We start from the raw sequence: 57,671 nt of genomic DNA on the forward strand, positions 1-57,671 counted from the left end.
CTTTCTAACGAAAGCAATGAGACGTCTGAAAAGGAACTAGTACTGGATAGAGATAATAGTAACATTTTTATCATAGATAATGGTGAAGGAATGACAGATTCAATAATCTCTAATCAATGGATGACTATTGGAACAGATGATAAGTTATACTCTCATACTTCCGAAGATGGAAGAGTAAAAACTGGAGCAAAAGGAATAGGTCGATTTGCATTAAACCGACTTGGTCTATCTACAGAAATGTATACTATCTCAAAAACAAATAAAGACATTGGACACTATTGGAAAGTCAATTGGGATGATTTTGATAAAAAGGGAGCTGTTGTTTCTCAAATCAATGCTGAATTGTTAGATAAACCGAATTTAGATTTAAAAAATCTTTTACATAACAGATTTGAAGAAAATCAACAAATTGCCGAAGTAATACAAGAGAAATCATTTTCCAATGGAACTATCATAAAGATTTCAAATCTTAACGATAATTGGGAGTTTGAACAACTGAAAAAGCTTTATGATAATTTAGAAATGCTTTTACCTCCAAAAGAACAAAATGATTTTGAAATCCATTTCTTTTCCACAGATAATCTTGATGAATTCGGCAAAGTCAAAAGTGCATATTATGATGACTTTGATTATAAAATTAAAGCAGATTACAAAGATGACAAAGACAGAACTCTAGAGCTAAAAATCACTAGAAACGAATTTGATATTGATGTAATAGAAAAACGTTATAAGGAACTCTTTGACTATAAGCAAATGAAGAGTTTCCCATATCGTTTAGAAGACTTACAAGAAAAGACAATAACCTTAAAGACTAGTTTAAACGACTTGTTTTCTTCTGAAGTTGATGATAATTTAATAGCTAAAATAGGCAAGTTTGGATTTACATTTTATTTTTTAAAGAATACCATATCTGATGATAAACAAGATGGAGATATTAAGAAATATCCATATAAAAACTTTAATAGCACGAATAGAAAAACTTGGCTTAAAAAATTTGGTGGAGTAAAAATTTTTAGAGATGACTTTAGAATAAGACCATATGGAGAAAAAGGTGAAGATTGGTTAAAACTGGGTGAACGTCAAGGTCAAAGTCCTGGTGGTGCAGGGCAAAAATTAGGAGGTTATAGAATTAGACCTAACCAGATTGCGGGAACTGTAAATATTTCTAGAATTTACAATGAAAGTTTTCAAGATAAATCTGGACGAGAAGGAATACGTGAGAATGATGTTTTTGATTTATTCAAAAACTTATTGATTGAAATTATAAGCCTTTTCGAGAATGACAGAAATGTCATTATGTTCCACCTTTCAGAATTGTATAAAAAAAGAAATAAAGAAGAAGAGGAAAAAAGAAAAGCTCAAGAAGCCGCAGAGAGAATTAATAAGGAGGAAGAAGAAAAAGAGCAAAATGAAGACCCTTCGGAGGACAATGACGACACTCAAGACGATGATCCTACAACTGAAGGAGCTACTGACACAGAAAAATCTTTAGCAAAAGGGATTAAAATTCTATCTCAGGAGATAGAAAATAAAGATGAAGAAATTCGATTGCTTAGAACTTTTGCCAGTACAGGTCTTATCATCTCTTCTTTTGCCCATGAAGTAAAAAGCTTAAGGTCTAGATTGATACCTAGAACCTCGTTTTTACTTCGAGAACTTAAAAACCATATTAACGAAAAAGATCTTAATCATTTAGACAAGGATGACAATCCTTTTTATATGATTAAACTAATTCAGGAAGAAGATACTAAACTCAAACATTGGCTAGAATATTCTCTGAATTCAATTACTAGAGATAAACGAGAAAGAAGGAACCTGAGTTTTGGAAGTTATTTTGAAAGCTTTAAATCAAATTGGCAAAAAGCCATCGAGCAAAGAAATGCAACAATAGTATTAAATGGAACTAATGACGACAACTATACTATAAGAGCTTTCGAAGTAGATATGGACTCGATATTTAATAATCTTCTTTCTAATTCTCTTAATGCACTAAAAGGTGTGAAAAGAGAGAAAAAACTAATAGAAATAAGTTGGAAAAGGGTTAATGACACTATCGAAATATTGTTTTCTGATAATGGAAAGGGGTTAGCCTCACAATACAAAAAAAATCCGGAAGATATATTCAAGTTATTAGAATCGTCCAAAACAAATAAGAAAGGAGAAAAAATTGGTACTGGGTTAGGTTTATATATAGTTCAATCAATAGTTGAACAGTATAATAATGCTTCCATCAGCATTATGAACATAGAGGATGGATTAACTCTTAAACTAGAATTCCAAGTAAGAAAAGGTAATTAAAAATGAAATACAAGTTAGCATATATAGACGAAGATAGTGGGTGGCTAAATACATTCTATCAAACATTTAAAGGAGATTTTGACATAATTAGAATCAAAGCGGATGCTACGACTACATTGGATAGTATTGTAAGCACAATTTTCGACAATGATGTTGATGGTTTAGTAACAGATTATTTACTTGACGAAACAGGTGAGGTAGACTTTAATGGCAATAAAATAGTTGATGCGGTAAGAGATTATAAACCTCATTTTCCTGCTATTATGTTAACAGCTCATGAACCTCAAGCTATCAGTCAAACTGAAGATGTTAATATTATTAATGGTAAAGATATTCTTGATGGTGAAAATGAAAAACGTTTGGAAATACTTAAAGTCAAAATCAAATCAAATATTGACAGATACTATTCACTAATAAAAAATACTGAGAGTAGAATTGAAGAATTAGTTAAGAAAAGAAACGAAAATACCTTAGAAACAACTGAAGAAGAGGAGTTGACCAAATTGTTTATTCTAATGGATGAGTTAGAACCTGAAGGAAAGGATATACCCGCCAATCTAATTAAGCCAGAAGCAATCACTAAACTGAATGATTTTGTGAGCCAGACAAAGGAAATTTTAGAGGAATTAAAAAAGAAAAATAAATAATTATGAGTGTTTTTCGAGAGCATACTCCAAAGAGGAGAAATATTACAACTGATGTTTCAGCGTACGGAAAACATAGAGACGATCTAAAATTAGATTATCAAAATAGATGTGGATACTGTAATGATATCGACACATGGAGATTTGTTTGGTTTGAAATTGACCACTTTGTTCCAAAGAAATATCTAAAAACAATAAGTGAAACAGATTATTCCAACCTAGTTTATTCGTGTCGATCTTGTAATAATGCTAAAAGAGCAAAGTGGCCAACTGGTGATGAAAATAAACATAATGAAAGTAACAAAGGGTTTATTGACCCATGTGATGATGGTTACAACAATCAGTTTGAAAGGTTAAAAACTGGTAGTATCAGACCAAAAACTGAACTTGGTGAATGGATGTATAATGCAATGAAATTATACAAACCGCAACACGAGATTATATGGAATATTGATTTGCTAGATCAATTGATTGAGGAAATAGAGACCCTGCTTGACGCATCACCAAATAGTGATATTGAAAATAGACTATTGGAAGCATACAGAGAATTTAGAAAATACGTAAAAAACTTAAGTAACGTTGGACACTAAGAAAAATACTGGTTCATATTATACGCCTTCATACTTGGCAAGTTTTATCTCAAAAAGAGTTCTGTCTCATTTTGAGGACAAAACACGTATGTCCATTTTAGAGCCTAGTGTTGGTGATGGTGCTTTTGTTTCAGAATTAGCTAAGTCAACTGATATAAAAATCAAACTCTCCGCATTAGATATTAACCAAGAAGAATTAGATAAAGCTTCTGAAAAGTGGAAAAAGAAAAATGCGGCATTCATAAAAACTGATTTCCTTGACTTTTCCAATACTAATAAATATTCCGCAGTTGTTGGAAACCCTCCTTATGTCAAAAAAAATAGACTGACTAAAAAACAGATTGATTTAAGTAAAGAAATTCACTTTAAAGAGGGGCTTTCAGAAGCTTCGGTTAAAAATATTTGGACAACATTCCTAATCAAATCCAATAAACTACTTAATAATAATGGTGTTCTTGCATTTGTTTTACCTTCTGAACTATTGCAAGTGAAATTTGCTGAAGAAGTTCGGGAGTACCTAAAAAAAGAATTTCAAAGAATTGAAATTTTCACATTCAATGATCTAATGTTTGAATGCAAAGGACAAGATACTATTGTACTTTTTGCTTTTAAAAAATCAAATAATAGAGGAGAGTTTTTTGCTAATATAGATTCAAAAGAGACACTTGAAACAGGAAAATTCACTTTAAAAAACAATAACTTACTTGTTTCTTCAAAAGTAAAATGGACACATCATTTTTTAACAGATGATGAATTGACATTTATAGGAAATCTTAAAAAAGAACTTCTAACTGTTAATCATTATTCGGATTCTAAACCTGGCATTGTAACTGCTGCGAATAAGTTCTTTATTATTGATAAAGAAACTGAAAAGAAATATAATCTATCAAGATTTACCAAACCAATTATTCAAAAAGGGCTTTTTGTGAATGGTAGTGTTATTTTCAATCGTTCAGATCTTGAAGAACTAGAAGCTAATGATTATCCCACCAAGTTGCTACAACTCACTAATGAAGATAGAATCTCTAAGAAACTTCGAGAATACTTAACTCTTGGTGAGAAAGAAGAAATTCACAACAGGTACAAGTGTAAACTAAGAAACAATTGGTATGTAATCCCTAACATTTCTGATGTACCTGATGCATTTTTCTTTAAAAGAAGTCATTTATATCCCAAATTATTAAAGAATAATTCAAATGCTTTTGTAACGGATTCAGCTTATAAAGTTAAAATGAGAGATCAATACGACTTAAATAGTTTCATATTCTCTTTCTATAATACATTGACTCTTTTATTGTCAGAAATTGAAGGAAGATATTATGGTGGAGGTGTTTTAGAATTGGTTCCAAGTGAATTTAAAAAACTGTCAATGCCATACGTTGAAATAGATAATCTTCAATTTGAAAATTTCACTGAGAGATTTGAAAACAAGAAAAATATTGAAGACATCTTTTCCCAAAATGATTTAGCGATACTTAATCCTACGTTAGGGATAGGCAATGAAGAGCTATTACAATTGACAAAAATTAGGAATAAATTGAAGCGAAAAAGATTAAGAGTTTAAACCAAAATATTTCAGGTCTCATTATTCTGTTTTTTCCGATTACGAATTTTAGCTTTAGAATTTTCTTCATGTAAACTAACAAGAAAATAGAGAAATTCTCTTATATCTTTCACTTCTTCGTCCGTATACTTTTTACCGTATTTTTCTAATCTTTTCTTACAATGGTCTAGACTTAACATGAATTTTAAGTTTTTAAGGGCAATGGGAGTCGAATCAAATATAGCTGATTTACAGTGTTTTACAAAGAAGTAGACTGCATTTTATATGAAAACAAAAAGCAAAACCCTACTTAACACGCTGAATATCAAAAAGAAAACGGGATAAACTAGCTAGTTTATCCCGTCCAGTACCCGGGGCGGGAATCGAACCCGCACTCTGTTGCCAGAACTGGATTTTGAATCCAGCGCGTCTACCAGTTCCGCCACCCGGGCAGAACATTTATTTCCTCAGAAATACAGCGCGAAATTAATATTTTTTTATTCTCAACCTCATAAAATTTGATCTTCTTGAAAAAATCACTCTTCATAAATCTCTTATGAGTTCAAACTCAACTAAAAACAACTAGGTGTAAATATTTGGATAAGTGTGTATTATTTAATTAAATTTGCAGCCCTTTTTCAAGCAGTAATATCGTGGGAGATAGAATAAAATTTTTTACAGGCAACGCAGACATTGATTTAGCAGAGAATATCGCTAAAGCATACGGGTCTGGATTGGGCGATGTATCCATTCCTAAATTTAGTGATGGAGAGTATACCACTTACTTTAATGAAACAGTACGTGGACAAGATGTTTTTCTTTTACAATCTACCAATCCACCTGTAGACAATTTAATGGAAATGCTTCTGATGATTGATGCGGCAAAACGTGCCTCTGCGCGCCAAATCATTGCGGTAATGCCATATTTTGGATTTGCCAGACAAGATCGTAAAGATAAACCTCGTGTAGCTATCGGGTCTAAACTTGTTGCTAACTTATTAAGTGCGGCAGGTGTAACCAGAGTTATGACGATGGACTTACACGCTGATCAAATTCAAGGTTTCTTTGAAATACCAGTTGATCACTTATATGCTTCAAGCATTTTCCTACCTTATATCCAGGAAAACTTCAATCTGGATAATTTAGTTATTGCTGCCCCTGATACCGGTGGTACAAAAAGAGCCAATGCATACTCTAAATACTTAGGATTAGAGATGGCTATTTGTTACAAGCAAAGAAGTGTTGCGAATAAAATCGACAACATGATGGTTATCGGTGACGTAAAAGGTAAAGACGTACTGATCATTGATGACATTATTGACACTGCAGGTACCATTTGTAAAGCTGCAGAATTAATGATGGAACAAGGAGCTGCAAGCGTTAGTGCAATGTGTACGCATCCTGTTTTATCAGGTCCGGCATATGAAAGAATTAACAACTCTGTTATTAAAGAGATGATCGTTACAGACACCATCGCTTTAAAAGGAGAGTCAAGTAAAATAAAAGTTTTAACAGTAGCTAATTTATTTGCAGAGGTTATTCGTAGTTTAGAAAACCACGAATCTATCAGCAATAACTTTATAGTATAGAAACAAACAAGTAGAATGAAAACAATATCAATCACAGGTTCGGTTAGAGAGAATTTAGGTAAAACAGGAGCTAAAGACGCTAGAAACAATGACCAGGTGCCATGTGTTATGTATGGCGGTGGAAAACAAATCCACTTTACTGTAGATCAAAAATCATTTGACAAGATTATTTATACTGCAGATGTATATAATGTAATCTTAAACATTGACGGAACAGAATATAGCTCTTTGTTGAAAGATGCTCAATTCCACCCTGTAACTGACAAACCAGTTCATGCTGACTTCTTATTCTTAGAAGACGGTAAGCCTGTTACTGTGTCATTGCCTATCGCTTTGACTGGTTCTTCTGCTGGTGTTAAAAATGGTGGTAAATTAAGAACCCCAATGAGAAAGCTTAAGGTAAAAGGTGAGCTTGCTAACATGCCAGAAAATATTGAAATTGACATTACAAAATTACGTATTGGTCAATCTATCAAAGTTGGAAGCTTGACAACTGAAGGTCTTGAGTATTTAGACCCTGCGTCTAACGTGATCGTTGCAGTTAAAACTGCTCGTGGTGCGGTTCAGGATGACGAAGAAGAAGAGGAAGAAGCTGCTGAAGCTGAAGCTTAATTCGTTATTATATGAAATATCTTGTTTTTGGATTAGGAAACATCGGTTCAGAATATTCAGAAACCAGACATAATATAGGATTTAAAATACTCGATGAACTTGCTGGTTCATCGAGTATTTTTTTTGAACCCGATAAGTTAGCCTCTAAAGCTGTTGTCAAGTTTAAAGGACGACAGATTATCTTGCTTAAGCCTTCCACATATATGAATTTAAGTGGTAAGGCTGTTAATTATTGGATGCAAAAAGAAAAAGTCCCTGTAGATCGTGTACTCGTTCTCACAGATGATATTGCTTTGCCATTTGGTAAACTACGTCTTCGAGGAAAAGGAAGCGATGGAGGTCATAATGGACTTAAAAGTATCAATCAAATATTGGGACATAACAAATATGCCCGACTTCGATTTGGCGTAGGAAATGACTTTAATCCCGGGTCACAGGCCAACTATGTATTGGGGGAATGGAACTCTGACGAAAAGTCGCTACTTCCTGAACGCTTAGCAACCTGCACCAAACTTGTGCAAAGTTTTGTCTCTATTGGTCTTGGACAGACCATGTCTCAATTTAACAATAAATAGGGTTCCCTATTTCAAAACCATAGATGCGGAGCCAACCTCATCACCAGATATATAAGCTTTCACAAAATATTCTCCTGGAGTTAATGCATTGATTACATCCCAATACATGCATAAATCCAGTTGCTTATTCTCGTAATTTACTTCCTTTTTAACAGAGTATAATACACGTGCACCATTCAATTCAAATGTATTTGAATTATCCGACCTTTCAGCTAATACAGTTCCCTCTGGAGTCATAATACGCAGATACACCATCTTTTTCCCTGCTTCAGTCACTTCATTTTCATCAATGGTAAAACAAGCTTTTATCTTCTCTGCATTACTGGCTCTTGAAGTTTCTTTATGTATATTATTACGCTTTACACGTTGAGCATATACCTCGAAATTAAGTGCGGCTAACTTAGCTCCTAATCTCACCTTACTTTCTAATTCGGAGTTACTTTCTTTAAGCTTACTATTTTCATTCTCCTTTGCCCCTAATTCATCTCTTACTTTCAGATTTTCTGCTCTTAATTCTACATTTTCGGTATTTAAAGAATCAATGGTTCTCACATAACCCTTCATAATTTCACGCAAAGTAGCCGCCTCCTTCTTAAGCTTATAAATTGACCAATTGTACTTTTTCGCATCAGCCATCAATTTATCTACTTTTTCTTTCTGCGAAGTCAACTCAGAATTTATAGAATCATTATCGGTCATCAAAGAATCATATTCAGCAGCCATCTCCTTCAAATCGTGCATCACCTCTTTCTTCTCACTCTCCATTGTATCATAAGATACTCCACAGTCTTCCAATGCCAGTTTTAGGTTTCGGTTTTCAATAAGTAAGTAAATTCCCATTCCCGAAATCAATACTAATAATGCAATCAATACATATTGCACAATTGGCTTTTTTTGGCTGTCTCCTTGATTTTCCATAATTTTAATTCAATTATGGCCCAAAGTTATTCCAATAAACCGTTTTTATATACTCTTTTAACTGATTTTATAGCTTTACTTTATCCTGAAACATGTATAGCTTGCGGCCACACATTACTCCAAAAAGAATCGACAATTTGTCTTCAATGTCAATTAGATTTACCGCTTACTAAATTCGAAAACTATAGCCCCAATCCAGTTGAAAAACTATTTTGGATAAAAATTCCAGTTAGAGAAGCAACATCCGGATTTTTCTACTCAAAAAAGAGCAAAATTCAAAGAATCATTCATGAATTCAAATATCATAATAATCCAGAGTCAGCTTTACATATGGGAGAGTTACTAGGGGCTCAAATATTGGATTCTAACCGATTTAAAGAAATTGACCTCATCATTCCGGTTCCACTACATCCTCAAAAATTTAAAAAGCGTGGGTACAATCAATCAGAAAAACTAGCACAAGGAGTGGCAAAGGTTTTGAACTTACCTCTGGACATATCCACACTAACCCGATCCACAGACAACAGTACACAAACGAAAAAAGGACTTTTTAATCGATGGACTAACGTTCAACATGTATTTAGCATTATGCATCCTGAACGCCTTCAAGGCAAACATATTTTACTCGTTGATGACGTGATTACTTCAGGGGCTACTATTGAAGCTTGTGCCAAACAAATTCTACAAATACAAGGCTCGTCTATTAGTATTATATCGTTGGCTTTTGCCAATGATTAGAGAAATCATAAGATATTTTAAACACTTAAAAAATATGTTCTTCCACCCTGTGCAATAACTATATTTGCACCCATGTCAGAAAATCTTCAAATCAATAAAACAAGCAAAAAAGATGCTTACGAGACTTTGCTTCCGCAAGTCCAAAGTCTTATTGCCGGAGAAGTTAATCTGATTGCCAATTTAGCGAATGCATGCAGTGCTATTCAAATGACATTTGACCATCTGTGGACTGGTTTTTATTTAGTCGATAAAAAACAACTTGTTTTAGGACCTTTCCAAGGACCAATTGCCTGTACACGCATTCCAATGGGCAAAGGCGTTTGCGGAACGGCCTGGAAAGAACAAAATACAGTTATTGTTAAAAATGTGAATGAGTTTGAAGGTCACATTGCTTGTAGTTCTGACAGTGTATCTGAAATTGTAGTTCCCTTGTTCGACCTTGAAAACAACATCATTGGAGTTTTAGACATAGATAGCGCCCAAGAAGCTATGTTCGATGAGACTGATCAAAAATATCTGGAAAAGCTGTGTCTTTTAATCACCAAAAATTTAGACTGTTAATGAAAATAACACATTTTATAGTCATTTGTTTTGTCGCGCTGATTCTTGTTAAATGCGCACAGCCACGACCTCTAAATGGAGGTGAAAAAGATACTACACCACCTAAAATTCTGAGAAGTAGTCCGCAAAATCTATCTACAGGTTTTGAAGGTCATGTCTTCGCTATGGAATTTGACGAATATGTTCAAATTAAGTCGCTTAATTCTGAGCTGGTTGTATCTCCACCACTAACTTATCCTGTTGAGTATAAAATCAAAGGGAAAAGAGTCTTCTTTGAGATTAAAGACACCCTAAAACCAAATACTACTTATAATTTCAATTTTGGAAATGCAATCGTAGATTTAAATGAGAACAATCCATTAGATAGTAATTTATATGTGGTTTCAACAGGTTTAACATTAGACTCAGGTCAAATCTCTGGAACAGTAAAGGATGCATACACGTTAAAACCTATAAAAAATGCTACTGTTCTATTACATAATGTAGCTGATGATTCTGCCATTTTTAATGGCAATCCAACATATATTACCAAAACAGATGGAACAGGAAAATATCACTTAAAATACCTGACACCTGCAAATTATCAAATATTTGTTTTAGAAAATCCTGGCGCTGACTATAAATACGTTCCTCAAACTAATATTGGTTTTTATCATAAGAATATCAACCCATCTAAAGATAATCAGGTAGATTTCGTTCTATTTAAAGAAGCAGATACGACTCAATATATTTCAAAAGATTTTTCAAGAGATTACTACTCTTTTGTATTAGGCTTTCATTCAGATTTGAAGAAACCTAAATTCAAAATCCAACCGGATACTGTCAATTATATCATAGAGGAAATAAAACAAGACAGTTTTAAATTTTGGATTAAGGGAGATAAAGATGTAGACTCTGTCAACATAATCATTAAAGATGATTTGGGCTTTTTAGACACAATTGATATCAACATTGAGGATCGTAAAAAGTTCTATAAAAAACTGAAAAAAAGAAAGCAGACAAAAATTCCATTACCTTTAAAACTAAATACATCAAACAACGTTCATCACTATTTTGACACCCTAAAATTAAACTTTGGAAGACCTCCAATAAAATGGAATACAGATAGTATGTTATTTGTGCATGGAAAGGATACCGTTCCGGTAAAACAAATGTTTAAGTCGGGCAAACTTTCAATGGACCTCCCAACTGCCAAGAGAGGGACCACTAAAGAGATCAGGTCAATGGTGATTAATTATAAATGGGATTCTAATCAGGAATACGCCTTTATTTTTTATTCAGGAGCCTTTACTGACATTATTAACCAGAAAAATGATACTACCATTTTAAAATTCAAAACAAACAAGTTTGAAGATTATGGAAGCTTTAAATTTACAGTTAATGTCCCTGGATATAATGGGCCGCTATTACTGGAAATTCTGGATCAAAAAGACAAATTTGTTAGGGACTACAAAATCAAGTCAGGAGATGTTATTTCTCATGATTTAGCTATCCCTGGAAAATACAAAGTACGTCTAATCTTAGATGAAAACAATAATAAAAAGTGGGACACAGGTAATTTGATTGATCAAACTCAACCAGAGCAAATCATATATTACGATGGAATTGTGGAGATCAGATCAAACTGGGATATGGAAGAAACCTGGAACGTTCAAATCAAGTAATTTGAAACGCATCCTGATCATTTAAGAAATTAAACTTTTCTCTCACCGTTTGAATTACTTTTCTTTCAATTTGAAAGCAAGCCACTTCTTCTATCCCCGGTTTCGAAGAATAAACCATTCCACCAAGGGGATCTAAACATACGCTATCTCCCGAATGGTAAATATCGTTGCCGTCATTTCCTACCCGGTTAACCCCAATCACATAAGATTGATTTTCTATTGCGCGTGCAATTAATAGCTGTTTCCAGTAATATGATCTACGCTCAGGCCAATTGGCTACATAAATAGCCAAATCATAATCCACATCATTACGACTCCATACCGGAAACCTCAGATCGTAACAGATCAATGGCATGATTTTAAAACCTTTTAAATCAACAATCAATCTTTCAGTTCCGGAAGTATAATGTTCATCTTCTCCTGCAAAAGAAAATAAGTGTCTTTTATTATAAGACTTATACTCTCCATTGGGTTGAACCCAAAACAAACGATTAAAATACTGCCCTTTTTCTTGAATAATTACACTTCCGGTAACCACACAATCTTTGGACACAGCCATATTCTTCATCCACATTAAAGCCTTCCCTTCCTCTGTTTCACTCCATTTTTCCGGAGCCATGGAGAAACCTGTAGAAAACATTTCTGGTAATATCAAAAGGTCTACATTTTCGGATATCCCTTCCGATTTATCCGTAAACATTTCTAAATTTTTGTCAATATCTTCCCAATGCAAATCTGCCTGGATATAACATACCTTTATCGCTTCCATAAAGCGAAATTAGGGTTTCTATCTTCAAAAAATAAAGAAATCAGATTTAATTGATCCTAATGATCTGTGTTTTGCAAATTGTAATTTGTAATATACTCACACCTTTCAGCATTTTCATCGTAACAATCTCCATCTATACAATGAATTTTTTCTGCAACCCCATCACATTCTCCATTTCCGTAACGTACCATAACCAATGGTTCTTGATTATGCACCCATAAATATTTTACTACGCCACTAACGTAAGATTTACAATCATCAGAATATACCAATGGTTCTACTATTTCTACTTCTAGCCATTTTGGAGGAGACGTTGGGTTTTCATAAGCATAATCATGACAGAAACTGGTATAACACATCCATACATCTTCTTGTGGTTCTTCTACAATAGGTTGTTCTTTTTCGCAGGCCGTAAAAAATAATCCTAAAAGAATTAATAGTAAGCTAAGAGAGTTTTTCATAGGTAAAAATTTTAGTATTAAGTCCCTAATATACAACCCATTTTAAACCCTACAAATTTTATTTTCAGATTAAATTTTAAATCACATTAGTCAGAAACATCACATTTCAAGGTAAACATACACTTCACTGCATTTTTATCATCACAATCACCATTCACACATAAAATCTTTTCAGCAATATCGTCACATTCTCCATTTCCATAGGATACCATTGCGGCTGTCTCACCGTTTTTTAAATACTTGACCATTCCTTTCACTATACAGCCACACTCATCTGATACTACTAGCGGTTCCAGAATATAAACTTCTACATCTGACGCTACCTGATCAGGATTTTCATAAGAAGAATCGGTACAAAAATCAACACCACATCCAACTCCACAAACGCCATAAAAATTACCCTTTTTATTCTCTTTTTCATACTCTACCTTTTCACATGCAGAAAAAACCAATCCAATAAAAAACAGAAATAAAACTACAGAACCTCTCATAACATTATGTTTTAGGTTCACTAAAATACAATTAATGTGACTCAAAATCAAAAACTTACTTCATAAGCTCCTGTAATTTCATTTCCAAATCTTTTCCAAATAGGTTATATGCGACAATCTTTCCTTCGGAATCCATTAACACATTTGAAGGAATAGCAGAAACATTATATAGCATAGGAGCCGCTCCGGAATACCCTTTTAAATCAGACACCTGAGTCCAGGATAGTTGGTCTTTTTCAATAGCTGAAACCCATCTGAAACTTCTTTTATCCAGGGATACCCCGATAATCTCAAACCCATCTTTGTGATATCGATTATATTGTTTTACCAAATGCGGATTCTCTCTTCTACATGGTCCACACCAGGACGCCCAAAAATCTAGTAGCACGTATTTTCCTTTAATAGAACTTAACGAAACCTCTTGACCATTGGGACTCTGACTTACAAAATCGACATATTGTTGACCAATAGCCACTCGGCTAAATCTTGCCACTTTTTCTTCCAGTAATTTAGTGATTTTTAAATCTGGATGCTCCTTCTTAAATTCGGGTAACAAACGTTTCATAAAGTTCACATCTGAATAGGACCATCTTAAACTAGTAGCGTATACCGCGACTGAAGTCCCCATATTGTTTTCCACCCAATTTGTAAGTTCCTTTCGATGCGCTGCATAATTTCTATTTTCAATTAAAGCCAAGGAATCAATGAATTCAGTTCTTTCAGATTTTTTAGCTTCTCTGATTTCCCTACGTACATCATCCATCCATTTAGACAGTGATTCCTTTCTAAATACTTCGTACGCATTTAATAACTCCACATCCGTTGCCCCAGAAGCCATTAACTTTTTTTGACTATACGAAATCCGGACTCTTTGCATATTATCTACAGCCAGATACACTTCTCCAACGTCATCAATACTCAGAACATATAAGCCTGGTTCCTGATGCGCGGTATAATCCAAATTTCCTCCTGCATCAATTCGAATGGAGTCAACAAAAACATTCTTTCTATGATCAATATCCCATAGCTTTAAAGCTCCTGATTTACTTTTTATTTCAGAGAAGCTCCCTGCTATGGTAAACTGATATGATTGACCATTCAAAAATTGGGTCATCCCAATCAATAACACCACTAAAATCTTACGCATATATCCAATCTTAAACCGCAAACTTGCGACTTAAACTACACTAAAACTGTAACCCTACAGACAAAAGGATCTTTACGTAAAAACTACTTTATATCGTAGCAATACACTTTAGCTCTATCGCAATTGGAGTTGGCAATGCATTAATTTCTACTGTAGTTCTGCACGGCTGAACGTCTGAGAAATATTCCGCATAAATTCGATTAAAGGTTAAGAAATCTCTTTTCATATCCACAAGAAAAACGGTAACATCCACCAGGTTTTCCCATTTCGAACCTGAAGCTTCCAATACTGCTCTTACATTGTTAAAAACAGAATGACATTGTGCTTCGAAATCAAACTCTTCAAAATGACCATTTGCATTCACCTTTAACCCTGGTACTTTTGAATCTGTTCCATCAGAACCTGCAGTTCTTGGTCCTACACCAGATAAAAACAATAAATTTCCAACTTGACGGGCGTGAGGATAAGCTCCTACTGGTTTTGGAGCATTTGAAGCATTTATTTTATCTGAACTCATTTTGTTTATTTTGATTTAGCCACAAATGTAGTGAATCAACGAAAAAAGGATTGGTTCTACTGGGATAAATACACCCACTTCATTTTTCTAATTTGATTTTTGTAGATTTTATTTAAATACGAAAATTAATACCGCGTCTTTTCTATCTTTGGAGGCTTTAAAAATGGCCATATCCTCTGGAATGGCTAAGTTATTCAGCCAAAAATATTTGTTTGATGGACGATAAGTCAAAAAAATTACTCGAGATAAAAAAAGAAGCTGAGCTCGGTGGTGGCCAGAAAAGAATTGATGCGCAACACAAAAAAGGCAAACTAACTGCACGCGAAAGAATCCATTTCCTATTGGATGAAGGATCTTTTCAAGAGTTGGGTCAATTGGTCACTCATAGATCAACGCTTTTTGGACTCGATAAACAAAAGTTTTTGGGTGACGGAGTTGTAACCGGTTATGGTAAAATCAACGGTCGATTGGTATATGTTTTCTCTCAGGATTTTACTGTACTAGGAGGGTCTTTGGCAGAGGCACATGCAGAAAAAATTGTTCGTGTAATGGATCTCGCCATGAAAAACGGAGCTCCAATTATCGGTTTAAATGATTCAGGTGGTGCTAGAATTCAAGAGGGAGTTGTATCTCTTGGGGGTTATGCAGATATCTTCTATAAAAATACTTTAGCTAGTGGTGTTATTCCACAATTATCAGCTATTATGGGGCCTTGTGCCGGAGGAGCCGTTTATTCTCCAGCGCTTACGGATTTTATCATGATGGTCGAAAACACTTCTTACATGTTCGTTACCGGTCCTAACGTTGTGAAAACCGTAACACATGAAGTCGTGAGCTCAGAAGATTTAGGAGGTGCATCTGCGCACTCTGTTAAATCAGGAGTAAGTCAGATTACTGCGGCAAACGAAATCGAAGCTTTCGAAAAATTACGTAATCTATTGTCTTACATCCCTCAAAACTGTGAGGAAAATCCTCCTTCTGTTCCATATAAATTTGGAAATGAAACAAGACCTGAGCTAAATAATATCGTACCAGAAAATCCTAATCAACCATACGACATTCATGATGTAATTCAAGGTGTGATTGACTACGATTCTTTTTATGAAGTTCATAAAGAATACGCGGACAATATTGTTGTTGGTTTTGCCAGATTAGCAGGTAAATCAATTGGTATTGTAGCTAATCAGCCAGCTGTACTTGCAGGAGTATTGGATATCAACTCTTCTAAAAAAGCAGCTCGTTTTGTTCGTTTCTGTGATGCATTCAACATCCCATTATTGGTATTCGAAGATGTACCTGGATTCCTTCCGGGAACCGACCAGGAATGGAACGCTATTATTACCAATGGCGCGAAATTGCTTTATGCATTTAGTGAAGCTACCGTTCCAAGAATTACAGTGATTACGCGTAAGGCTTATGGTGGAGCTTACGATGTAATGAATTCAAAGCATATTGGTGCAGACATGAACTTCGCCTGGCCAGGTGCGGAGATTGCAGTAATGGGAGCTAAGGGTGCGGCAGAAATCATTTTTAGAAATGACATTAAAAATGCAGATAATCCTGAAGAAATGTGGAAGCAAAAAGAAGCTGAATATGCTGAAAATTTTGCGCATCCATATCGTGCGGCATCCAGAGGTTATGTGGATGATGTGATTCTTCCGGAAGATACCAGAGAAAAGCTTATATTAGCGTTTGAAAGCCTTGAAAATAAGGTGGATAAATTACCAAAAAAGAAGCACGGTAATATTCCACTTTAAAAAAGTGATCACAGAAAAACCTTTTCTGTAGCTTTAAGGCAACCAATTGTAATAATTGATGTTAATTAATAAACTGTTTCTTATGAAAAAAGCATTCTATTCTTCATTTATTGTTTTTGTTGCCTTAACCGCTATGTCGTTTATCACGATTCATGGCCCGCTTCAAATTGGTGAATCTGGTGCGGCAGCATTTAGAGAACTTACAACTAACATGGATGGAGCAGATGCTCCATTACGGGCTTATGTCCAAAAAAATGGAATGGTTGTTTTATTCTCTTCTAATGATTGCAACTACTCTAATAATTGGGAAGACCGATACGATGGATTGGCAAAGTATTGTCATGCAAACGGATTAGGATTTGTGGTAGTTAACTCAAATTCTGCGGAAAGAAACGGCAAAGATTCTTTTCAAGCGATGAAAGAACACGCAAAAGCACATGCGTATACATTCCCTTATTTAGTAGATCATAATGCAGCTATTGCACATACATTAGGTGCTAAAACAACTCCTCAGGTATTTCTTTTTGACAGCAATTTCAGATTGGTATACAGAGGACTTATCGATGACAACCATAAGGATGCATCAAAAGTGAATACTACTTACGCATTGAATGCGATGAGAAACTATATTTCTGGAATTACTCCTGATCCGGCAATCACCACTGAAGTGGGATGCAAGATTAAGGATGTAAAATAAAGTTTTACTTCTTCTTGTATTTATCGTTTAACCCAACTCCTTCAAAGATCATCGGAATAATCTTTTCCAATCTGCTTTGTTTTGTTTGAGCTCTTTTGGCAGCACCAATATGTTCTGCAAATTCTCGCTTTTTACTTAGCGATAGCACTTCAAATTTATCTTTTAAAACAGCATCCTTTTCAAAAGCATCTTGAAGCTCTTGAGGAACCTCCAACGCTTTATTTCTTTGAGGCTTAATTTCTTTTCCTGCCTTGGCATTTTCAACAGCCTCTTTGACGTAGGTTTCAATCAACTCCATATCTTCTACGATATTATCGAAAGATTCAAAACGCCATTGACGTAAAGCGGTAGTTTTACCCTCTTGCGCATTTATGAGTTTATTCTGCGCATCTTTTAATAATGCTCCTTGAAAGAACCATAGTCCTACATAAGACTTAAACGCACCGAAACCAACAATATTTTTACCTCCATCACAATACACCGGAGCGCCCCATTTAATGGTTTCATCCAGCCCTAAACTTAGAACGGTACTACGAAGTAACTCAAGTTCTTTTACCCATTTTTCTTTCTTTAAAATGTAATTTTCTACCTGAGTATTTGTTTCCATTATTTTTTCTTTTTGGTTGGTTTTGGTTTCAGCGTTTGCGCATAATTCCAGCTCTTTTGGAATAACTGCTTTAGGACATCCGTATCTTCTAATACACTAGATGGAATTTCAACATATTCCTTCATTTCTCGTCCATGCTGAAACATAGGTCGTGTTTGAAACTCTCGCATACTCCATTCACGATCTTCAGTGGATAAACGAAATCCCACATGACCTTCTTTAGATACAAACGAAAACATATTTCCGTTTAGAGAAGTATATGGCATCGTCTTTCCCTTCCTTTCTATATCCGGGAAAGACGTAACCAATTCATCATATATCTTTACTATATCTTCGACAGACATTTTATTTAATCAGCTCCAGATTTTGTCTGAATACTTGATCATCAATAGTAATTAATACGTAATACATGCCAGAATTTAAACCAGATAAATCCATTTGACTTGTACCATTACCTTTAGCGGTTAACATACGCTTACCCATCAAATCATATACCTCAACGTTCCATTTCTTAGATGTCTTAATGTTTAATTGTCCGTTTGACGGGTTTGGATACAATGAAACCTCATCTGTATTATTGATATCTGTTACACTAGTTAAATTATCTACCGTAAAAGTCGCTGAATTTGAACAACTGTTATTATCTGTAGCAGTTACCGTGTAATCACCATGTGCTAGATTATCGATATTTTGAGTTGTTTCTCCATTAGACCACACAAAGTTGTAAGATGGAGTACCTCCTGAAGCACTGATATAAACAAATCCATCAGTTAATCCATGATCCGGACCGATTTGTGTAGAAACGATTGTAATTGAATCCGGTTGTGTAATATCTTGTTGTGCCATATAAGTCGCTCCTGCTCCATCGGTAGCTGTCACGGTATACGTCCCTGCAGCTAATCCTGTAATGATCGCAGTAGTTTGTCCACTACTCCAAACATAAGAGTAAGGCGGGGTTCCTCCAATTGCTTCAGCTTCTAAAGAACCATCTGCCACACCATAACATGATGCAGGAATAATATTGGTAATTCCTGCAACCAATGCAGCGCCAGTTTGGTAATCTGCAGTCATGACATTTCCAGTTGCATCTGCCTCTACCTCCAATAAGTAATAGCTTTTATTCTTTGCTAAAAATCTATAATAATATCTTGTTGTAACAGATTGTTGGATTGGTTGCCAAATTCCAAATACCTGTCCCCATAAAGAATCAGTACTTACCTCAACATCATACTTTCGTATAACGTTATCTGACATTGTAGGTAAATTCAAAGTACCAAATGCATCTACCAAACTGGTAATTTGACGAACACTTTTTAGTCTTAATGAATCAAAGATTCCCGTAACTGTATCCTCAACAATCGTATCCGTAACATTACCTGCCGAATAAGTGTCGTTATAATCTAAAGGAAATGGAATCATCAACATATCCGGATCAAAATCCAAAGAACCCACTACCCCAGTACCAAATAAGTCGCCATACAAACCATCCATTTTAAAATCGGTAATGGTCTTTATCCCGTACACATATTCTGCTCCATTAGAAATCACAATATTCGATGCAGGAAAATCCGATGAACCTGGAGTAGCTCCTGGAGCTAAAAAATCAATATTACCCGCATTAGATACATTTAACATTGTATAATCAAATGTCTGTGCTGTACTTGACGCTGGTGATACGGTTTTACCAGTTACATTGGTATCAGAAGCAATAGTTATTTGATCTCCAATACTCCCTAAATCGGCAGAGTCAATAGTAATTTGAGCAGTAGCACCCAAAGCTAAAATCAAAGTAGCAAACGAGGTAAGAGTGTTTTTCATAATACTTAATTTAGTTAAACGACTGTAAATCATAGAGTTTTTTATACACATTGTTCTTTTCTATCAATTGATCGTGTGTTCCTTCTTCTACGATTTTTCCATGCTCAATAACGTAAATTTTATCGGCATTCACAATAGTTGATAGACGGTGAGCAATCACAATGGATGTCCTTGACTTCATTAATTCATCTAAAGCCTCCTGAACCAACTTTTCACTTTCTGTGTCTAATGAAGAAGTCGCCTCATCTAAAACCAGAATTGGAGGATTATTTAAGATCGCTCTGGCAATACTCAATCGTTGCTTTTGACCGCCAGACAACTTTGCACCTGCATCACCTATGTTGTAATCATAACCTCCAGGAAGTTTTAAAATAAACTCATGTGCATTCGCCACTTTTGCGGCATATTCTATTTCTTCTTGAGTCGCATCAGGATTTCCGAAAAGAATATTCCCTTTTATCGTATCATTAAACAAGATACTCTGTTGGGTTACAATTCCTATCAAAGCTCTTAGGTCCTCAACTTTAAAATCAGTAATCGGCTGCTGATCAATAGAAATACTCCCGGATTGCACATCATAGAATCTAGGTAACAAATCAGCAATAGTAGACTTTCCACTTCCGGAAGGTCCCACTAAAGCTATGGTCTGTCCTTTTTTGATATTTAGCGAAATTCCTTTTAGGACTTCATCTTTTTGATATTTGAAACGAATATGATCATATACGATATCAGATTCAAATTCCGTTTTCTTCACTGGGTTCACAGGGTCCTTTATTACCTGATCCGCCAATAGAATTTTATCAATTCGATCTAAAGAAGCTCGTCCTTTTTGCACATTATATATCGCCACAGTGAACGATTTCACTGGTGGAATTACTTGCGTAAAGATCACGATGTAAGCGATAAAAGCTGAAGCCTCTAATGCCTGACTTTCATCCGTCAGAATTAATCTTCCTCCATACCAGATCACGAAAACCATGATTACAATTCCCAAAAACTCACTCACCGGAGAAGCCAAATCTCTTTTACGATACATTTTGGTCATTAAACCTGTGTAATTATCGTTCATTTTCTGAAACTTCAAAATCGTCAGTTTTTCCGCTGTAAATGCTTTGATAATTCTTAGTCCTGTGATAGTTTCTTCCATCATAGCCACCAGACCTCCCATTTGATCCTGACCATCTTCAGAAGTCTTCTTTAAAGATTTACCTATACTTCCCACTACATATCCGGATAACGGTAATATCAGAATCACAAATAACGTCAACTCCGGACTAATCCAAACCAGCGTTCCCAAATAAATAACTATTGAGAATGGATCTCTAAACATCATTTCTAAGGATGTCATGATCGTCCATTCCACTTCCTGAACATCATTGGTCATACGAGACATGATATCCCCTTTCTTTTCCTCATTGAAATAGGCGATGGGCAATCCTACCACCTTTTGATACACACTATTTCTTAGATCTTTCATTACCCCTGTTCTTACGGTAGCTAAAAAGAAATAAGACAAATATCTGGTTAAATTCTTTACAAAAATGAAGATCAAGATCAGAATACAAATCAACACCAGCGCATCCATTCTACCCCCTTCCGGATTACTGATAATCATATCAGCCATGTAATAATTGAAGTAATTGGTGATGGTATCCGAGCTTAGTGTAAGAGCTTCCGGTTTATTTTCAATATAAACCATGTAGTCCGCATCTGATTTTAGAAAAATCAAATTCAAAAACGGCACTAACATCCCAAGTGAAAAAAGACCAAATACAACGGATAACAGGTTAAACAACACATTTAAAAATGCCGGAAATTTATACCCTTTTATCAGTTTTAATAAACTAAAAAGTTTTTTCATTTAGCGATTTTAATTTCGTAATTCAAGCTATTATGAAATAAAAATTACATCTTTAAGCTTGTAGCTGCGACATATAAGTTGCTACATACTTCCCAATAATATCGAATTCCAGATTCACCTTTGTACCCATCACAAAGTTCTTAAAATTGGTGTGCGCAATCGTATAAGGAATTATTGCAACACTAAAATGTCCGGGGCTTGAATCTACAACGGTCAAACTTACACCGTTTACAGTAATTGACCCTTTGGAAACTGTTAAATTTCCTTGCTTTTTATCGTATTCGAATCCAAACTTCCAACTTCCGTCTTCTTCATCAATACGCACCACATGTGCAATTTGATCTACATGGCCTTGTACAATATGTCCGTCAATACGACCTTGCATCATCATACTCCGCTCTAGATTTACCTCATCTCCAACCTGAAAATCTCCAATGTTAGATTTATCCAAAGTTTCTTTAATGGCTGTAACCGTATATTCTGAATCTTGAATATCCACCACAGTCAAACACACACCATTGTGCGCCACACTCTGATCAATTTTCAATTCTGATGTAATTCCGGATGTTAGGGTAATATGTAAATTCTCTTGTTCTTTTTGAAGTTTCGTAACCTTTCCTACTTCTTCTATAATTCCTGTAAACATGTCGCTTTAATTCGTGGGTTGCCCCGATTCACGCAGCAAAGTTACAGTTCCCTTTAAAATACGCTCTACGATTCCTTCCAATCTTATTTCATAGACTTTACATACATAAAAATACGTTCCGTTTGGCAGCCCTCTTCCTTCTGTTGTACTACCATCCCATCCCAATGCTGGATCAGTTGCGGTATATACCACTTCACCCCAACGGTTGTAAATCGTCATATCCACCTCCTGTACATATCTCCAACCTGGTAATGGAACATAAAAATCATTCTGTTTGTCTTTACCCGGAGTAAAAATATTAGGTAACTCGTAATACGGACAGTTATCCACACAGACTACATTACTAAATGGGCTTTCATTATCAAATGAGTCAATTGCAGTAATCGCGTAACATCCTGCAACAGATTCCAGATTATCAAACAGTTTTGTTGTATTTGTCGCCCCCTGAACTTGTTCAATCACCGAGAAATCCCCTTCGCTAAATGGTCTGTAATAAATGTTATAACTCACCACATCATCTGTTGTATCGCAAATATCGTTTGGGTTTAACCACGCCAAATCATTAAAAAACAATTCACATTCACTTTTGATGGTCAGATCTTGAGGAGGACATGGAGGCTGTTTATCAACCACCGTATCGCATCTGATTTGCGAATTATTCAATATTGGGAATTCTAATGTGGTATCCGCATAATCTCCCTTGGTTGTAATGTAATAACAATACTCTCGTCCATTTATTAAATTACTATCCGTAAATACAAGAGTATTTGCTGAATCTACATAATCAAAACTTCCGCTTGAGTTTTGACGATAGACGTACATCGTTCTATTCTGCCAAGGAACATCGATATTCAATGACAATTCCATACGATTATCTAGTGGTTTTAATTTCAACCATGGCGAAGTTGCTGTTCTGGATGGCCCAACAAGCACTTGATTGCTATAAATCTCAATTTGATACGTATGTTGATTATCTCGGGTATTAATCCCAGTATCCACAAAAACGGTATCAATAAGATTCAGATCAGCATTAATGATGGAGGAACCTACAATTGTAAAATTCCCATTATTGACTTTTCTTAATATTTTGTATTGATATGGTCCCGGATATTTCTGAACATCTAATTCTGTCGGTTTTGCCCATTTCACGGTATCACTACCATTGATCGCATCTGTAGTATTTACGCTCACACGGGTAATAATAGGGACTTCTTTTCTTAGTGTCGCACAACTCTCTGTTGAAGGATAACTCTCCGCTCCATCATCAAAATATGCATATACCATGTAACAATACTTCTGCCCACTAATTAATCCTTTTCCATTATCATTATCATAAAACGTAGTCGATCCGGCTCCTACTGTACTTCCTACCAATTGATATCCCGTAGATGCCGGAATTCCGGTTTCACACAATGGTGCTTCATATCCTAATGAGTCCAGGCGTCTATAAATTCTATATCCTGCCGCATTGGTACACTGCGAATATCCCCAGGTCACATTAATTCCTGCTCCGAAAGGTTCCGCATTAATATTGGTTGGCGCAGGTGCCAAAACATTTATCCTCCAATCCAGATAATCTGTTAACCTGACATTAGGTGCATTATCCTGTGCCCTAAAGACTACGAAATACGGATAACTACGAATGTGATTACACTGCGTGGACCAATCAAAATCCTGCGAAACGATACGTTCTGCTGTTTTGGTCGGGAAACTTGCTTTATTTCCCTGAACATAGAACGGATCACCTGTAGCGGATAATTCTACACTTTGGCGCTCAATAAAACTCGGTGGTAAGAAATCATTATCTATGGCCGTAACCGTTTTATTTAAAGCTTCAGTGGCCGTAACACATGTATCTGTCATTGGTTGAATCTGTGGCGGATTATTGGTCTGACATACATCTACTGTAATTTGCAAATCCCGTAATACACTTCCTATTTTAGTGATTGTACCTCCAATTCTTCGCCATTCTTCAATTAAAATCGCTACATTATATTCTCCTTGTATTTTCGGGCTATCCCAACTCAAGGTTCCGGTTAAAGGATCAATCGAAATCGTGTTATCCGGTCCAGGCCCCCATTTATCAGGTAAGGTATAATTAGGAATTGGTGCTCCTCCATTACCTAAACAGGTGACGAGCTTATATGATAAACTATCACTCAATCCATTATTAGAGATATCCTGATCTACAGCTCCCGGATTATGCTCATATAAAACATTTAAACATGCATCATCCACTGGTGGATTTGTTAATCGTGGAGATGAATTCGCAGTTCCTCCTGGAAAAATATTGAGCTCCGCATAAATAAAGAATACAACCTGCACCGAATTTGGAATATTGACCACACCCTGATTCCTATTGGGATCTTCCATGGTAATACGATAAGTCCCTGTACTTGGATAAGTATGTTCTGTAACGTAAACATTCAGCTTTGTATTATTTCCAATGCTCACACCACAATGCTGACAGCCGGCAGAACCTCCACCACCACAAGCTCCACCATTCACTCTATTTACGGTTGCTGAAGTTCCATCACCAAAAAAAACATCCAATGAACATCTATCCGCAGTTACGGAACTTTCATTGGTGTATGTAGTCACGGTAATTCTATAGGTTAAACCCGAAATATGTTCATAGGTAATCTCACCCGCACGGTTATGTGTAGCCCATAAACCAAGCGGGAAAAGTAGTAATGAGAATAAAAAAACGATTAGTGTTTTTTTCATATAAACCTATGTTACTATAGCTAACGATGTTTACTCTACAAAAGTATAGTATAATAACTAAAAAATTGTATTTCAATATCGGCAGGAAAAAGACGAGGAAAAAACCATTAAGGTTGCTGATATTTTATCATTCCAAAATTCCATTGGCTATCTTTGTGGGTTGGAATTTAATTTTATGAAACGTAATAACAATAAAGTAAAAGTAGCCATTTCCTGTGGAGACATCAACGGCATCGGTTTAGAAACGATTATCAAGTCATTTCTGGATACACGTATGTTCGAATTATGTACACCTATGGTTTATGGTAACCATCATATATCAAAAGCTTATCGTAAAAAGATCGGGATTCAGGATTTTAGTTTTAATCTGATCAAAAATCACGATAAAAGCAATCAGAAGAAAGTAAACCTTATTTCTATCACCGATGAAAAAATGGATCTTTCTTTTGGGTCTGTAACCAATCAAGCAGGAAAACTGGCTTATCAATCTATCACCAATGCTACAGATGCATTGGCTTCTAATCATGCTGATGTATTGGTCACTGCTCCGATCCATAAACAGAATATTCCCTGGGAATATGAGGACATCAAAGGTCATACGGAATATTTAGCGCATTATGCCAACGAGGATCATCCATTGATGATGATGGTACATAATAATCTACGCGTGGGTGTGGTAACAGGCCATCTTCCATTAAAAGAAGTTTCAAAAACGCTTACAAAGGATAGAATCATTCAAACTCTGGAGGTTTTCCAAAAAAGCTTAAAACAAGATTTTAGTATCCATCAACCAAAAATTGCGGTATTGGGATTAAATCCACATGCAGGTGACAACGGGGTGATTGGAAAGGAAGAGATGGAAACTATTATTCCAGCTATTGAAGCCTTTAATGCAGATGGAAATATCGCAATTGGACCTTTTGCCAGCGATGGTTTCTTTGGTTCAGGTCAGTTTAAAAAATTCGATGGAATTTTAGCCATGTATCATGATCAGGGCTTGATTCCATTTAAAACTATATCCAATAACGAGGGCGTCAATTTTACAGCAGGATTACCAATTGTAAGAACTTCTCCTGATCATGGAACTGCATTTGACATTGCTGGAAAAAATATCGCTGATCCTACCAGTTTTAGAAATGCAATTTATCTGGCAATGGATATTTATAGGAATCGAAAAAACTACCGCGAACTCACTAAGAATGTTCTGGAAGTGAAAAAATGACCAAAATTAAAAAGAGGAGCTCCTCAACTCCTCTTTTCATTTTTCACCCATCATTGTCTGTGGCTGCTGTCCCAACAATCCAAAACAACAGCACTTACAACATAATTTCTTACGATCCCGGTTCTAAAAAAGTTTCATTTTTTAGAAAAAAGTTTTATTTAATCTTTTTCCCATCTTTGAACACTCTGGTTCCCTTTAAGTTACCCTCCTTATCATAGATCATATATTTTCCATCTAAGCGACCTTCCTTATAATTGCTATGGCTAATTAACACCCCTCTTTCTGTGTAGATTTTACACTCTCCATCTGGTCGGTCATTTTTAAATGATTGTTTTCTTTTGATCTGTCCTTGTGGATAATTAAATACCCAGTTACCGGTTTTCACTCCATCTTTATATGCTCCCGTAGATTCCAGCTTACCATATTGGGTATAATATTCCCAGGAACCATCTCGCATATTATTCTTAAAGTTACCTTGTTCTCTTAGAATAGTTCCGGGATACCAAAAAGACCACTTTCCTGTTCTTTCTCCCATATCCCATTGTCCGGAATATTTCGGTGTTCCAGCCTCAAACCAACCTTCCCATTGCCCGTTCATCTTGCCTTCATTGAATACACCTTTGTCCTTTACTTTTCCTGTTTCAAAATATGAAATCCATTCTCCCTCTTCTTTTCCATTCTGATAACTTCCTTCAGTAAAAACCTGTCCATTTTCCCACCAACTGGTCCAATGACCTTCTTCCAGATTGTTTTTGTATATCCCAGAACGGAACTTTTTACCACTTTCAAAGTAAAAAGTCCAATTTCCATCCTTTTTTCCTTCTACATACGTACCTTCAGATTCTACTTTGCCATTTTTGAAATAAACTACCCATGCACCGTGTTCTTTTCCTTTAATATATTCTCCAACCCAGTCTTTAGTACCATCATCAAAATACGCTTCCCATTTACCAGAACGCTCATTATTCTCGTATTGTCCTTTTCTACTTATCTGTCCGTTTTTAAAGAATAAAACATATGGCCCTGTGATTTCTCCATTTTGGAAACTCATCTCTTTCCACTTCGCCCCATTTTCATACCAATATACCCAGGTACCATCTGGCAATCCATCTTTGAAGCTTCCTTCGTATTTTTTTTGTCCATCAGAAAAGTACTTCACCGTAGCTCCGTTTCTTACCCCATCATTTAATGCAGACTCTTCTCTTAACTGTCCATTATCATAGAAATATTGTAATTGTCCCTTACCATCTTTTACCTTTTGCTCTCCTGAAACATTCCAAAAACTTTGAATATATCTCTTCCCTTCTCTGCATTCTTCTGTTTTCCATTTTTTACCGTCAGCATACCAGAATTCCCAGATACCAGAACAAGCATCATTTTCAAAAGCGCCTTTTTCTTTTTGCTTTCCGTCCTCATACCAGGACAAGTAGATACTGTCTCTAAATCCTCTTTTGTAATAGTTCTCTATTTCTTTTTGACCATTTTCATAATACAGGATTTGCTTTCCATTGATAAACCCTCTTCTAAACTCAGCTTCTTCACTCAACTTTCCATTTGGATACCAATATTTCCATAGCCCGGTTTCCTTGCCATCTAATCGATCGCCTTCACTTCTTTTTTGCAAATGAGCGGTATCATGATAAGTGATATAATGTTGGGTGTCCTGCGCATATAACTGTACGGATATCAACATCAATAAGAATAAAATAATTCTATTCATAATTCGGATTTTCAGCAAAAATATGGGTTGCAATCATTCTTAATTCCAATGCAATTAAAAAATATTCACATTCTTTTTAATCTTAAATTGGAACAATGCTTTTTGTATTTTTGGGCGTGTTAAAAAACTCCTCTTATGGCAATTTCAAAAAAATCTTTCGACTTTCTAAAGAAACTTTCTCAAAACAACAACAGGGATTGGTTTACCGAAAATAAATCTTTGTATACAGATGCACAGCAAAACATTATTGACTTTGCTGATGATGTATTGGAAGGTATGAGTGCTTTTGATCAGATTGAAACTCCTTCAGGGAAAAAAGCTTTGAAAAGAATCTATAGAGATGTCAGGTTTTCGAAAAACAAAGCGCCATATAAAGAACATTATGGAATGATGTTTTCCAGAGCAACCAAAGCAAGAAGAGGAACTTATTATATCCATATTCAACCCGGCCATTCATTTATAGGTGGTGGTTTTTGGGGACCTGAGAAAGAAGATCTTTTACGAATTCGTAAACATATTGCCCAGGACGATTCTTATTTAAAAGAAGTTTTAGACTCTAAAGAATTCAAAAAGCATTTCAACGAAATGCAAGGAGAACAATTAAAAACGGCCCCTAAAGGATTTGACAAAGAGCATCCTTCTATTGATTTATTGAGATACAAACAATTCCTGATCTCTGAATCTTTTACTGATGAAGATGTTTTACATCCAGACTTTGCAAAAAAAGCATGTCAGACATTAAATGCAATGGTTCCTTTCTTTGATGTGATGACCGATATGTTAACGACCAATCTAAACGGAGAGAGTTTAATCGACTAGCGTTTGATCGCACAGCTATGGCTGTCGTATTCACTTCTTAAAATCCCATCTACTGATATCAAATGATCTAATCGGATTCGATATTGATTGTAAGCATCTTTAGCAAATAAATATTCTCCTTCTTTGGTGGTTTTGAAATCATAGATTACAACTTGCTCAATGGTTTGCTCTAATTCAGCCTCACTATAAATCATAGTTACAGGCTTACCTATTGTAGCTATTTTTTCCAGTTCATCATAATAACCACAATCTATCGGAGTGTATTTTTCTTCTAACATGGGACAAAGGTATAGCGATTGAAGAGTTTGAAATGGAATGTGCATGACAGAACGTTTATCAAGTCTTCTTGAAAATCATACGCATAAAAAAAGCCCTCAACTCATGTTGAAGGCTTTTTTGTTGTCCCACTAGGGCTCGAACCTAGACTCTTCTGAACCAAAATCAGACGTGTTGCCAGTTACACCATGGGACAAAATTCCGACTTTTACATTTCGTTTGGCGCTTTAAAACTCAACGCCCTTTGTAAAAGGAATGCAAAAGTAAAATATTTTTGAATTGAGAAAAGTTTTTTCTTGAATTTTTAAAGGCGTAAGAACCCATTTTTTCCAATTACATTTGCAACCATGAATATGTCCATCATTCATAGGGCACCTAAGTTCTTAAAACCGATCAGTTCACATCTGGTTTGGTCAATAGAACCCCATCAAAAAGAAATCTATCTTACGTTTGATGACGGACCGCATCCGGAGATCACTCCGTGGGTTTTAGCAGAATTGAAAAAATATAATGCTAAAGCCACTTTCTTCCTGGTGGGTGAAAATGCTTCTAAATATCCTGAAGTCGTTCAAAGCATTTTAGATCATGGGCATCATATAGGGAATCACACCTATAATCATATTAAAGGATGGAATACTTCTGCGTATAAGTATTACAAAAACACCTTGAAATGTGAGGATCAATTTCATTCTTCACTTTTCCGCCCCCCTTATGGCCGAATTACACGCGCGCAACATAAGCGTTTATCCAAGAGATATAAGATTATTATGTGGAGTGTATTAAGTGGAGATTATGATCGCAAACTAAGTCCTAAGAAAATCGTCAGAGGCGTGATCAATAATACTGTACCGGGTTCAGTTATTGTTTTCCATGATAGTGAGAAAGCAGAAAAAAACCTTAAGAATTCACTTCCTAAGGTCTTAATGCACTTATCTAAAAAAGGATTTATTTCTAAAGCGATCCCTTATGATCTCCAGAACAGTTCATCTGTTAGAGGTGAAGGGAAATAATCTAAACGTGCTTTGAAATCTCTGCTCTTAAGTTTTCAATGGGTGTCACTCCGGATTGTCTCCAAAGCAGATTCCCATTTTTAAAAATCATTAATGTAGGTACTCCACGAATCTGGTACTTTGCTGCGATCTCCTGATTCTTATCCACATCAATTTTGATCAACTTCACCTGATCTCCCATTTCTTCTTTAAGCGACTTTAAAATAGGTGCAACTGTTTTACACGGTCCACACCACTCTGCATGAAAATCAATCAATACAGGTACATCACTTTGTATAATTGAGCCAAAACTTGCCATAATTCCTTTGCTATTTACTTTGATATAAAATCCTCAATCGCCCCACCAATGAGGTGTCCGATTAGTCCTCCGGCAATCATACTACCATACCATTTACTGGTAATGGCACATCCTTCAGTACAGGCATATTCCTGCCAGTACAAATATCCTCCAACTAATCCGATTAACGCTAAAATATTCGCGTAAGTGATCAACTTCTTCAACTATTTGACGATTTGATATCCTTTACCAGCCCAGGCTAAAAATCCTCCTTCAACGTTTCTCACATCGCTAAACCCCATTTCAATTAAGGTTTTACTGGCGATCTGACTTCTGTGCCCTGAACGACAATACACATAAACGGTTTTTGATTTATCCAAAGTCTCCGCTTGTTGCTTAAAAGTAGTACCATTTATGTTTAGATTTTGCGCATCTTTCACATATCCTTCGGATACTTCGGATGGGGTTCTTACATCCAAAATGATCACGTCTTCCCCTGCTTTTACTACTTTATTCAAATCATCTACAGAAACATTTGAATACGTTTTAGTTGATTGCTCTGTACCTTTCGATTCTGTTCCAGCGCTACAAGAGATAGATGCAAATCCCAACATTATTGCTGAAACAAAGAATATTGTTTTAAATGAAAACTTACGCATAACTATTAATTTCTATTTAACTGTTTAAAATTGTGTGATATATCGTGCGGATTCTTTTTAGAAGTAGTGGTTCCGCATTCATTTTGACCAATACCCAAACCGCAACCTGTATTAAATAGTGCTTGATAAGCTAGAAATAAGCCCATAAAGGCAACTAAATTTGAGCCTTTTAAATAGGCATCCACCATAAATGCCAAACCAATACCCAATCTCAACCAACGTCCAAGCCCCCATGGGGTTTTATAAATCGTCTCAATGACACTCATTACATTCTTCTATATAATCCAACAACTTGTTGAACTTTTCATTTTTAATGAAGTAAAAACAATTTTTACCCTCTTTTCTTGATCCCAAAATCCCACGGTCTTTCAAGATTTTTAGGTGCTGAGATACTACAGCTTGTTCCACTCCTATCTTCTCATAAATATCAGTTACACATAAACCCTCGTGTTCTTTCAGGACCTCCATGATCGCCAATCGAATGGGGTGTGCAACTCCTTTTAAGAGATTGGTAGCAGCATTTAATTTCTCCAGATTAACCATGTGAAAATTTCAGATTACAAATATATGATTTTTTATATATGTTATTCAGAGCATAAAAAAAGCCGGAAGAATATTCCAGCTTTCTAAAATTATTTTGCGGCCCTTTGAATATTGGTTGGTTTTCTAAATCGTATCCCAATCATTAATTCATGCGAACCGGACGTTGCGGTTTTAATATCCGATGTGGCCATGTCATATGAGTACGCAAAAACTAAACTCTCATTTACATTCACACCTAGCATTGCAACAACCGCATCATTCATTCTATAAGAAGCTCCTACCCACACCAAATCCTGATAAATCACTCTTAAGTTTCCTTCAAATGCAATTGGTGCAGGATCTACCCATTTTCCTAATACGGCAGGTTCCACAATAATATCATCAGTCACTTTAAATTTGTACCCAGCATATGCAAACATATGACGTTCTAAAGCCGCTTCAGTATTTCTATAATGATCAAAGAACTGCAGTTTATTTCCGATAATCTGAGGCATTGAAATGCCCACATAAAAATCATCTGAATATAAATGGAAACCTACTCCAGCATCCGGAACAAAAACTGATTGCAACTGACCACTTAACGCAACATCATTCGGATCTTTCAATAAGATTTGCGAACCATCTGTTGTATACTGAAGTCCTCCAAAGCTTAATCCCATACCTAATTTTAAAGTTTCCGATAACTTCAATTTATATGAATAGCTAAATGAAAAACCAGTTCTTCTGGTTGGTCCCACCACGTCCACAAATACTTTTCCGCCTAAGCCCATTTTATAATCACTAATGGGTCCATTGGCACTAATTACATGCGTTCGTGGCGCATCTGTAATTCCAACCCATTGCAATCGGTTGGTTGCTTGTGCTTCCCAATAATCTTCTGTTCCTGTTGCCCCAGGATTGATCAGCGTCTTATTTAGAAAGAACTGCGAGTATTGCGGTAACTGTTGTCCCCAACTCGCTACCGAAATACATATCGTTGCTAATATTAAAATCGTCTTTTTCATATCATGCATTTTATCGCATTATCGTAACTGGTCCGCTAATTGGCTCAGGGAAATCACCGTCTTTCAGATCGATCACATAATAATATGTGCCAACCGGTACCGGTTCTCCCTCGAACGTACCATCCCAAGGTGTCGTATACCCATCCTCAGAATGGAATAGTAATTCTCCCCAACGGTTATAAACGTCTACCTGAGCTTGTGGATACTTATCTAAGAAATCCAATTCCCATGTATCATTTGAACCGTCACCATTTGGAGTGAATCCTGAAATTACTTTAAGTTTTTTGTTTACTGTAATCGTAATCGTATCAGAGTTCGTACATCCAACAATATTTGTAACAGTAACTGTATACAATGTCGTCACAGTTGGAGTCGCTATTGGATTCGCTACAGTCGGATCACTCAAACTAGCTCCTGGGGACCATAGGAATGTACTTCCTCCCCATGAAGTCGTTGGATTTCCTCCAAGTTTCACATCCTGACCTCTAATAATTGTTTGACCAACTCCTGCATCGACATCAGGAATCTGTCCTTTAGCGACTGCCGCAGTGTCTAGTGCAGAACATCCTCCAGACACTACACCAACAATGTAATAAATGGTATCACCAGTTACTGGAACCATCAATGTTGAATCATTACCGATTACCGCTCCACCTAGATTATACCATTGGTAGGTAATTGCTCCATTCGCACCAGATACAACCGGATTGAGTAATACAGAATCTGATCCATCACAGATAATCTGATCTGCAAGAGAAACTGTCAGATTCGTATTGGCGGTTACCACAGCACTATCGGTAACCGTACATCCATTTTGATCTGTTACGGTTACATAATAAGTACCTACGAATAAGAATCCAATGTTTTGGTTTCCTGAAGTAAATCCATTCGGACCTGTCCAGTTATATGAATACGTTGGAATACCACCTGTAGCTGTAATCTGTACGCCACCATCGTTTGTATTTAAACAGTTTGCTTTGATCACTGTATCTACAGTTAATGCTAACGGTACACCATCAGAAATAATTACAGAATCTATCGCAGAACATCCCGCGGCATCTGTTGCAGTCACCGTATAAGTTCCAGCACATAACCCAGTTAACGTTGGTGAATTTGGTCCACCGTTTGACCACGCATATGTTACTGTTCCAGTACTTCCACTTACTGTAGCAGTAGCCGTTCCATCACATACACTATTACAATTGGTATTGTCTGTAAATGCCATGCTGATATTTAATCCCGGGATTTGATTCACCGTTACCGTATCCACCGCCATACATCCACCTACAGCATCAGTCACTGTAACAATTACCTGACCGGCACATAAGTTTGTTGCTGTTTGCGTCAAATCACCATTTGACCATTGGTAACTAAATGGGCCTGTTCCTCCTGTTGGAGTTGCAGTAGCCGTACCCACACAACTACCATCACATGGTACATCTGTTGTAGATAATGTCATTCCCAATGTACCTGCATCACTTAATGGAACAGTTGATGTTACCACACAACCATTGGCATCAGTTACAGATAACAGGTATGATCCTGATGGAATATTTACGATTGGATTACCAGGGGTTCCATTCCATGAAATGGTGTAACCTGGTGTTCCTCCTGAAATTACTGTTTCTAAAGAACCGTCACTTGCACCACAACCTGGGTTTGTTACGATGATATTATCGATAACCAGAGCTGGTGGGCTACTAATAGTAACCGATCCGGTGGTTGTACATCCATTGGCATCAGTCACTGTTACATCATATGTGGTGCCTCCACATAAGTTTGAAGCGATTGGCCCTACATCACTATTACTCCATGCATAAGTATATGGACCTGTTCCTCCTGTTGCAGTAGCTGTTGCAGTTCCATCACAAACATTGGAACAATTTGCATCCAGCCCAACAATCGACACTTGAATTGGAGTTGGTTCAGTTACGTTATAAGTATTTACAACAGTACATCCATTATCATCTGTCACCGTTACGGTATAACTACCTGCACATAATGCAGAGATAGAATTTGTATTTCCTGAATTACTCCATGCATAGTTATACGGTCCGGTTCCCCCTGATGTCACTAATGTAATCGACCCATCACATACACCATTACAAGATGCATCAACAATGGTCTCCACATTCACAATTGGTGCTGGATCAGATAGCGTATCAGAGGCAATAAATATACATCCATTCGCGTCTGTAATGGTTACCGTATGAACACCTGCACATAATGCATATGCCGAATCCACCACAGATCCATTAGACCATGCATATGTATAAGGACCTGCTCCTCCAATTGGAGTAACTCTGGTCATTCCGTCACATAATCCACTACAAGAAGGATCCCTGTTCACAAATGTTGCTCCAGTTGGACCTCCGTTATTACTAATTGGTGCAGAAAGTACAGCAGTACAACCAGAACCATCAGTAATCGTAACAGAATATGTTCCTGGACATAAATTATTAATCGTAGTACCTGTACCACTATTCGACCATGCATATGAATAAGGACCTCCATCGCCACCTGCAGTATTTGTAATTGTGATTTGTCCATCACATACTCCACAAGTTGCATTTGTAGGTGTTAATGTCGCAGTGATTGCAGCAGGTTCAGAAATAGTCTGACTCGCAGTTGCAGTACAACCATTTCCATCCGTTACCGTTACAGAATAGGCACCATCACATAGACTATTTATTGAATTACCACTTCCACTATTTGACCACGCATATGTGAAAGGAGATGTTCCACCTGAAATAGTAGCGGTAATCATACCATCACAAGATCCATTACAGCTAATTGGCGAGGTAATTCCAAGACTTACTGTTAACAGCGCTGGTTCAGTAACCGTATAAGTTCTTACAGATGAACATCCATTTGCATCCGTTACAGTTACAGTGTAAGAGCCTGCACATAAATTGGACAAACCTCCCGTACTAGATCCATTTGACCAAACAAATGAATAAGGTCCGGTGCCTCCTGATGTCGTCAGAGTAATTGATCCATCACATAAACCATTACAGGTTACATGTGATATAACTTCGTTTATAATGATTGGTGTTGGTTCTACTAAAGTATCTGTTCCAATAAATACACATCCATTCGCATCTGTCACCGTCACAAAATAAATGCCTGCACATAAACCACTTTCAGAATCCGTTGTTCCTCCACTTGACCATGCATATGAGTATGGTCCAGTACCTCCAACTGGAGCTACTGTCATTGATCCATCACACACACCGTTACAAGTTGGATTTACTAAAGAAATCGGTGCTGAAGTTGGCCCACCAATATTTCCTACCGGTATAGCTACAAGGGCATTACATCCTGACACATCGGTCATTGTTACTGTATATACACCTGGACATAGATTTGAAATCGTACTTGTACTTGCGCCATTAGACCATGCATAAGTATATGGGCCACCATTTCCTCCAATGGTTCCTGTTAATGCAATTTGTCCGTCACATGCACCACATGTTGCATCTGTTGTTGCAATATTTGTTGAGATTGGTGGTGGGAAGTTAATTGCAGAACTCGCTGTTGTACTACATCCATTCGCATCCGTTACGGTCAATGTATAAGTACCTCCACATAATCCTACTGCAATGTTTCCTATTCCTCCATTTGACCAGGAAATAGAATATGGAGCTGTTCCTCCAGTTACCGTAGCAGTCATCTCTCCATCACAAGTTCCATTACAGGAAATTGGATTTGTTATAGCAATACTTGCTGATAGCGCAACTGGCTCTCCGACATTAAATGTATCTAATTTAGTACAGCTATTTGCATCAGTTGTAGTCACAATGTAAGCTCCATCACATAATCCTGTGATTACGCTTCCGGTCATCGAATTATTCCATGCATAAGTATAAGGTCCGGTTCCTCCGGTAGTCGTCAACGTGATCGAACCATCACACGTTGAATTACAAGAAGCATCCACAATTACTGGAGTGTTTACAATTGGATCCGGCTCAAATAAAGTATCACTTGCAATTAAGATACATCCGTTACCATCTGTAATAGTCACAAAGTGAACACCTGCAGATAATCCGGTTTCTGTAGCATTTGATCCTCCACTAGACCAAGAATAAGAATATGATCCGGATCCTCCAGATGGCGTAACCGTTAGTGATCCGTTACTACCACCGTTACAGGTTGGATTTGTTCTATTGAAATTAGCCGATGTTGGACCTCCGATATTACTAATGCCTTGCGTGATCACAGCTGTACATCCTGATCCATCCGTAATTGTTACGGTATAAACGCCCGCACATAGATTGATTATCGAATTCGGTAAAGGAGTTGGTGTACCACCACTCCAGTTATAAGTATATGGACCTCCATCACCACCAGATGTTCCGGTAATAATAATCACACCATCACATGCTCCACACAATGCATCAATTGCTTGCGGAGTTGCAGTAATTGCACTTGGTTCTGTAATTGTCATTGATCCGGTGGTTGTACAACCGTTCGCATCTACCACAGTTACTGTATAACTACCTGCACATAAACTGCCTGCAACAGTACCATTTGTACCGTTCGACCATGTTACTGTATAAGGAGCGGTTCCGCCTGTAACATTTGCTGTTAATTCACCATCACATACCCCATTACATGTAATTGCATTTGAAATGGATACATTAACCGCCAATGCATTCGGCTCGGTTAAAGTCACCGATTGCGTTGTTGAACAACCGTTCGCATCTACTACTGTTACAGTATAGCTACCTGCACATAAACCTGTTTTCACATCAGTAGTATCAGAACCTGGCCACACTACTAAATAAGGTGCAGTTCCTCCGGAAACGGTAGCACTTACAACTCCATCACATGCACTATTACATGTAATACCTGAAGTCTCCACTAATGATACAGTCATCAGTGATGCATCATTAATCACAATAGTTGCTGTACTTGAACAGCTGTTGGCATCCGTTACTGTTACGGTATGCGTACCTGCACATAAACCGGATTCTGTCGTTCCATTACCTCCACTTGGCCATGCAATAGTGAGAGGAGAGGTACCTCCTGATAAAGTAATAGTCGCTTCCCCATCACATACCCCATTACATGATACATGTGAAGTCACATTTGTGATGATCACAATTCCCTGTGGATCTACCAAATTAACCGTAATCGTTTCACTACACGCATTTGCATCGGTTACTGTTACGACATATGAACCCGCGCACAATCCACTTTGCGATGGACCGGTTGCTCCACCAGGCCAGGTAAATGTCATACCAGGTGTTCCTCCCACTGCAATTACGGTAGCAGCACCATCACATGCTCCATTACAGCTAATTTGAGACGTAATATTTGCAGTCAATACGATATCTGCTGGTTCTGTAACCACAAACGGAGTTACCACCGAACAACTATTCGCATCTGTTGTGGTTAAACTATATGTTCCTGCTCCCGTATTTGTAATTACCGGACCAGTTGCACCTGTATTCCATAAATAAGTATAAGGTCCAGTTCCGCCAGTTGTACTTGCAGTTAATGTCACCGTAGAATCTCCAAAACATAATATTGTTCCTGTTTGTGTAATTGTAGTTACTACCGGAGAAGGCTGTGTAATCGTAATTGATGCGGTTCCAGTACATAAGTTCGCATCCGTAATCGTTACGGTATATGAACCTGCACATAAATTATTAATAGTTGCACCACTCAGACCATTTGACCATGCATAAGTATAAGGTCCTGTCCCTCCACTTCCGGTAGCTGTGATTTGCGCATCACAAATACCTCCACAGGAAATACCCTGATCTAAGTTAATCGTACCAGAAACTGCTGTTGGTTCAACCAAATTAATCGTATCCGTAATTGTACAAGAATTCGCATCTGTAATCGTTACGATATAATTTGTGTTCCCACATAATGCGGTTGCTGTATCATTTGAAACAGTTACACCCGCAGGCCAGGTAATGGTATAACCTGGTGTTCCTCCAGTTGGCGCATAAGTTACTGACCCATCACATACTCCATTACAAGAAACTCCATTGACAATTGTTTGATTCGCTACAATAGGAGTTGGCTGTGTAATAATAAAGCTTGCCGTATCCGTACAGCCATTACCATCCGTAATTGTTACAGTATAAGGTCCTGCAGGCAAACTACTGATCGCAGCTGTTCCCGCTCCATTCGACCATGAAAAACTGTAAGGGTTTGTTCCTCCTGAACCGGTTGCTAACAAACTTGCAGTTGGCAATCCACCACAAGAAATAAATCCGGTTTGTGTAATGGTCACATCTAAAACGGTCGGTTCAGTTACTACTGTTGAAGCAGTTGCTGTACAACCATTATCATCTGTTACAGTAACCGTATAAGTTCCTGCCCCTGTATTTACCAGATTGGCATTTGTACTACCTGTTGACCATAAGTATGAGAATGTTGGAGTTCCTCCTGTTACAGTTGAATTAATCGTTACTGTACTGTCTCCATTACATAAAATAGTTCCTACCTGTGCCAATGAAATACTCAATGCATTCGGTTCAGTGATTGTAATTGAAATCGTATTACTACATGAATTCGCATCAGTAGCAGTAACTACGTAAGTACCCGCACATAAATTATTTTGCGTTCCACCGGTTGCACCTCCAGGCCATGTAATTGTAATCGGGTTAGTTCCGCCAGTTGCGGTAACTGTAGCTGAACCGTCACATACTCCATTACATGAAACATGACTAATATTTGAAGATGACAAATTAATCGCTTGAGGTTCGTTGATTACCACTGTCGTAGTCGTATCACAACCATTATCATCTGTAATGGTTACAATATAAGTTCCTCCACACAAAGCATTTTGCGTTGGGCCTGTTAAACCTCCTGGCCAAGCATATGAATAATTTGGAGTTCCTCCGGCAGCCGTAACAGTTGCAGAACCATCACATACTCCGTTACAAGAAGCGTGATTATTCACCGTATTTGTTGCTGTTAATAATGTAGGTCCTGAAACAATTTCTGTTACCACATCAGTACAACCGTTAGCGTCTGTGATAGTTACAGTATATGTTCCTGCTCCAACATTTGCATTAATTGCTGTTACCGGGCCATTAGACCATGCATAACCATAAACAGGTGTTCCTCCAGTTGCTGACGCTGTCAAGGTTACTGTTTGATCTCCATTACATAAAATAGTTCCAGCTTGTGCTACTGCTCCAACCAATACCGGTGGTTCAGTAATTGTAATGCTACTCGTTGCCGTACATAAGTTAGCATCCGTAATAGTTACATTATAAGTTCCTGCACATAGGTTCGAATGAGAAGCATTTGCAGGTAATCCATTATTCCATACGTATGTAAAAGGTCCTGTACCTCCGGTTGGAACTGCTGTGATTTGTGCATCACATACACCTCCACAAGAAATTCCCTGATCCAGGTTAATTGATGCCGTAAGTAAAGCAGGTTCTGTTAATGTAAATGGCTCAACATGCTGACAGTTATTCGCATCGGTAATCGTCACATCATAATTAACTCCTCCACATAAGTTTGTCGCAGTATTTCCCACAAAAGTGATCCCGTTAATCCATTGAACGGTATAAGGACCTGTACCTCCTGAAGGATTAATAGTCACCGATCCGTCACACACGCCATTACATGATATTGGGGTGACTACTGTTAAATTAGCAGCTATTGCTGTTGGCTCAGTTACTACAATAGTCTCGGTATCCGTACATCCATTTGCATCCGTTACTGTAACCGTATACGTTCCCGCTCCTATATTCGCATTTACAGGAGTGGTAGGCCCATTTGACCAGGCATATCCATAATTCAAGGTTCCTCCAATAGCACTAGCTGTAATTGATGCTGTTAAATCACCATTACATTGAATAAATGCGGTCTGAGTAATACTTGCAACTAATGGATCTGGCTCTGTAATTGTCACCTGGTCCGTTGCTGTACAACCATGATCATCTGTTACAGTTAAGGTATAAGTTCCAGCGCCAACATTTGTTAAACCTGGCGTTGTTGGTCCACTTGACCATAAATAATTGTACCCAACTGTACCTCCAGTTGTAATTGAATTAATATTTACTGTTTGATCCCCATTACATAAAATGGTTCCGACAGTTACTAAAGTTGTTGTTAAAACCGCTGGTTGTGTTAAGTTCACATTATGTGTAACAGAACACCCTCCCGCGTCAGTAATGGTCACATCATAAGAACCTGCACATAAACTTCCCTGAGTAGGTCCTGTTGCACCTCCTGGCCATGTAATGGTTAGTGGCGCTGTACCTCCCGAAGCATTGATAGTCACATTTCCATCACATACACCATTACAAGAAATAACCGTATTTACAGTTGATGAAACAATAATAGGTGTAGGATCGGAAACTGTAATTGATCCGGTCACAGAACACATCTTTGCATCGGTTACAGTTACATTATAAGTTCCCGCACATAAATTCGAATGCGAAGCAGTAGCTGGCAACCCATTATCCCAGGCATAAGTATATGGTCCCTGACCTCCGGTAGGTGCCGCTGTAATACTTGCATCACACTGTCCCGGACATGAGATCGGTCCCGTCTGCGTAACATTTGGAAGTATAAGCGTAGGCTCATTTACAGTTGCAGTTGTTGTTGCTGTACATCCGTCTCCCACAGACGTCACCGTTATAGTGTAAGTTTGAGCAGTCAAGTTTGACGCTGTTGGCGTGGTTTGTCCGGCTGCTGGTGCAGGTGACCACGCATAAGTAAATGAACTTGCACAATTACCAAAACGTACATTTGGTCGGTTTGTAGATGTTGCAGTCATTGCTGTACTACTACAAACAGAAAGCGTATTATCATGGAAATATCTTACTGACTGATTCGTAGTTGGAGTATATCTTGTCAATGCATTACCACTTGCTGTAGAAGTTGGACTGTTAAAACATACCTCAACTACCAAATTAGATAATCCATCCCAAAAATATTTTACATCAAAATTATGGGTATTCCAACCCGTAGATAATGTATGCGTCTTAGGGGTAAAAACTTCCGTTAACCCGGTCTCCCAACCTCCTGTTAGATCAGTCGCAGAAGTACAACCCATACGAATCGTAAAATTGGCATAATTTATCGTGGTTCCTATACTGGCGACATCCAATCCCAAAGAACTAATCGTTCCAGGCAACACACCGGCAGCAGTTAATTCAGCTGCTGTAAATAACATTTGATGACGTGCTCCATTAAAGCTATTTCCATAAGGAGCAGGGAATGTACTAAAGGTATTGGTTGCAGTTCCCGTTCCAATTGGAACAGAAGTTGGAGTCGTACACGCATCAGTACTTACCCCACAAGTTGGATATGCTCGCGCATAAATAGCACCATCCGAACCACCATTACATGTTACAGAATCCACACTGTCAATCACCACCGTTGGTGGAACTGGTTCTTGAATAATAGCAGATTGAGATTGAGTACAACCATTGGCATCGGTAACTGTCAAAGTATATGTTCCGGCACATTTACCCATGATAGAAGATGTGGTTTCCCCACTACTCCACAAATAAGATAGTGGTGCCTGCCCCCCAAAGACAGAGGTACTAATTGCCCCTATACACGTGGATGAACAATCATCATCCGTAATATTGGTAATCGTAATTGATATTGGAAAAGCATCCTGAATGACAAATAGAGTATCCCATGTATTCGTGGATGGATCGGGATCACCCAAATCCCGGACTTGCAATCCATAAAATCCAGCACACATACCGGTAATACTCGCTAACCCCTGACAACACCAAGTTCCTGTAGGTGCCCAGGTATATTGATATGGCCCAACACCCCCTGAAGCGACTACCGTTGCCGTACCGTCACACACACCGTTACAACTGATATTGGTGGTTGTTAATGCTCCTGTTAGATTTGACGGAGGTGGAATAATCACTTGAATTGCAACTGAGTTTACACCCGAAATCGGACAAGCACTATCACTCGCCTGAAAAGTTACCGTATTATTTGTATTCATCCCCGCAGGCACCGTCCAACAGATGGTTGCAGTCACCGGGTTTGTTCCTGAATAAGATACTGTTGACCCAGGTAATGCAGAAGTTGCATTTGAAATCACTGTCACAACATCAGTTAAGTTTGAATCACTAAATACTGCATCGAAACAAAATTGATCACCCACATTAGCAGTAACCTCTAAAGGCCCTGTAAATGAAGCTGATCCTGATGTATTCACTAAATTTGTTAATGCTGTTGGGACATTAGGAATCTTGTTAGGATAATTCAGTACAACAAACTGAATATCGCGCTGAACTGTTGAGATTACCTGACCGGCTCCATTGTACTCAGTAACTCGAACTACGATAATAAAGTTACCTGTAATTGTTGGCGTAAAATTTAACTGTCCCGTAGCCGCATCAATAGTGATCCCAGGAATTGGAACGGTAGCAGAATATCCGGAATTATATGACAGGTTACCACTCGCTTCTCTTGCTGTTACCAATTCATATGTTAAACTATCTCCATCATTTTCAACTACACCATAATTATAATTTACTGCCTGATTTACCAAAACATATGGAATTGGTGGCGCTGTATATTCTGGCGAACTATTATTCGGATATAAAACAGAATTTAAAGTTGCTGTGATAAAGAAACCGTTGCTATTTACCCCCCCAACTACATTGACAGCAACGTTTCTCGCAAAATTGCTAAACGAAAAAGTATAATCCGAACAATGGGTGGATAATTGAACTATCCCGGTATACTCGTATTTCTGCATCCCAGGTAAAAAACCTCCATTACATGTACTTTGACCAATCATAGCCGGACAAATCTGAGAGACTTCAGTTCCCCCAACATTTTGAAGGGTCACTAATAAGTTTTGTGTTCCTGTACATGAACTGTTAATCGTAATACTCTCATTTCCTGTAACCGGAATTCCGGCACAATCTCGATAAACTGTCAGAGTCACCAAAAAAGAGTCATTTCCCAAGTGTTCGTAGGTAATTTCACCACCTGCAATGTGCGTGGCATTTGCGGTAGACGGCAAAAACCATGAAAGGCTAATTATCGACAAGAGGAGTAATAAATGCTTCATATATGTAGTTCTAGGTTCAATTTTATGTGTAATACGCTCCTTATGAGACGTAAAGACACACCAATTAGTTGCCATTTTTTTAATGGCACTAAAATACAAGGAAAAGTTGTTAATAAAAATTAATTTCTATCCAATCAGATCTCCCGGATTATTATAGGAGTCTCCAGACACTAAACCTAGCTCACCTTTTTCGTTTTCAGCCATTAATAACATTCCCTCAGAAACAACTCCACGAATTTTTCTTGGAGGCAAATTCATCAAAACAGTCACCTGTTTATTAACAATTTCTTCCGGGCTAAATTGTTGAGCAATACCTGAAACAATGGTTCTAATATCTAATCCGGTATCAACTTTTAACTTCAGCAACTTATCTGCTTTTTTGACTTTTTCCGCTTCCAGTACTTTACCGATTCGCACATCCATTTTCAAAAAGTCATCAAAAGAGATATTTTCTTTTTGTGATAAAACCTCTTTTTTTTGTGACTCTTTTTCCTTTTCAGCTTTTCGCACATTCAACTTTTCCACCTGCTTTTCGATCAACTCATCCTCGATTTTTGAAAATAACAATCCAGGCTTTTGAAATTGTGCTCCTGCCGGTAACAAATCAGATTTTCCTGCAACGTTCCAGTTTTTATTTTCTTGATTCAAGAACGTATTTAGCTTATCACTGGTATGTGGTAAAAATGGTCTTAAAACAATGGCTAGATTCGCTACAATTTGATTCGAAACATGCAAGATGGTCTCTACTCGTTTCGGATCCGTTTTAGCTAATTTCCATGGCTCAGTATCCGCTAAATATTTATTTCCTAATCTTGCCAAATACATCGCAGCACTCAATGCTTCACGATATTTATGCGCTTTGATTTTTTCCGCGATTTTAACCGGAATTTCAGCCATTTCATTGAGCACTTGCTGATCAACTTCGGTCAACTCTCCCAACTCCGGCATTACACCACCATAGTATTTATTCGTCAATACCAATGAACGATTCACAAAGTTTCCTAAAATGGCAACCAGCTCATTATTCACTCTGGCCTGATAGTCTTTCCAGGTAAATTCACTATCCTTATTCTCAGGTGCAATGGAGGTCAAAACATACCTCAATTCATCTTCTTTGCCTTCAAATTCAGAAATATACTCATGTAACCACACGGCCCACTCCCTGGAAGTTGAAATTTTATCTCCTTCCAAATTCAAGAACTCATTGGCAGGTACATTATACGGTAAATTTAAGTTACCATGTGCTTTTAGTAGAATTGGGAAAATAATTGCATGGAATACAATATTATCCTTAGCGATAAAGTGAGTTAGATGTGTATTTTCATCCTTCACCCAGTAATCTTCCCAATTTTTATTCTTGTCTTTCGCCCACTGTTTGGTTGCGGAAATATAACCAATAGGTGCATCTAACCACACATACAACACTTTGCCGTCCGCATCTTTTAACGGTACTGGAACTCCCCAATCTAAATCTCTGGTCATTGCTCTGGCTCCCAAACCTCCATCAATCCAACTCATGCACTGTCCCAACACCTGATTTCTCCATTCGGCTGGAACATGTTGTTCTTCCCCGTCTAATTTTCCGGTTTTAATCCATTCTTTCAACCACTCCTCATCACGATTCATTGGCAAATACCAATGTTTGGTCGTTTTCATTTTGGGAGTCTTCCCGGATAAAGTGGATTTTGGATCAATCAACTCAGTTGGACTTAATGCCGTACCACACTTCTCACATTGATCTCCGTAAGCATTTTCATTTCCACATTTAGGACATGTTCCAGTCACATAACGATCAGCTAGAAACTGATTAAATTCCTCATCATAAAACTGTTCCGACTCTTCAACTTCAAAAACATCATTCTCCACTAATTTCAAAAAGAATTCTGAGGCAGTTTCATGATGCAATTCAGAAGAAGTTCTGTGATATATATCAAAATCAATCCCAAAATCAGCAAATGCTTTTTTATTGATATCATGATATTTATCTACAATTTCCTGCGGAGTAATCCCTTCTTTTTTGGCCCGTAAAGTAATTGCTGCACCATGCTCGTCCGATCCACAAACAAATACTACATCCTCCTCATTCATTCTTAAAAACTTCACATAGATATCTGCTGGCAAATAAGCCCCGGCAATATGCCCAATATGTAATGGTCCGTTTGCATAAGGTAATGCGGAAGTAACTAAATGTCTTTTTGGATTTGAAGTCATGACAGCTTTAATATTTAGCGCGCAAATATAGTTTGATTCTCTATGATTTCACATAGAATCAAGCCGTACATTCAATCAGAGATCAACTAAAAAACACTTTCTTTTAAATTATAGAGCTTTTCTGCAGTTTCCCAAAGCGATTTCCTGTGATTTGGATGGGCCATATATATTAAGCATTTTAATTTTACACCTAACGTAAGAAAAGTAAAATTAACTTGTCTAAATTACTATATATTTTTCTACATTTGTAAACACATTAGTCTATGTATAAGATTAATGTTTAAACTCTATAAATAACACTTTTTATTAATTCTAAATTCAAGTAAATCTCATGAAAAATTTATTCTTGATCTTCTTGTTTTGTGCTTCTATTTTTATGGTGAATGCACAAATAACTAAAACAATTACTCCTTATCAAGTAAAAACAGGCTCTCATACTAAAAATCTAACCACAGGCAATTATAGCTGGCTGTATTCAACTACCGAATTAAAAGCGGGTTTTATCGGGAACGATCTAAATACCGAATATTCTAGAAAAGCTTTAGCATACTTCGATCTAGGCAATTTAAACGTAGGGGATTTGACCCAGGTGAAACTCAAATTTAAAATGAATAAAATCCAATACGCACCTGGTGATCAATCCAATGCAAATATTGGTATTGTGTCTTTTCCATATATATGTACAGCTTCTAATGGTCCTGACGTTCACAATTGGTTTAACAATTCACCTTTTTATTTAAAGGAAGTTAGCACCAACGTTACTTCAGCCTCCTCACCAGCGGCTTTTACAATCACCATTCCAGGAACTTACACATCTCCATCTGGAGCTACATACACCATAGACCTAACCACTCTGGGATCTGCAAATAACAATCAGTTCACCATTGGTTTCACCTGTTCTCAAACTATGGCTTGCACAAGAGTTGCCGAATTCACTGATGTAAAAATAGAAATCACACATTGTGGTGCACTTGGCAATATATCTGGTTTAACTTCATCAACAGGTACGAATTCTGTACAGCTATCCTGGAATTCTGTTAATCATGCCTCTTCATATGAAATTTATGATTGCTCCGGAAATCTAATAGGAACAACTACATCAACATCATACACACATTCAAACCTTTCTCCAGGAACCAGCTATCAATATAAGGTTAAACCTGTAAATGGATGTAATCCATCAAACCTGTCTAATTGTATTACTGCGGTTACCAAACTATCCACTCCTAGTAATCTGACCATCAACACCAATTCTAATTCAAGTGTAACTCTTAATTGGAATTCATCAAGTGGAGCCAATTACTATCAAATATATAGTTGCTCAGGAACCCAAATTGCAAATAATGTAACGGGTACATCCAAAACAATCAACAATCTTCAATCAGGTGTTAGTCACTCATTTAAAATAAGAGCGGTAAAAAGTTCTACAAATGTATATTCTACGTATTCCTCTTGCAAAACCGTCACACTTGCACCTTCAACTCCTGTAAATATCTCAGCAAATCCAACTTCACATAATTCTGTTCAATTAAGTTGGAGCCCAAGTATCGGAGCAAATTCATATAAGATTTACAATTGTAATGGCACGCTTATAGGTACCTCAAACACCAATAACTACACACATAACGGACTAACTCAATTAACAACATATACCTATAGAATTAAAGCTTTTAATTCTGGAGGAGGGTCTCCTAATTCTAACTGTGTATCTACATTGACTCCGATTGCTACTCCAACAGGGCTCACATCTATTGATGTTGATGAAGACTTTGTAGAACTTGAATGGAACCCTGTATCTGGCGCTTCATATTATGAAATTTATAATTGTAACGGGAATCTAATTCAATCTAACATCAATGCAACTTCAACTTTTGTTTCTAATCTTACTTCTGGAAACTATTATTCCTTCAAAGTAAGAGCTATTGGAAGTGGAAGCACTTCATTCTTATCTTCATGCTATGGCGTATACACCTTAACAAAATCCGCAGTAGTATCTGTAACAACCGTTTCTCAATCTGAGTTAGCGCTAAATTGGAGTCCTATCAATGGAGCAATTCTGTACAGGATCTATAACTGTAATAATAATTTCATTGCCTCTACTACATCAACCAGCTACAACGCTACTAATCTTAATTCTTCAACTCAATATGGCTACATAGTCAAATCGGTTAATGGAGACAATGTAGAAACTTCTGCAAATTGTGTTACAGGAATAACGAGAACAGCTACACCTACAGGTTTTTACGTTGAAATAGTTAATTCATCAAAACTAAAACTACACTGGGACATGCATCAAAATGCCCAGACCATCGAAATATTTGATTGCAATGGAAATTTTATTGACTATCAAGATGGCGATGAAGATGCTATGAATATAACAAACCTTACTTCCGGAACAAATTATAGTTTTAAAATTAGAGCAGGAGCAAGTAGTTCAGCTGGAGGAGCATCTGCTTTTACATCATGCATCACTAAAGCCCCAGTTCCTAAGACACCTACCAACTTTACCATAACACCAATTTCGAGCAAAAAACTACACTTACAATGGAATCCTTCTTATGGCGAAACGGGAATTGTCAGTTACCATATCTACGATTGTAATGGAAACTTGATAGATTACACTATAGATGAAACAACCTATGAAATGAATGGTCTCAAAGAAGGAAAATATTACGAATATTATGTAGTGGCTCGAGTGGGCAATGGAAACTCTGCCCCAACAAACTGCGTTGGTAATTACACTTTGCCAGACAAACCTAAACTATATGTAGATGATATAAGCTCAAACTCGGCAGAGCTTAGTGTTGAAGCAAACGGGATATATAACCTCATCGAAATATATGATTGCAACGGAAACTTTGTTAAAACCCAAATATATCAGGATGAAGTGATTCAAAATTTAAATTCATCACAAGCATATCATTTTAAGGCCAGAGTTGCTAATGGTGGTGGTTGGTCTGAATTTTCTGACTGTGTTTCATTCTCTACAACATCCGTTGCCCCTCCAAAAAACACAAACGATATGCCTCAATATAAAAAGGCTTCAGACTCCCAAAACTCTAAAGTTGATAATAATACTTTACAGGTGTACCCTAACCCAATTAATGGTGGAGCTATCTATTTCAATAAAGTAATAAACGCTTCTATATATGATTCTCACGGGAAACTTATCAAAACAGTTACCAATGCAAGTTTTCTGAATATAGATTCATTGCAAAATGGCATCTACATTATCCGATCAGAAAATGGAGAGGTAGTCAAAATAGTAAAACAATAGTTTAGCTTCTCGGTAGCTTTTCTTTCATTTAGAAAAGCTACCGAGAAATTATTTCATTGTTTAACCCTACCTAAAAAACACTTTCTTTTAAATTATAGAGCTTTTCTGCAATTTCCCAAAGCGATTTCCTGTGATTTGGGTGAGCAATGTTGATTAATGCTTTAATCCGTTGGTAAATATTCTTCCCAAACAGATTGGCCACCCCCCATTCGGTCACCACATAATGTACATGCGCTCTGGTAGTCACTACTCCAGCACCCTCTTGTAAAGTTGGTACAATTCGGCTTATCCCCTTATGTGTTTGCGAAGGCAATGCAATGATGGGCTTTCCACCCTCGGACAATGCCGCACCTCTGATATAGTCCATTTGTCCCCCTACACCGGAATACATTTTTGTTCCAATACTATCGGCACAAACCTGTCCGGTGATATCTACCTCAATCGCACTATTAATGGCTACAACTTTTGGGTTTTGACGAATATTTGAAACATCATTTACCCATTCGGCATCAGCCATAAAAAACATAGGGTTATCATCTATGAAATCATATAATTTCTTTGATCCCAAGGCAAATCCACATGTGATTTTTCCCTGATGTGTTTTTTTATTTTTTCCATTGATCACACCTCTTTGCACCAGATCCACAATTCCATCAGAAATCATCTCCGAATGGATCCCCAAATTTCGATGGTGCTTTAATTGAGATAAAGCAGCATCCGGGATTGCACCAATTCCCATTTGCAAGGTAGAACCATCTTCTATCATTTCCGCAATGTACTTCCCAATCTGTACTTCTGCTTCGGTAGGGACAGATTTTCCGTGTGAAGGTAATGGTGTATCCACCTCCACAAAACTATCCAGTTTAGATATGTGAATGACTCCATCTCCATGAGACCTTGGCATTTGCTTATTGATTTGCGCAATGACATATTTCGCTGAGTCTACTGCAGCTCTGGTCGCCTCCACCGAAACACCTAAGGAACAAAACCCATGACGATCGGGAGGCGAAACTGAAATCAAGGCCACATCAATCTTCATAATCTTTCTTCTAAACATCAACGGCACTTCACTTAAAAAGATCGGCACATAGGATGCGTTCCCTTGTGATTGCGTTGGCTTTCTCAAATTTGGGCCTACAAACAGCGAATTCACGTGAAAGCTCTCACTATATTTTTTATGGGCATAAGGTGCTTTACCTTCAATGTGAAGGTGCACGATTTCAACAGCACGCAGTTCATCCGCTCTATCGGTTAATGCGTTTATTAATTCCTGTGGAGCCGCAGCTGCGGTATGGATGTATATTCGGTCGTTAGATTTTACAATCTTTAAAGCTTCTTGAGGGGATACTGGTGTATACATGATTATCGATTTTACGCAGCTAAATTATAAAGAAGCTTTACCCTAAATCCTGATAAAAAATGTGTTTTAAATATGATCTTAGTACATTTTACAAATCGATGATTTATTCCAAACCGTCTAAATTTTATTCTTCAGGAAATCGTTTAAGGTCTTCATCAATAAAATTCCATTCCGGAGTATACAGATCCACCCAACCCTCTAAATGATACCATGGGCTTATTCCTGGATCCGCAGGATTTTCTAATATTTGAATCTCTTGTGCTGGCATATAGCTCTGTGCTAACATAAACATCTTTTCACCTTGATCATTCTCTACCATATCAACCACAATTACCGCATGACCTGGTGATCCTCCCTGAATAAACACATCTCCGATCTGCATGTTTTCAATTTTAACCGGAATCAATTCTTTAGATAAGGATAGCGTACCTGCATACATATAAATCTGCTCTTTATATCGTTTAAAATCATTAGGCGTATTAGACGGAGCGGCAGATTGTTTCCAATACGTTTTATTCCTCTGAACCACTATCCTCTTTCCTTTAATGTATTCAGAATAATCTACCCGAAAACCATTGGTAAAATTGAAATGGATATCTTCATATCGTTTTTGAGCATACAAATAATCCGCTCTTAATCGCATCACGGCATCGGCACATTGATGCAAATCTTTTCTACCTATTGGTAAGTCGACCACTGCAACATACACTTCATCATTTGGCTTTACATCACCATTATAATACAGCACTTTTGATCCAATGGGCTTAAGCTGTAAATGCCTTAAATAATGAGCGAAAGAGTTTCGATCTAAATATTTTCGCTGATAACCTTCAGGAGGAGCAAACCTATCCGGAATCTTCTCAATCAATCTCTTTGAATACTCAAAATCACTCAAACCACCACTCGACCATGAGTCACTTACCAACAAAATGCCTGCAATAAAGATTACGAATACAACTATGACCTGATTTACATTTTTCACGATACTATTAACTCATAATCTGATATCTTATTTCACAACTGATCAGTTTTTATGGCATTCATAACTTTCTTTACAACCTCTATTTTAAAAGCCATTACATTTGTCTTTTTTCAAACCGCACGCATGAAATCTAGATTTTTCATTCTTCTTTTTTTATGGTCTCTCGTTGGCTATTCTTTTGCTAATAATACCATTAATGTGGATTCCTTAAAAGCAGAACTCCAACAAACAACTAATGATTCGATCAAATACGATATCTGTGTTGATCTGGGTATCCATTATGAATACATTGATTTCTCTATTGCCAAACAATACTACGATCAATCCAAAGAAATTGCGCTAGCCAATAAATGGTATAAAAAAGTAGGTGACAGCTACTTTAATAAAAGCTTTTATTACCATTATTCTCTTCAATCCGACACCGCTTTTCAAATGCTTGATGAAGCCCTTAAATGGTATATAAAAGCCGATCACCAAATAGGAGTCTTGAGTTATTATTTTACTGTGGGGACTTATCAAATGAATCTCGAAGAATTTGACAGTGCCACCGTCTATTTAGAAAAAGCAGTAGCTTACGGAGACACTGCTGCTTTAAATGACTCCATTTATCTGGATAAATCCTATAATAACCTGGGCCTTCTTTATCAATACCGAGGCTTTTTAGATTTGGCCATCGAAAATTTTATCGTTGCAGCCAAATTAAGAGAAGAAAGAAACAGCCCTGATATTTTCAGTACCTACATTAATTTAGGATTAAGCTATAGCTCTACTAATCAAAAAGAAGAATCTATTCTCTACTATAAAAAGGCTTTAAAAATAACCCATGAACGAAAAGACCTATCTTCAGAATCCCTATGTCTTAATAATATCGGAGAAGTATATTCAACCGATTCTAATTCAACTTATGTAGATAGTGCATTTTATTATTATGATCAGGCCTACACTATTTTCGAAACCCTTGGAGATTCTAATTCAATGGCGCGATCACATAATTCCAAAGCAGCTATTTACCAAAGACAACATAAATACGATCGTGCCATTCAGGAATATGAAAAAGCACTTGATATGATCCCTTCAAATGGACTAAAAAGATTACAAATATCTGTAATCAACAACTACACAACCTTAAGACTTGAACTTCCTAACAACACTAAAAAGGATTATCGAGAAATAATCCAGTTGGCCGAAAAATCTTATCGTTTATCCAAAGAAACAGGCCTGATCCAGAATAGAAGTATTGCCGCTATGATTTTGTTTCAGGCGTATTCAGAAAACAAACAATTTGAAAAAGCCTACCCTTTTGGTGCAGAGCATATTGAATTGAGTGATTCACTCAAAAACCAAGCAAGAACAGACGCTTTGGTGGAACAACAAACCAAATTTGAAACGGAGAAAAAAGAACTGGAAATTGATCTACTGAACAAAGAAAATGAATTGATTTCTAGTCAAATTAAACAAAACAACATTGTCAATTCCAAACAACAACTCATCATCTATCTACTCGTTGGCGGAGTCATCACCATTGCCATATTCTTAAGCATTACATTGAGATTTTACCGCACACAACAAAAATCAAACGAAGAACTTGAAAAGAGTAATAAAACCATCTTAAAGCAGAAAGAAGAAAAGGATGTGCTGCTTAAAGAAATTCATCACCGGGTTAAAAACAACCTGCAAATCATTTGGAGCTTATTAGACCTACAATCCAACAGTATAAAGGATGCTTATGTTAAAGAAGCCATTAACGATGGTAAAAACAGGGTAAACTCTATGGCCACCATCCACCAAATGTTGTATCAAAATGATGATGCCGGAAATATTTCATTTGAAGAATACATCCGTAAACTCACCCAACAAATTCTAAGCACACATAGTCACGCTAAAAATATCGATCTCGATATTCAAATTCCAAAAGATTTAAAATTTGATATTGATACATCTATTCCATTGGGACTCATTGTAACAGAACTATTTACCAACTCATTAAAATACGGGACAGATTCTAAAAATGGTCGTATTTCGATTACTCTTAAACATCAAAACAATGACCATTACACCCTACTCATTAAAGACAATGGTTCTGGTCTACCTGAAGGCTTTGAGATCAAAAAATCCAAAAGTTTAGGGCTTAGATTAGTGAAAAACTTATGCAAACAGATCAAGGGAGAATTCCTGATACAAAATGACCATGGTGCAGAGTTTATGATTAATTTTAGAGGCACTTTTTTCAATCTGGGGCAACATGAATAAAGTTAAAATTTTGATCGTTGAGGATGAGATGGTTATCGCCATGAATCTGGTTTCTATTCTGGAAGATTTAGGATACGATGTCCTTGATCCGGCTAATTCTTATGACGAAGCAGTGGATGCTTTGAAAGAGGAACAGCCCGACATTGCATTATTAGATATTCAACTGGATGGGGATAAAGATGGAATTGATTTTGCCAGATATATCAATCAACATCAAGAAATTCCTTTTATTTATCTGACCTCGAATGCAGACTCAAGAACATTAAATCAGGCTAAAGAAACTTCTCCATCTTCCTATCTGGTTAAACCGTTCAATCAGGATGATTTATTCACCTCGATTGAAATTGCCCTGCATAACTTTAGAGATAAACAAAACGGGGATAAAGAAGATAAAAATGTGGTAATCAAAGATTCCATCTTTGTGAAAAACAAAAACATGTTTTACAAAGTGAAATTTGATGATATTCTATTCGTAAAAAGCGACCATGTATACCTTGAAATTTATACTGCAAAAAACAAAAAACACCTGCTTCGAGGAAGTTTAACCGCATTTGCCGAACGACTTCCTAAAAACTTCTTCAGAACTCATCGAAGTTACTTAATCAATCTGGATTATCTGGAAGCTATTAACTCCATTCACGTCATTATCAATGATATTCAGGTACCCATTGGAAAAACATACAGAAACGACCTCATGGAAAGTATCCAACTGGAATAGTTTCAATTATTTATCATTTTCTTAACCTGTAAATCCTCCTTTTGCTTTTCAGAACATAATTCATGTCGTTCATAACATTTGTTATGGTACACCTTTATGCTCACCCTTCTTTTGCTCCAATTTAAAGAGTCAATCTCACCAAATTTCAAACAAAATTCAAAGGGGCATGAAGAATTTTTTTACTGTTAAATCGTATTCATTTTTAGCCTTGATCGCCATTTTGGCCATCAGTCTTTTTTCAAATTCCACGGCATATACACAAACGTTAGCCAGTCCATATGTGGTTACCACATTTCCGGCCACTATATCCAGTATCAACACCGCTGGTGGAGAAACCGCAACGGGTATGCAAGGAGCTTGTTTTACACTACCATGCTGTTCTATTAATGTATTTAAAGTGACATTACCAGCAAATGGCGTGCTTCGTGTGGAGATGAGCAATTTCAATTTTTTAGCAGGAAGTATCATTGCTTATCGCTCACTCGTTGCAAATCCAACGAGCTATTCTGACCTGCAGTACATTTCAGGCTCACCGGGAAACTTTTGCGGATTTAGAGATACCCTACAACTGGGTCGTGCATTTACAGATAACTGGGATAATATTCCATATGGCGGCACACCAACTCAATACAGTGGGATTACATCGGTATATGACTTTAATAACCCATCATCTTTAGCAGGATATTATCCTGCGGGAGATTATTACCTCCTGGTATTTAATGAAAACCAGCAAACCTCTCAGGGACTTGGGGGATTAACAGATTTAACGTTTGAATTTGCTGAAGCATGTGCACCATTGACCGCACCAACTGCTCTAAATTTTGATACGTTAGAATACAATTCTGAATCAGATACCGTAAGTTTTTATGTAAAAAACCAAAGAACACTTGATGTAGACATCGATACTTCTAATATTAGTATCACAGGTACAAACGCCTCTGAGTTTATCTTTTTACCAGTTTCCGATACTTCATTAGCCGTTGGCGACTCCTTGCAATTTCAAGTTGTTTTCACCCCTACATCGGGAGGAGCCAGAACAGCATCCATTGAAATTCCTTTTTCTGATACCAGTTGTTCCACAACATCTGAAATATTATTAAATGGATATGGCGCACAACCTGAAATTGTCTTACTGGGAAATAGTATTAACATTACTAACAACGACCTGACACCATCTACTTCGAACTTCACCAATATGGGACCGGTAGTTACCAATACCGGGTCGGTCACCAAACTTTTTCAAATCACAAATACGGGTTCAGATACACTTACTTTGACTAACAACCCTATTGTTACTTTATCCGGAAATAGCCAATTTATCATCAGTAGTCAACCTGCTTCTTCTGTTCTACCCGGTGATACTACCAGCTTCGAAATCACTTTCACTCCTACCGTTGATGGAACCGTAACCACAGATATATCCATTGCAAATAATGATCTGGACGAATCCACATTTACATTTAGAATCGAAGCAACCGGAGCTGAACGAAATGGCTTACACTTTGACGGCTCAAATGATTATGTCAACATTAACACTGTAGCTGATGACATGGCTGGGATCAACACCTGGACCATTGAATCATGGATCAAAGCGGATCCTTCCCAAACTGGAAACGATCATATCATGGCTGTGAACACCACAGGAACCGGCACCATTTTTCTTTTCAGATTAGATGATGGTTTTTTAGATTTCTATGATGGATCAACTGCCTTCGAAGTAGGTCCTGATTTAAGAGATGACACATGGCACCACGTTGCTGCGACCTATGACAATGGACAATTAAGCTTATTTATTGATGGTATTCCTCAAGGATCATTTAATACCGGAACAATCAGTTTTGCAAGCAACAATAGATGGAGTTTAGGACAGGAATATGATGGAAGTTCCAGAAGTGAGTATTTCAAAGGAGCACTAAACGAAGTTAGGATTTGGAAAACAGTTAAAACTACACAAGAAATCGCTGATGGTCGTTATTGTGAAATTCAAAATCCGGCTTCAAACACTAACCTAACAGGTTATTATACTTTTAACCAGGGTGTATCCGGAGGATCAAATACCAGCATCAATGCAATCACTGATGCATCTGGTTATACAAACGATGGAACTCCAAACAACTTTGCATTAACAGGCACCACTTCAAACTTTATTGCAGCCACTAATGTAGGGGTAAACTGTAACTCTGTACGTATTGCCTTATGTGATATTGATTCTTATTCTGTTCCTGGAGGAAATACCTACACATCATCTGGTGTATATATCGACACATTAACAAATAGTATGGGTGGTGATAGCATTGTATATACGGATCTATCTATTCGATACTTCCAAATCACTCAGGATCATATTAATGATACGACCGTATGTGACACCATAAAAGAATTTGCGCAAACATCTTACACTCCATTCGCACGATTTGAAAATACAGACAATGACTGGGTAGAAATAAATGGTGCGGTAGATAGTCTGGTAAATACCAATCGATCCGTATTCTTATGGATGCGTGAAGCTGATCAAATTTCCGGGAGTGCGGACGTACTTGTTGGTATTAATACGAGCGGGACTGCAACTGTATGTAACTTAGGAATTGCTACTAATGAGCAGCTTTGGATTTATGATGGTGGAAATAACCGTTACTCAGGCGTTGTAGTTACCGATGGTCAATGGCACTTTGTAGGTTATACTTATGATGAAGCTTCCAATCAAACTCAGTTTTGGGTGGATGGAGTCGCAGCCAATTCATTTACAAATGGTCAATCCATAAGTGCCACAAGCCGAATCTCATTAGGACAGGAATTTGACGGATCATCCCCAAGTAATTTCTATGATGGTGATATGGCTGAAGTTACTATTTGGAATGAGGTTCTGGATGCTACGGATATTGCATTGCTAATGGAATCATCTGTTCAGACTTCTCATCCAAAATACAATAAACTAAAGGCTTACTATCCAATGATCAGCGAATGTAACAACACTGATCTTACCTTAAAAGATTTTGGCCCGCACGCTTACAATGGAACCATGACAGCAAATGATATCATTATCACCGATACATTAGCCAATCTTACAGACCACAATGC

Annotated in this window: 43 protein-coding genes and 2 tRNA genes (2 of these 45 only partly in view); 19 read left to right on the top strand and 26 right to left on the bottom strand. The window is 37.1% G+C overall.

What is annotated here, in order from left to right:
• The 4 genes in view from KFE94_06330 to KFE94_06345 are tightly spaced (at most 2 nt apart) and all read left to right on the top strand, a layout consistent with a single transcriptional unit that may run on beyond the window.
• Positions 1-2,298 carry the 3' portion of an ATP-binding protein gene (locus KFE94_06330; GenBank protein ID UTW67725.1) on the top strand. 168 nt of this gene lie to the left of the window's left edge, so the window shows 2,298 of its 2,466 coding nt (coding positions 169-2,466); the start codon falls outside the window, past its left edge; its stop codon occupies positions 2,296-2,298.
• 2 nt (positions 2,299-2,300) lie between these two features.
• Complete coding sequence (locus KFE94_06335) at positions 2,301-2,945, top strand: hypothetical protein (GenBank protein ID UTW67726.1); 645 nt, start codon at positions 2,301-2,303, stop codon at positions 2,943-2,945.
• Between the two features lie 2 nt (positions 2,946-2,947).
• Positions 2,948-3,532, top strand: a complete 585-nt coding sequence (locus KFE94_06340) for an HNH endonuclease (GenBank protein UTW67727.1) — start codon at positions 2,948-2,950, stop codon at positions 3,530-3,532.
• Positions 3,522-5,096: an N-6 DNA methylase gene (locus KFE94_06345; protein ID UTW67728.1), complete on the top strand. Its 1,575-nt coding sequence runs from the start codon at positions 3,522-3,524 to the stop codon at positions 5,094-5,096. The genes KFE94_06340 and KFE94_06345 overlap by 11 nt, the downstream gene beginning before the upstream one ends.
• A gap of 347 nt (positions 5,097-5,443) precedes the next feature.
• Here the strand turns inward: KFE94_06345 and KFE94_06350 are convergent.
• Positions 5,444-5,527 (bottom strand) — tRNA-Leu (locus KFE94_06350).
• Between the two features lie 201 nt (positions 5,528-5,728).
• Between KFE94_06350 and KFE94_06355 the strand changes: the two genes are divergently transcribed.
• From KFE94_06355 to pth, 3 genes are read left to right on the top strand one after another with little or no spacing between them, the layout of a single operon-like run.
• Complete coding sequence (locus tag KFE94_06355) at positions 5,729-6,664, top strand: ribose-phosphate pyrophosphokinase (GenBank protein UTW67729.1); 936 nt, start codon at positions 5,729-5,731, stop codon at positions 6,662-6,664.
• A gap of 15 nt (positions 6,665-6,679) precedes the next feature.
• A complete protein-coding gene (locus KFE94_06360; GenBank protein UTW67730.1) occupies positions 6,680-7,276 on the top strand; it encodes a 50S ribosomal protein L25/general stress protein Ctc in 597 nt (198 codons plus the stop codon).
• Positions 7,277-7,287: 11 nt separating this feature from the next.
• Positions 7,288-7,851, top strand: a complete 564-nt coding sequence (gene pth, locus KFE94_06365) for an aminoacyl-tRNA hydrolase (GenBank protein ID UTW67731.1) — start codon at positions 7,288-7,290, stop codon at positions 7,849-7,851.
• Between the two features lie 6 nt (positions 7,852-7,857).
• On the opposite strand, the gene KFE94_06370 is transcribed toward pth, so the two are convergent.
• On the bottom strand, positions 7,858-8,769 hold the full coding sequence (locus tag KFE94_06370) for a hypothetical protein (GenBank protein UTW67732.1): 912 nt from the start codon (positions 8,767-8,769) through the stop codon (positions 7,858-7,860).
• A 330-nt stretch (positions 8,770-9,099) separates the two neighbouring features.
• Between KFE94_06370 and KFE94_06375 the strand changes: the two genes are divergently transcribed.
• The 3 genes from KFE94_06375 to KFE94_06385 all read left to right on the top strand — a co-directional run bounded on the left by KFE94_06375 (position 9,100) and on the right by KFE94_06385 (position 11,732).
• Entirely contained in the window at positions 9,100-9,507 is a 408-nt protein-coding gene (locus KFE94_06375) for a ComF family protein (GenBank protein UTW67733.1), read from the top strand.
• A gap of 72 nt (positions 9,508-9,579) precedes the next feature.
• Entirely contained in the window at positions 9,580-10,068 is a 489-nt protein-coding gene (locus KFE94_06380) for a GAF domain-containing protein (GenBank protein ID UTW67734.1), read from the top strand.
• On the top strand, positions 10,068-11,732 hold the full coding sequence (locus KFE94_06385) for an Ig-like domain-containing protein (protein UTW67735.1): 1,665 nt from the start codon (positions 10,068-10,070) through the stop codon (positions 11,730-11,732). Before KFE94_06380 ends, KFE94_06385 begins: the two co-directional genes overlap by 1 nt.
• Here KFE94_06385 and KFE94_06390 read toward each other — a convergent pair.
• The 5 genes from KFE94_06390 to KFE94_06410 all read right to left on the bottom strand — a co-directional run bounded on the left by KFE94_06390 (position 11,725) and on the right by KFE94_06410 (position 15,117).
• Positions 11,725-12,501, bottom strand: coding sequence for an amidohydrolase (locus tag KFE94_06390; protein UTW67736.1), 777 nt, complete (start codon positions 12,499-12,501; stop codon positions 11,725-11,727). The two genes, KFE94_06385 and KFE94_06390, sit on opposite strands and share 8 nt — an antisense overlap.
• A 56-nt stretch (positions 12,502-12,557) precedes the next feature.
• On the bottom strand, positions 12,558-12,962 hold the full coding sequence (locus KFE94_06395) for a hypothetical protein (GenBank protein UTW67737.1): 405 nt from the start codon (positions 12,960-12,962) through the stop codon (positions 12,558-12,560).
• Between the two features lie 86 nt (positions 12,963-13,048).
• A complete protein-coding gene (locus KFE94_06400; GenBank protein UTW67738.1) occupies positions 13,049-13,453 on the bottom strand; it encodes a hypothetical protein in 405 nt (134 codons plus the stop codon).
• 55 nt (positions 13,454-13,508) lie between these two features.
• Positions 13,509-14,600, bottom strand: coding sequence for a TlpA family protein disulfide reductase (locus KFE94_06405; GenBank protein UTW67739.1), 1,092 nt, complete (start codon positions 14,598-14,600; stop codon positions 13,509-13,511).
• Positions 14,601-14,688: 88 nt separating this feature from the next.
• Positions 14,689-15,117, bottom strand: a complete 429-nt coding sequence (locus KFE94_06410; GenBank protein ID UTW67740.1) for a RidA family protein — start codon at positions 15,115-15,117, stop codon at positions 14,689-14,691.
• A gap of 215 nt (positions 15,118-15,332) precedes the next feature.
• On the opposite strand from KFE94_06410, the gene KFE94_06415 reads away from it, so the two are divergent.
• Together KFE94_06415 and KFE94_06420 are read left to right on the top strand one after the other, a co-directional pair.
• The gene (locus KFE94_06415; protein ID UTW67741.1) at positions 15,333-16,874 is read left to right on the top strand and encodes an acyl-CoA carboxylase subunit beta; all 1,542 of its coding nucleotides are present in this window, start codon (positions 15,333-15,335) and stop codon (positions 16,872-16,874) included.
• An 82-nt stretch (positions 16,875-16,956) separates the two neighbouring features.
• Positions 16,957-17,571: a redoxin domain-containing protein gene (locus KFE94_06420; protein ID UTW67742.1), complete on the top strand. Its 615-nt coding sequence runs from the start codon at positions 16,957-16,959 to the stop codon at positions 17,569-17,571.
• Between the two features lie 4 nt (positions 17,572-17,575).
• On the opposite strand, the gene KFE94_06425 is transcribed toward KFE94_06420, so the two are convergent.
• Genes KFE94_06425 through KFE94_06450 form a run of 6 tightly spaced genes read right to left on the bottom strand, consistent with a single transcriptional unit; the run spans position 17,576 to position 25,230 of the window.
• A complete protein-coding gene (locus tag KFE94_06425; protein ID UTW67743.1) occupies positions 17,576-18,178 on the bottom strand; it encodes a YdeI/OmpD-associated family protein in 603 nt (200 codons plus the stop codon).
• Positions 18,178-18,522: a hypothetical protein gene (locus KFE94_06430; protein ID UTW67744.1), complete on the bottom strand. Its 345-nt coding sequence runs from the start codon at positions 18,520-18,522 to the stop codon at positions 18,178-18,180. The genes KFE94_06425 and KFE94_06430 overlap by 1 nt, the downstream gene beginning before the upstream one ends.
• Position 18,523: 1 nt before the next feature.
• A complete protein-coding gene (locus KFE94_06435; protein ID UTW67745.1) occupies positions 18,524-19,996 on the bottom strand; it encodes a T9SS type A sorting domain-containing protein in 1,473 nt (490 codons plus the stop codon).
• 10 nt (positions 19,997-20,006) lie between these two features.
• Complete coding sequence (locus tag KFE94_06440; GenBank protein ID UTW67746.1) at positions 20,007-21,857, bottom strand: ABC transporter ATP-binding protein; 1,851 nt, start codon at positions 21,855-21,857, stop codon at positions 20,007-20,009.
• Positions 21,858-21,909: 52 nt separating this feature from the next.
• Positions 21,910-22,503 carry a riboflavin synthase gene (locus tag KFE94_06445; GenBank protein ID UTW67747.1) on the bottom strand — a complete coding sequence of 198 codons (594 nt, stop codon included), beginning with the start codon at positions 22,501-22,503 and terminating at the stop codon, positions 21,910-21,912.
• A gap of 6 nt (positions 22,504-22,509) precedes the next feature.
• Positions 22,510-25,230 (bottom strand): gliding motility-associated C-terminal domain-containing protein, encoded by a 2,721-nt coding sequence (locus tag KFE94_06450; GenBank protein UTW67748.1) that lies wholly within the window; start codon positions 25,228-25,230, stop codon positions 22,510-22,512.
• Positions 25,231-25,405: 175 nt separating this feature from the next.
• On the opposite strand from KFE94_06450, the gene pdxA reads away from it, so the two are divergent.
• On the top strand, positions 25,406-26,452 hold the full coding sequence (pdxA, locus tag KFE94_06455) for a 4-hydroxythreonine-4-phosphate dehydrogenase PdxA (protein ID UTW67749.1): 1,047 nt from the start codon (positions 25,406-25,408) through the stop codon (positions 26,450-26,452).
• Positions 26,453-26,606: 154 nt separating this feature from the next.
• On the opposite strand, the gene KFE94_06460 is transcribed toward pdxA, so the two are convergent.
• Complete coding sequence (locus KFE94_06460) at positions 26,607-28,172, bottom strand: toxin-antitoxin system YwqK family antitoxin (protein UTW67750.1); 1,566 nt, start codon at positions 28,170-28,172, stop codon at positions 26,607-26,609.
• 135 nt (positions 28,173-28,307) lie between these two features.
• Between KFE94_06460 and KFE94_06465 the strand changes: the two genes are divergently transcribed.
• Positions 28,308-28,991, top strand: coding sequence for a DUF2461 domain-containing protein (locus KFE94_06465; GenBank protein ID UTW67751.1), 684 nt, complete (start codon positions 28,308-28,310; stop codon positions 28,989-28,991).
• On the opposite strand, the gene KFE94_06470 is transcribed toward KFE94_06465, so the two are convergent.
• Positions 28,988-29,269, bottom strand: coding sequence for a hypothetical protein (locus KFE94_06470; protein UTW67752.1), 282 nt, complete (start codon positions 29,267-29,269; stop codon positions 28,988-28,990). The two genes, KFE94_06465 and KFE94_06470, sit on opposite strands and share 4 nt — an antisense overlap.
• A gap of 121 nt (positions 29,270-29,390) precedes the next feature.
• Positions 29,391-29,463: transfer RNA gene (locus KFE94_06475), tRNA-Gln, on the bottom strand.
• Between the two features lie 157 nt (positions 29,464-29,620).
• On the opposite strand from KFE94_06475, the gene KFE94_06480 reads away from it, so the two are divergent.
• Entirely contained in the window at positions 29,621-30,277 is a 657-nt protein-coding gene (locus KFE94_06480) for a polysaccharide deacetylase family protein (GenBank protein ID UTW68226.1), read from the top strand.
• Position 30,278: 1 nt separating this feature from the next.
• On the opposite strand, the gene trxA is transcribed toward KFE94_06480, so the two are convergent.
• The 8 genes from trxA to metG form a co-directional block, all read right to left on the bottom strand.
• Positions 30,279-30,575 carry a thioredoxin gene (gene trxA, locus KFE94_06485; protein UTW67753.1) on the bottom strand — a complete coding sequence of 99 codons (297 nt, stop codon included), beginning with the start codon at positions 30,573-30,575 and terminating at the stop codon, positions 30,279-30,281.
• A 14-nt stretch (positions 30,576-30,589) separates the two neighbouring features.
• Positions 30,590-30,778, bottom strand: a complete 189-nt coding sequence (locus KFE94_06490) for a hypothetical protein (GenBank protein ID UTW67754.1) — start codon at positions 30,776-30,778, stop codon at positions 30,590-30,592.
• Positions 30,779-31,213 carry a rhodanese-like domain-containing protein gene (locus KFE94_06495; GenBank protein ID UTW67755.1) on the bottom strand — a complete coding sequence of 145 codons (435 nt, stop codon included), beginning with the start codon at positions 31,211-31,213 and terminating at the stop codon, positions 30,779-30,781.
• Between the two features lie 5 nt (positions 31,214-31,218).
• Positions 31,219-31,479, bottom strand: coding sequence for a hypothetical protein (locus KFE94_06500; protein UTW67756.1), 261 nt, complete (start codon positions 31,477-31,479; stop codon positions 31,219-31,221).
• A complete protein-coding gene (locus tag KFE94_06505; protein UTW67757.1) occupies positions 31,466-31,756 on the bottom strand; it encodes a helix-turn-helix transcriptional regulator in 291 nt (96 codons plus the stop codon). Before KFE94_06505 ends, KFE94_06500 begins: the two co-directional genes overlap by 14 nt.
• Positions 31,757-31,845: 89 nt before the next feature.
• Entirely contained in the window at positions 31,846-32,760 is a 915-nt protein-coding gene (locus KFE94_06510; protein UTW67758.1) for a type IX secretion system membrane protein PorP/SprF, read from the bottom strand.
• Positions 32,761-32,770: 10 nt separating this feature from the next.
• A complete protein-coding gene (locus KFE94_06515; GenBank protein ID UTW67759.1) occupies positions 32,771-43,870 on the bottom strand; it encodes a gliding motility-associated C-terminal domain-containing protein in 11,100 nt (3,699 codons plus the stop codon).
• 51 nt (positions 43,871-43,921) lie between these two features.
• The gene (gene metG, locus KFE94_06520) at positions 43,922-46,006 is read right to left on the bottom strand and encodes a methionine--tRNA ligase (protein ID UTW67760.1); all 2,085 of its coding nucleotides are present in this window, start codon (positions 46,004-46,006) and stop codon (positions 43,922-43,924) included.
• A 331-nt stretch (positions 46,007-46,337) separates the two neighbouring features.
• Here metG and KFE94_06525 point away from each other — a divergent pair, with 331 nt between their 5' ends.
• Positions 46,338-49,283 (top strand): fibronectin type III domain-containing protein, encoded by a 2,946-nt coding sequence (locus KFE94_06525; GenBank protein UTW67761.1) that lies wholly within the window; start codon positions 46,338-46,340, stop codon positions 49,281-49,283.
• Between the two features lie 70 nt (positions 49,284-49,353).
• On the opposite strand, the gene KFE94_06530 is transcribed toward KFE94_06525, so the two are convergent.
• Both KFE94_06530 and KFE94_06535 read right to left on the bottom strand, forming a co-directional pair.
• Positions 49,354-50,643 carry an acetyl-CoA hydrolase/transferase family protein gene (locus KFE94_06530; protein UTW67762.1) on the bottom strand — a complete coding sequence of 430 codons (1,290 nt, stop codon included), beginning with the start codon at positions 50,641-50,643 and terminating at the stop codon, positions 49,354-49,356.
• A 124-nt stretch (positions 50,644-50,767) separates the two neighbouring features.
• Positions 50,768-51,625, bottom strand: a complete 858-nt coding sequence (locus KFE94_06535) for a DUF4846 domain-containing protein (GenBank protein ID UTW67763.1) — start codon at positions 51,623-51,625, stop codon at positions 50,768-50,770.
• 123 nt (positions 51,626-51,748) lie between these two features.
• Here KFE94_06535 and KFE94_06540 point away from each other — a divergent pair, with 123 nt between their 5' ends.
• The 3 genes from KFE94_06540 to KFE94_06550 all read left to right on the top strand — a co-directional run.
• Positions 51,749-53,875 carry a tetratricopeptide repeat protein gene (locus tag KFE94_06540; protein ID UTW67764.1) on the top strand — a complete coding sequence of 709 codons (2,127 nt, stop codon included), beginning with the start codon at positions 51,749-51,751 and terminating at the stop codon, positions 53,873-53,875.
• A complete protein-coding gene (locus KFE94_06545; GenBank protein UTW67765.1) occupies positions 53,868-54,593 on the top strand; it encodes a response regulator in 726 nt (241 codons plus the stop codon). The genes KFE94_06540 and KFE94_06545 overlap by 8 nt, the downstream gene beginning before the upstream one ends.
• Positions 54,594-54,759: 166 nt before the next feature.
• A protein-coding gene (locus KFE94_06550; protein UTW67766.1) for a BspA family leucine-rich repeat surface protein crosses the window boundary here: on the top strand, positions 54,760-57,671 show its start. It continues 6,868 nt past the right edge of the window; 2,912 of the gene's 9,780 nt are visible here — the first part of the coding sequence; it begins with the start codon at positions 54,760-54,762; its stop codon lies beyond the right edge, outside the window.

The sequence above is a fragment of the bacterium SCSIO 12643 genome (genome assembly GCA_024398135.1).
GTDB lineage: Bacteria > Bacteroidota > Bacteroidia > Flavobacteriales_G > Salibacteraceae > CAJXZP01.

Coding starts and splice junctions, on each gene's coding strand:
- KFE94_06410 (UTW67740.1), bottom strand. CDS start 15,117: ATGAGTTCAGATAAAATAAATGCTTCAAATGCTCCAAAACCAGTAGGA.
- KFE94_06445 (UTW67747.1), bottom strand. CDS start 22,503: ATGTTTACAGGAATTATAGAAGAAGTAGGAAAGGTTACGAAACTTCAA.
- KFE94_06505 (UTW67757.1), bottom strand. CDS start 31,756: ATGGTTAATCTGGAGAAATTAAATGCTGCTACCAATCTCTTAAAAGGA.
- KFE94_06530 (UTW67762.1), bottom strand. CDS start 50,643: ATGTATACACCAGTATCCCCTCAAGAAGCTTTAAAGATTGTAAAATCT.
- KFE94_06540 (UTW67764.1), top strand. CDS start 51,749: ATGAAATCTAGATTTTTCATTCTTCTTTTTTTATGGTCTCTCGTTGGC.
- KFE94_06440 (UTW67746.1), bottom strand. CDS start 21,857: ATGAAAAAACTTTTTAGTTTATTAAAACTGATAAAAGGGTATAAATTT.
- KFE94_06435 (UTW67745.1), bottom strand. CDS start 19,996: ATGAAAAACACTCTTACCTCGTTTGCTACTTTGATTTTAGCTTTGGGT.
- KFE94_06470 (UTW67752.1), bottom strand. CDS start 29,269: ATGTTAGAAGAAAAATACACTCCGATAGATTGTGGTTATTATGATGAA.
- KFE94_06335 (UTW67726.1), top strand. CDS start 2,301: ATGAAATACAAGTTAGCATATATAGACGAAGATAGTGGGTGGCTAAAT.
- KFE94_06340 (UTW67727.1), top strand. CDS start 2,948: ATGAGTGTTTTTCGAGAGCATACTCCAAAGAGGAGAAATATTACAACT.
- trxA (UTW67753.1), bottom strand. CDS start 30,575: ATGGCAAGTTTTGGCTCAATTATACAAAGTGATGTACCTGTATTGATT.
- KFE94_06375 (UTW67733.1), top strand. CDS start 9,100: ATGGGAGAGTTACTAGGGGCTCAAATATTGGATTCTAACCGATTTAAA.
- KFE94_06480 (UTW68226.1), top strand. CDS start 29,621: ATGTCCATCATTCATAGGGCACCTAAGTTCTTAAAACCGATCAGTTCA.
- KFE94_06510 (UTW67758.1), bottom strand. CDS start 32,760: ATGAAAAAGACGATTTTAATATTAGCAACGATATGTATTTCGGTAGCG.
- pdxA (UTW67749.1), top strand. CDS start 25,406: ATGAAACGTAATAACAATAAAGTAAAAGTAGCCATTTCCTGTGGAGAC.
- KFE94_06415 (UTW67741.1), top strand. CDS start 15,333: ATGGACGATAAGTCAAAAAAATTACTCGAGATAAAAAAAGAAGCTGAG.
- KFE94_06465 (UTW67751.1), top strand. CDS start 28,308: ATGGCAATTTCAAAAAAATCTTTCGACTTTCTAAAGAAACTTTCTCAA.
- pth (UTW67731.1), top strand. CDS start 7,288: ATGAAATATCTTGTTTTTGGATTAGGAAACATCGGTTCAGAATATTCA.
- KFE94_06495 (UTW67755.1), bottom strand. CDS start 31,213: ATGCGTAAGTTTTCATTTAAAACAATATTCTTTGTTTCAGCAATAATG.
- KFE94_06460 (UTW67750.1), bottom strand. CDS start 28,172: ATGAATAGAATTATTTTATTCTTATTGATGTTGATATCCGTACAGTTA.
- KFE94_06370 (UTW67732.1), bottom strand. CDS start 8,769: ATGGAAAATCAAGGAGACAGCCAAAAAAAGCCAATTGTGCAATATGTA.
- KFE94_06395 (UTW67737.1), bottom strand. CDS start 12,962: ATGAAAAACTCTCTTAGCTTACTATTAATTCTTTTAGGATTATTTTTT.
- KFE94_06545 (UTW67765.1), top strand. CDS start 53,868: ATGAATAAAGTTAAAATTTTGATCGTTGAGGATGAGATGGTTATCGCC.
- KFE94_06425 (UTW67743.1), bottom strand. CDS start 18,178: ATGGAAACAAATACTCAGGTAGAAAATTACATTTTAAAGAAAGAAAAA.
- KFE94_06525 (UTW67761.1), top strand. CDS start 46,338: ATGAAAAATTTATTCTTGATCTTCTTGTTTTGTGCTTCTATTTTTATG.
- metG (UTW67760.1), bottom strand. CDS start 46,006: ATGACTTCAAATCCAAAAAGACATTTAGTTACTTCCGCATTACCTTAT.
- KFE94_06390 (UTW67736.1), bottom strand. CDS start 12,501: ATGGAAGCGATAAAGGTATGTTATATCCAGGCAGATTTGCATTGGGAA.
- KFE94_06405 (UTW67739.1), bottom strand. CDS start 14,600: ATGCGTAAGATTTTAGTGGTGTTATTGATTGGGATGACCCAATTTTTG.
- KFE94_06360 (UTW67730.1), top strand. CDS start 6,680: ATGAAAACAATATCAATCACAGGTTCGGTTAGAGAGAATTTAGGTAAA.
- KFE94_06450 (UTW67748.1), bottom strand. CDS start 25,230: ATGAAAAAAACACTAATCGTTTTTTTATTCTCATTACTACTTTTCCCG.
- KFE94_06515 (UTW67759.1), bottom strand. CDS start 43,870: ATGGCAACTAATTGGTGTGTCTTTACGTCTCATAAGGAGCGTATTACA.
- KFE94_06400 (UTW67738.1), bottom strand. CDS start 13,453: ATGAGAGGTTCTGTAGTTTTATTTCTGTTTTTTATTGGATTGGTTTTT.
- KFE94_06420 (UTW67742.1), top strand. CDS start 16,957: ATGAAAAAAGCATTCTATTCTTCATTTATTGTTTTTGTTGCCTTAACC.
- KFE94_06385 (UTW67735.1), top strand. CDS start 10,068: ATGAAAATAACACATTTTATAGTCATTTGTTTTGTCGCGCTGATTCTT.
- KFE94_06380 (UTW67734.1), top strand. CDS start 9,580: ATGTCAGAAAATCTTCAAATCAATAAAACAAGCAAAAAAGATGCTTAC.
- KFE94_06500 (UTW67756.1), bottom strand. CDS start 31,479: ATGAGTGTCATTGAGACGATTTATAAAACCCCATGGGGGCTTGGACGT.
- KFE94_06430 (UTW67744.1), bottom strand. CDS start 18,522: ATGTCTGTCGAAGATATAGTAAAGATATATGATGAATTGGTTACGTCT.